This is a genomic window from Pseudomonas sp. GW821-FHT07E12, assembly GCF_058986605.1.
Genome location: NZ_JBYSVX010000018.1, coordinates 1 through 56,643, shown reverse-complemented (window position 1 = coordinate 56,643; position 56,643 = coordinate 1). Strand labels below are relative to the sequence as shown.

At 65.9% G+C, this 56,643-nt stretch carries 54 protein-coding genes (1 of these 54 only partly in view); 23 read left to right on the top strand and 31 right to left on the bottom strand.

What is annotated here, in order from left to right; translation table 11 throughout:
- From AC3WJE_RS11880 to AC3WJE_RS11860, 5 genes are all read right to left on the bottom strand, one after another.
- Positions 1-461, bottom strand: partial view of an efflux transporter outer membrane subunit gene (locus AC3WJE_RS11880; RefSeq protein WP_493731010.1) — the start only. Its footprint begins 994 nt before the window's first position; 461 of the gene's 1,455 nt are visible here — the first part of the coding sequence; the start codon lies at positions 459-461; its stop codon lies beyond the left edge, outside the window.
- Positions 455-1,189 (bottom strand): SDR family oxidoreductase, encoded by a 735-nt coding sequence (locus AC3WJE_RS11875; protein ID WP_493731009.1) that lies wholly within the window; start codon positions 1,187-1,189, stop codon positions 455-457. Before AC3WJE_RS11875 ends, AC3WJE_RS11880 begins: the two co-directional genes overlap by 7 nt.
- 33 nt (positions 1,190-1,222) lie before the next feature.
- Complete coding sequence (locus tag AC3WJE_RS11870; protein WP_493731008.1) at positions 1,223-4,387, bottom strand: efflux RND transporter permease subunit; 3,165 nt, start codon at positions 4,385-4,387, stop codon at positions 1,223-1,225.
- Between the two features lie 205 nt (positions 4,388-4,592).
- Positions 4,593-5,786, bottom strand: coding sequence for an efflux RND transporter periplasmic adaptor subunit (locus AC3WJE_RS11865; RefSeq protein ID WP_493731007.1), 1,194 nt, complete (start codon positions 5,784-5,786; stop codon positions 4,593-4,595).
- Positions 5,783-6,550, bottom strand: coding sequence for an SDR family oxidoreductase (locus AC3WJE_RS11860; protein WP_493731006.1), 768 nt, complete (start codon positions 6,548-6,550; stop codon positions 5,783-5,785). Before AC3WJE_RS11860 ends, AC3WJE_RS11865 begins: the two co-directional genes overlap by 4 nt.
- Before the next feature lie 349 nt (positions 6,551-6,899).
- On the opposite strand from AC3WJE_RS11860, the gene AC3WJE_RS11855 reads away from it, so the two are divergent.
- A complete protein-coding gene (locus AC3WJE_RS11855) occupies positions 6,900-7,919 on the top strand; it encodes a LysR family transcriptional regulator (RefSeq protein ID WP_493731005.1) in 1,020 nt (339 codons plus the stop codon).
- 141 nt (positions 7,920-8,060) lie between these two features.
- Here AC3WJE_RS11855 and AC3WJE_RS11850 read toward each other — a convergent pair whose 3' ends face one another.
- From AC3WJE_RS11850 to AC3WJE_RS11800, 11 genes are all read right to left on the bottom strand, one after another.
- Positions 8,061-8,783, bottom strand: coding sequence for a YiaD family glycine zipper/OmpA-like lipoprotein (locus tag AC3WJE_RS11850; protein WP_493731004.1), 723 nt, complete (start codon positions 8,781-8,783; stop codon positions 8,061-8,063).
- 129 nt (positions 8,784-8,912) lie between these two features.
- On the bottom strand, positions 8,913-10,331 hold the full coding sequence (locus AC3WJE_RS11845) for a cryptochrome/photolyase family protein (RefSeq protein ID WP_493731003.1): 1,419 nt from the start codon (positions 10,329-10,331) through the stop codon (positions 8,913-8,915).
- A gap of 318 nt (positions 10,332-10,649) precedes the next feature.
- Positions 10,650-11,762, bottom strand: a complete 1,113-nt coding sequence (locus tag AC3WJE_RS11840; protein ID WP_493731002.1) for a sensor domain-containing diguanylate cyclase — start codon at positions 11,760-11,762, stop codon at positions 10,650-10,652.
- Between the two features lie 164 nt (positions 11,763-11,926).
- Entirely contained in the window at positions 11,927-12,439 is a 513-nt protein-coding gene (locus AC3WJE_RS11835; RefSeq protein WP_493731001.1) for a hypothetical protein, read from the bottom strand.
- On the bottom strand, positions 12,436-13,278 hold the full coding sequence (locus AC3WJE_RS11830; RefSeq protein ID WP_493731000.1) for an FAD:protein FMN transferase: 843 nt from the start codon (positions 13,276-13,278) through the stop codon (positions 12,436-12,438). Before AC3WJE_RS11830 ends, AC3WJE_RS11835 begins: the two co-directional genes overlap by 4 nt.
- Positions 13,265-13,795: an FMN-binding protein gene (locus AC3WJE_RS11825; protein WP_493730999.1), complete on the bottom strand. Its 531-nt coding sequence runs from the start codon at positions 13,793-13,795 to the stop codon at positions 13,265-13,267. Before AC3WJE_RS11825 ends, AC3WJE_RS11830 begins: the two co-directional genes overlap by 14 nt.
- Before the next feature lie 41 nt (positions 13,796-13,836).
- Positions 13,837-14,724, bottom strand: a complete 888-nt coding sequence (locus AC3WJE_RS11820; protein ID WP_493730998.1) for a DUF6662 family protein — start codon at positions 14,722-14,724, stop codon at positions 13,837-13,839.
- A gap of 251 nt (positions 14,725-14,975) precedes the next feature.
- Positions 14,976-16,394, bottom strand: coding sequence for a replicative DNA helicase (locus tag AC3WJE_RS11815; protein WP_493730997.1), 1,419 nt, complete (start codon positions 16,392-16,394; stop codon positions 14,976-14,978).
- A gap of 158 nt (positions 16,395-16,552) precedes the next feature.
- The gene (locus tag AC3WJE_RS11810; RefSeq protein ID WP_493730996.1) at positions 16,553-17,092 is read right to left on the bottom strand and encodes a GNAT family N-acetyltransferase; all 540 of its coding nucleotides are present in this window, start codon (positions 17,090-17,092) and stop codon (positions 16,553-16,555) included.
- 10 nt (positions 17,093-17,102) lie between these two features.
- Complete coding sequence (locus AC3WJE_RS11805) at positions 17,103-18,272, bottom strand: acyl-CoA dehydrogenase family protein (RefSeq protein ID WP_493730995.1); 1,170 nt, start codon at positions 18,270-18,272, stop codon at positions 17,103-17,105.
- Positions 18,273-18,408: 136 nt separating this feature from the next.
- Entirely contained in the window at positions 18,409-19,236 is an 828-nt protein-coding gene (locus tag AC3WJE_RS11800) for a glycine zipper 2TM domain-containing protein (RefSeq protein WP_493730994.1), read from the bottom strand.
- 156 nt (positions 19,237-19,392) lie between these two features.
- On the opposite strand from AC3WJE_RS11800, the gene AC3WJE_RS11795 reads away from it, so the two are divergent.
- Together AC3WJE_RS11795 and AC3WJE_RS11790 are read left to right on the top strand one after the other, a co-directional pair.
- Positions 19,393-19,605 (top strand): DUF6116 family protein, encoded by a 213-nt coding sequence (locus tag AC3WJE_RS11795; protein WP_493730993.1) that lies wholly within the window; start codon positions 19,393-19,395, stop codon positions 19,603-19,605.
- Positions 19,602-20,393, top strand: coding sequence for a TatD family hydrolase (locus AC3WJE_RS11790; RefSeq protein WP_493730992.1), 792 nt, complete (start codon positions 19,602-19,604; stop codon positions 20,391-20,393). Before AC3WJE_RS11795 ends, AC3WJE_RS11790 begins: the two co-directional genes overlap by 4 nt.
- A 69-nt stretch (positions 20,394-20,462) precedes the next feature.
- Here the strand turns inward: AC3WJE_RS11790 and AC3WJE_RS11785 are convergent, their stop codons facing one another.
- The gene (locus AC3WJE_RS11785) at positions 20,463-21,257 is read right to left on the bottom strand and encodes a tRNA threonylcarbamoyladenosine dehydratase (RefSeq protein WP_493730991.1); all 795 of its coding nucleotides are present in this window, start codon (positions 21,255-21,257) and stop codon (positions 20,463-20,465) included.
- A 67-nt stretch (positions 21,258-21,324) separates the two neighbouring features.
- Between AC3WJE_RS11785 and AC3WJE_RS11780 the strand changes: the two genes are divergently transcribed.
- Positions 21,325-21,756 (top strand): hypothetical protein, encoded by a 432-nt coding sequence (locus tag AC3WJE_RS11780; protein ID WP_493730990.1) that lies wholly within the window; start codon positions 21,325-21,327, stop codon positions 21,754-21,756.
- Between the two features lie 108 nt (positions 21,757-21,864).
- On the top strand, positions 21,865-22,329 hold the full coding sequence (locus AC3WJE_RS11775; RefSeq protein ID WP_493730989.1) for a glycine zipper 2TM domain-containing protein: 465 nt from the start codon (positions 21,865-21,867) through the stop codon (positions 22,327-22,329).
- Between the two features lie 79 nt (positions 22,330-22,408).
- Here the strand turns inward: AC3WJE_RS11775 and AC3WJE_RS11770 are convergent, their stop codons facing one another.
- The gene (locus tag AC3WJE_RS11770; RefSeq protein ID WP_493730988.1) at positions 22,409-22,621 is read right to left on the bottom strand and encodes a cold-shock protein; all 213 of its coding nucleotides are present in this window, start codon (positions 22,619-22,621) and stop codon (positions 22,409-22,411) included.
- A gap of 227 nt (positions 22,622-22,848) precedes the next feature.
- Here AC3WJE_RS11770 and AC3WJE_RS11765 point away from each other — a divergent pair, with 227 nt between their 5' ends.
- Positions 22,849-23,334 carry a DUF456 domain-containing protein gene (locus AC3WJE_RS11765; RefSeq protein WP_493730987.1) on the top strand — a complete coding sequence of 162 codons (486 nt, stop codon included), beginning with the start codon at positions 22,849-22,851 and terminating at the stop codon, positions 23,332-23,334.
- A gap of 46 nt (positions 23,335-23,380) precedes the next feature.
- Positions 23,381-24,556, top strand: coding sequence for a phospholipase A (locus AC3WJE_RS11760; protein WP_493730986.1), 1,176 nt, complete (start codon positions 23,381-23,383; stop codon positions 24,554-24,556).
- A gap of 164 nt (positions 24,557-24,720) precedes the next feature.
- On the opposite strand, the gene AC3WJE_RS11755 is transcribed toward AC3WJE_RS11760, so the two are convergent.
- Entirely contained in the window at positions 24,721-25,356 is a 636-nt protein-coding gene (locus AC3WJE_RS11755; protein WP_493730985.1) for a glutathione S-transferase family protein, read from the bottom strand.
- 192 nt (positions 25,357-25,548) lie between these two features.
- Complete coding sequence (locus AC3WJE_RS11750; protein ID WP_493730984.1) at positions 25,549-27,066, bottom strand: fumarate hydratase; 1,518 nt, start codon at positions 27,064-27,066, stop codon at positions 25,549-25,551.
- A 102-nt stretch (positions 27,067-27,168) separates the two neighbouring features.
- Between AC3WJE_RS11750 and AC3WJE_RS11745 the strand changes: the two genes are divergently transcribed.
- From AC3WJE_RS11745 to AC3WJE_RS11720, 6 genes are all read left to right on the top strand, one after another.
- A complete protein-coding gene (locus AC3WJE_RS11745) occupies positions 27,169-28,023 on the top strand; it encodes an RNA polymerase sigma-70 factor (RefSeq protein WP_493730983.1) in 855 nt (284 codons plus the stop codon).
- Positions 28,024-28,631: 608 nt separating this feature from the next.
- A complete protein-coding gene (locus AC3WJE_RS11740) occupies positions 28,632-29,072 on the top strand; it encodes a carboxymuconolactone decarboxylase family protein (RefSeq protein ID WP_493730982.1) in 441 nt (146 codons plus the stop codon).
- A gap of 80 nt (positions 29,073-29,152) precedes the next feature.
- Positions 29,153-30,043, top strand: coding sequence for a dimethylarginine dimethylaminohydrolase family protein (locus AC3WJE_RS11735; protein ID WP_493730981.1), 891 nt, complete (start codon positions 29,153-29,155; stop codon positions 30,041-30,043).
- A 91-nt stretch (positions 30,044-30,134) separates the two neighbouring features.
- Positions 30,135-30,476, top strand: coding sequence for a BON domain-containing protein (locus AC3WJE_RS11730; RefSeq protein WP_493730980.1), 342 nt, complete (start codon positions 30,135-30,137; stop codon positions 30,474-30,476).
- Positions 30,477-30,583: 107 nt separating this feature from the next.
- Complete coding sequence (locus tag AC3WJE_RS11725) at positions 30,584-32,443, top strand: ABC transporter ATP-binding protein (protein ID WP_493730979.1); 1,860 nt, start codon at positions 30,584-30,586, stop codon at positions 32,441-32,443.
- A 22-nt stretch (positions 32,444-32,465) separates the two neighbouring features.
- Complete coding sequence (locus tag AC3WJE_RS11720) at positions 32,466-32,861, top strand: hypothetical protein (RefSeq protein WP_493730978.1); 396 nt, start codon at positions 32,466-32,468, stop codon at positions 32,859-32,861.
- A 35-nt stretch (positions 32,862-32,896) separates the two neighbouring features.
- Here AC3WJE_RS11720 and AC3WJE_RS11715 read toward each other — a convergent pair whose 3' ends face one another.
- Entirely contained in the window at positions 32,897-34,450 is a 1,554-nt protein-coding gene (locus AC3WJE_RS11715; RefSeq protein ID WP_493730977.1) for an MFS transporter, read from the bottom strand.
- Between the two features lie 102 nt (positions 34,451-34,552).
- Here AC3WJE_RS11715 and AC3WJE_RS11710 point away from each other — a divergent pair, with 102 nt between their 5' ends.
- Complete coding sequence (locus AC3WJE_RS11710) at positions 34,553-35,479, top strand: LysR family transcriptional regulator (RefSeq protein WP_493730976.1); 927 nt, start codon at positions 34,553-34,555, stop codon at positions 35,477-35,479.
- 145 nt (positions 35,480-35,624) lie between these two features.
- Positions 35,625-36,404, top strand: coding sequence for a ferredoxin--NADP reductase (locus tag AC3WJE_RS11705; protein WP_493730975.1), 780 nt, complete (start codon positions 35,625-35,627; stop codon positions 36,402-36,404).
- Positions 36,405-36,527: 123 nt separating this feature from the next.
- Here the strand turns inward: AC3WJE_RS11705 and AC3WJE_RS11700 are convergent, their stop codons facing one another.
- Positions 36,528-37,010: a glutathione peroxidase gene (locus AC3WJE_RS11700; protein WP_493730974.1), complete on the bottom strand. Its 483-nt coding sequence runs from the start codon at positions 37,008-37,010 to the stop codon at positions 36,528-36,530.
- Positions 37,011-37,390: 380 nt separating this feature from the next.
- On the opposite strand from AC3WJE_RS11700, the gene AC3WJE_RS11695 reads away from it, so the two are divergent.
- Entirely contained in the window at positions 37,391-39,574 is a 2,184-nt protein-coding gene (locus tag AC3WJE_RS11695) for a M3 family metallopeptidase (protein WP_493730973.1), read from the top strand.
- 57 nt (positions 39,575-39,631) lie between these two features.
- On the opposite strand, the gene AC3WJE_RS11690 is transcribed toward AC3WJE_RS11695, so the two are convergent.
- The 4 genes from AC3WJE_RS11690 to AC3WJE_RS11675 all read right to left on the bottom strand — a co-directional run bounded on the left by AC3WJE_RS11690 (position 39,632) and on the right by AC3WJE_RS11675 (position 42,498).
- Positions 39,632-40,129, bottom strand: a complete 498-nt coding sequence (locus AC3WJE_RS11690; protein ID WP_493730972.1) for a MarR family transcriptional regulator — start codon at positions 40,127-40,129, stop codon at positions 39,632-39,634.
- Between the two features lie 74 nt (positions 40,130-40,203).
- The gene (cfa, locus tag AC3WJE_RS11685) at positions 40,204-41,319 is read right to left on the bottom strand and encodes a cyclopropane fatty acyl phospholipid synthase (RefSeq protein ID WP_493730971.1); all 1,116 of its coding nucleotides are present in this window, start codon (positions 41,317-41,319) and stop codon (positions 40,204-40,206) included.
- Positions 41,320-41,335: 16 nt separating this feature from the next.
- Positions 41,336-42,172, bottom strand: a complete 837-nt coding sequence (locus tag AC3WJE_RS11680) for a DUF3298 and DUF4163 domain-containing protein (protein ID WP_493730970.1) — start codon at positions 42,170-42,172, stop codon at positions 41,336-41,338.
- Between the two features lie 38 nt (positions 42,173-42,210).
- Positions 42,211-42,498, bottom strand: a complete 288-nt coding sequence (locus tag AC3WJE_RS11675) for a GNAT family N-acetyltransferase (protein WP_493730969.1) — start codon at positions 42,496-42,498, stop codon at positions 42,211-42,213.
- Positions 42,499-42,710: 212 nt separating this feature from the next.
- Here AC3WJE_RS11675 and AC3WJE_RS11670 point away from each other — a divergent pair, with 212 nt between their 5' ends.
- The gene (locus AC3WJE_RS11670) at positions 42,711-42,902 is read left to right on the top strand and encodes a hypothetical protein (RefSeq protein WP_493730968.1); all 192 of its coding nucleotides are present in this window, start codon (positions 42,711-42,713) and stop codon (positions 42,900-42,902) included.
- Between the two features lie 45 nt (positions 42,903-42,947).
- Here the strand turns inward: AC3WJE_RS11670 and AC3WJE_RS11665 are convergent, their stop codons facing one another.
- On the bottom strand, positions 42,948-43,556 hold the full coding sequence (locus AC3WJE_RS11665; RefSeq protein ID WP_493730967.1) for a rhomboid family intramembrane serine protease: 609 nt from the start codon (positions 43,554-43,556) through the stop codon (positions 42,948-42,950).
- Positions 43,557-43,568: 12 nt separating this feature from the next.
- Positions 43,569-45,137, bottom strand: coding sequence for a POT-type proton-dependent oligopeptide transporter (locus AC3WJE_RS11660; protein WP_493730966.1), 1,569 nt, complete (start codon positions 45,135-45,137; stop codon positions 43,569-43,571).
- A 256-nt stretch (positions 45,138-45,393) separates the two neighbouring features.
- Between AC3WJE_RS11660 and AC3WJE_RS11655 the strand changes: the two genes are divergently transcribed.
- The 3 genes from AC3WJE_RS11655 (at position 45,394) to AC3WJE_RS11645 (ending at position 50,408) form a co-directional block, all read left to right on the top strand.
- Positions 45,394-47,172 carry a M14 family metallopeptidase gene (locus AC3WJE_RS11655; RefSeq protein ID WP_493730965.1) on the top strand — a complete coding sequence of 593 codons (1,779 nt, stop codon included), beginning with the start codon at positions 45,394-45,396 and terminating at the stop codon, positions 47,170-47,172.
- A gap of 67 nt (positions 47,173-47,239) precedes the next feature.
- Positions 47,240-49,477: a beta-glucosidase family protein gene (locus AC3WJE_RS11650; protein ID WP_493730964.1), complete on the top strand. Its 2,238-nt coding sequence runs from the start codon at positions 47,240-47,242 to the stop codon at positions 49,475-49,477.
- A 64-nt stretch (positions 49,478-49,541) separates the two neighbouring features.
- Positions 49,542-50,408: an endonuclease/exonuclease/phosphatase family protein gene (locus AC3WJE_RS11645; protein WP_493730963.1), complete on the top strand. Its 867-nt coding sequence runs from the start codon at positions 49,542-49,544 to the stop codon at positions 50,406-50,408.
- A gap of 362 nt (positions 50,409-50,770) precedes the next feature.
- Here AC3WJE_RS11645 and AC3WJE_RS11640 read toward each other — a convergent pair whose 3' ends face one another.
- Positions 50,771-51,382, bottom strand: coding sequence for a superoxide dismutase (locus AC3WJE_RS11640; protein ID WP_493730962.1), 612 nt, complete (start codon positions 51,380-51,382; stop codon positions 50,771-50,773).
- Positions 51,383-51,691: 309 nt separating this feature from the next.
- Here AC3WJE_RS11640 and AC3WJE_RS11635 point away from each other — a divergent pair, with 309 nt between their 5' ends.
- Both AC3WJE_RS11635 and AC3WJE_RS11630 read left to right on the top strand, forming a co-directional pair.
- On the top strand, positions 51,692-52,159 hold the full coding sequence (locus AC3WJE_RS11635) for a guanyl-specific ribonuclease (protein WP_493730961.1): 468 nt from the start codon (positions 51,692-51,694) through the stop codon (positions 52,157-52,159).
- Positions 52,156-52,575 carry a barstar family protein gene (locus AC3WJE_RS11630; protein WP_493730960.1) on the top strand — a complete coding sequence of 140 codons (420 nt, stop codon included), beginning with the start codon at positions 52,156-52,158 and terminating at the stop codon, positions 52,573-52,575. The genes AC3WJE_RS11635 and AC3WJE_RS11630 overlap by 4 nt, the downstream gene beginning before the upstream one ends.
- A 205-nt stretch (positions 52,576-52,780) precedes the next feature.
- Here the strand turns inward: AC3WJE_RS11630 and AC3WJE_RS11625 are convergent, their stop codons facing one another.
- Positions 52,781-54,658, bottom strand: coding sequence for an ATP-binding cassette domain-containing protein (locus AC3WJE_RS11625; protein ID WP_493730959.1), 1,878 nt, complete (start codon positions 54,656-54,658; stop codon positions 52,781-52,783).
- Positions 54,659-54,819: 161 nt separating this feature from the next.
- Between AC3WJE_RS11625 and dbpA the strand changes: the two genes are divergently transcribed.
- On the top strand, positions 54,820-56,196 hold the full coding sequence (dbpA, locus tag AC3WJE_RS11620; RefSeq protein ID WP_493730958.1) for an ATP-dependent RNA helicase DbpA: 1,377 nt from the start codon (positions 54,820-54,822) through the stop codon (positions 56,194-56,196).
- Between the two features lie 3 nt (positions 56,197-56,199).
- Here dbpA and AC3WJE_RS11615 read toward each other — a convergent pair whose 3' ends face one another.
- Entirely contained in the window at positions 56,200-56,415 is a 216-nt protein-coding gene (locus tag AC3WJE_RS11615; protein WP_493730957.1) for a hypothetical protein, read from the bottom strand.
- Positions 56,416-56,643: the final 228 nt, after the last annotated feature.

Here is a 56,643-nt window from a genome sequence, read left to right as displayed (position 1 = left end):
TCCAGGTCGGCGTGCGCGGCTTGTGCGGCACGGCGTTGGCGACCGAACAGATCCAGTTCCCAACCGGCGTCGAAGCCCAGCGTCGTGCTCTCGCTCAGCACGCGCTGGCCGTCGCCAGTGGAGGACTGCTCATGGCTGCGGGTGTAGCTGCCTTCGGCGGTCACGTGCGGAGCCTGGTCGAGACGACGCTCGACGAACACCGCACGCGCCTCCTGCACGCGTGCCACGGCGATGCGCACGTCGTAGTTGGCCACCAGCGAGTCGCGCACCAGTTGCTCAAGCACCGGATCGTCGAACTGCGCCCACCAGGCGCCGACCGGCGATTCGCCACTGAAGGCCGGATCGCGGGCCTCCGGCAGCACCGTTGCCTGCTGCAACGGTGCGACGTAGTTCGGGCCAACGCTGACGCAACCTGCCAGCAACGCGCCGGCCACGGCCACGGTCAACAGACGGATCACCATGGCAGCACCTCGCCAAGGTAACTGAAGCTGCCGTTCGGGCCGTCGGCACCGATCAGCGCCATGCCGACGCTGGAACGCGCGCCTTCGCTGACTTCGATCTCGCCCTGGCCACCATTCATGTCGGTCTTGACGTAGCCCGGATGCACCGTATTGACCTTGATGGTGCTGTCGCGCAGCTCGTAGGCCAACTGCACGGTCCAGGCGTTCACCGCAGTCTTGGAGACGTTGTAGGCCGGGACCTTGAAGTCATAGATCGGCGAGGACGGATCGCTGTGCAGCGTGTTCGAGCCGAGCAGGCTCGACACGTTGACGATGCGCCCGGCCGCCGAACGATGCAGCAGCGGCAGGAACGCACGGGTGACCTCGACCACCGCGAACAGATTGGTGTCGAAGGTGCGGCGCCAGGTATCCAGGGTCTGTTCGGACGGCTTGCGGCCGAACTCGTCGACCAGGATGCCGGCGTTGTTGATCAGGATGTCGAGACGGCCGTGACGTTGCTCGATGGTGCCGACCGCGGCAGCGACGCTGATGTCGTCGAGCACGTCGAGCTGGATCGCTTCCACCGGCAGGCCCTCGGCCTGCAGCTTGAGCGCGGCGGCCACTGCGTCATCACGCTTGCGACCGGCCAGCAGCGTGTGCACGCCAGCTTGGGCCAGCTGACGCACGGTCTCCAGACCGATACCGCGGGTGGCACCGGTGACGAGCGCGATCTTGGTGTTGTCGTTCATGGATGAAGTCCTTGAGAGGGGGAATGAAGGCGATCAGGCGTGGTTGTGCTGCGCGGGCGCCGGGGCATGCGAGACCAGCGGACGGCCGGCCAGCTTGCGCAGCGCGACGTAGAACACCGGGGTCAGGAACAGGCCGAACAGGGTCACGCCCAGCATGCCGGCGAACACCGTGATGCCGGTGGCAGCACGCACCTCGGCGCCCGCGCCGTGCGAGAACACCAGCGGCACCGTGCCGGCGATGAAGGCGATCGAGGTCATCACGATCGGACGCAGACGCAGACGGCAGGCTTCCAGCGCCGATTCGACGATGCCCTTGCCCTGCAGTTCCAGCTCGCGGGCGAACTCGACGATCAGGATCGCGTTCTTGCACGCCAGCCCCATCAGCACCACCAGGCCGACCTGCACGAACACGTTGTTGTCGCCACCGCTGAGCCACACGCCCAGCAACGCCGACAGCAGCGTCATCGGCACGATCAGGATCACCGCCAGCGGCAGGGTCCAGCTTTCGTACAGCGCCGCCAGCACCAGGAACGCGAGCATCACCGCCAGCGGGAACACCACCATCGCCGCATTGCCCTGGGTCGCCTGCTGATAGCTCAGGTCGGTCCATTCGATCGCCATGCCGGCCGGCAGCACCTGTGCGGCCAGATCGGTCACCTTCTGCATCGCCTCGGCCGAGGACAGCATGCGCGCATCGGCTTCACCGGCCAGATCGGCGGCGGTGTAACCGTTGTAGCGCAGTACCGGATCGGGACCGTAGGTCTGCTTGATGCTGACCATCGAACCGATCGGCACCATCTCGCCACGGTCGTTGCGGGTACGCAGGCGGCTGATGTCCTCGACGCTGTCGCGGAACGGCGCATCGGCCTGGGCGATCACCTGCCAGGTACGGCCGAACTGGTTGAAGTCGTTGACGTAGGCCGAACCCAGATAGGTCTGCAAGGTGTCGAACAGATCGGTCAACGACACGCCCTGGGCCTTGGCCTTGGTGCGATCGACCTCCGCATCCAGCTGCGGCACGTTGGCCTGGTAGGTGCCGATCGGGTAGCTCATGCCCGGCACCTGCGATATCGCGCCCTGCAGCGAGCTGACCGCGTTCTGCAACGCGCCATACCCCAGATTGCCGCGGTCCTCGACGAACAGCTGGTAGCCGTTGCCGTTACCCAGGCCGAGGATCGGTGGCGGCATGAACGCGAAGGTCAGGCCGCCGCCCAGCGCGGAGATCTTCTGGTTGATCTCGGCGTTGATCTCCAGCGCCGAGCGCTTACGCTCCGAGAACGGCTTGAGCGGCAGGAACACCACGCCGGTATTGGGCGTATTGGTGAATTGCAGCGCATTGAGGCCCGGGAACGAGATCGAATGCGCCACGCCATCGGTCTTCATCGCGATGTCGGCGACCTTGCGCAGCAGCGCGTCGGTGCGCTCGATCGAGGAACCTTCCGGCAGCTTCACACCGGCGATCAGGTACATCTTGTCCTGGGTCGGGATGAAGCCGGCCGGCACCGCCTTGAACATCACGCCGGTCACCAGCAGCAGCACCACGTACACCGCGAACACCGCGCCACGCCGGCCCAGGATGCGCGAAACCGCGCCCTGGTAACGGTTGGAACTGGTGTTGAAGAAGCGGTTGAACGGACGGAACAGCCAGCCGAACAGCTTGTCGATCAGGCGCGACGGAGCATCCTTGGGCGCACCGTGAGCCTTGAGCAGGCGTGCGGCCAGCGCCGGCGACAAGGTCAGCGAGTTGATCGCCGAGATCACCGTGGAGATGGCGATCGTCACCGCGAACTGCTTGTAGAACTGGCCGGTCACACCCGACAGGAACGCCATCGGCACGAACACCGCGCACAGCACCAGCGCGATCGCGATGATCGGCCCGGACACTTCTTTCATCGCCTGGTGCGCCGCAGCCAGTGGCGTCAGGCCTTCCTCGATGTTGCGCTCGACGTTCTCGACCACCACGATCGCGTCGTCCACCACGATGCCGATCGCCAGCACCAACCCGAACAGGGTCAGCGTGTTGATCGAGAAGCCCAGCAGGTGCAACGCGGCGAAGGTACCCACCACCGACACCGGCACCGCGATCAACGGAATGATCGAGGCGCGCCAGGTCTGCAGGAACAGGATCACCACCAGCACCACCAGCAGCACCGCTTCCAACAGCGTGTGCACCACCGAGCTGATCGAATCGCGCACGAAGATCGTGGTGTCGTAGACCGCCTCGTACTTCACGCCCTGCGGGAAGCGCGTGGTCAGCTCGTCCATCTTGGCGATGACCTGATCACGGATCTGCAACGCGTTGGCGCCTGGCGCCTGGAAGATGCCGATACCGACCGCGTTCTTGCCGTCCAGCTGCGAGCGCAGCGTGTAGTCGCCCGCGCCGAGTTCGATCCGCGCCACATCGCGCAGATGCGTGACCTGCCCGTCGCTGCCGGTCTTGAGCACGATGTCGCCGAACTCCTGTTCGGTACGCAGCCTGCCCTGGGCGTTGATCAACGTCAGGAAGTCGCTATGCGGCATCGGCTCGGCGCCGAGCTGGCCGGCCGAGACCTGCACGTTCTGCTCGCGCATCGCCGCGACCACGTCACCGGCGGTCAGCCCGAGCGCGGCAATCCGCTCCGGGTCGAGCCAGGCGCGCATCGCATAGTCACCACCGCCGAAGATCTGCGCATCGCCCACGCCCTGGATGCGCGCCAGCGCGTCCTTGACGTGCAGGCGTGCGTAGTTGCGCAGGTACAGCGTGTCGTAACGACCGTCCGGCGAGGTCAGGTGCACCACCATCAGGAAGGTCGGCGACTGCTTCTGCGTGGTCACGCCCTGCCGGCGCACGTCCTCGGGCAGACGTGCCTGCGCTTGCGCGACACGGTTCTGCACCTTGACCGCCGCGTCGTCAGGATCGGTACCGGGGCGGAACGTGATGGTCATCTGCAGCACGCCGTCCGAACCGGCCACCGACTTGATGTACATCATGTTCTCGACGCCGTTGATCGCTTCCTCCAACGGCGTGGCGACAGTCTCGGCGATGACCTTGGGGTTGGCGCCCGGATAGACCGTGCGCACCACCACCGAAGGCGGCACGACGTCAGGGTATTCGCCGATCGGCAGCAGCGGGATGGCGATCAAGCCCGCTGCGAAGATCACGATCGACAGCACCGCCGCAAAGATCGGCCTGTCGATGAAGAAACGGGAAAAATCCATGAGGGAATTCCTTGGAAGATTTTCGAGCCGCCCGACGATGGGCGGCCGTTGAAACAGGTAGCGCAGTGCGTGCCCTTCGCCCATGGGGAGAAGGAGGAGGTGGTGCGAAGCGTTGGAGGAGGATTCGGGGAAAGCTTCACGCGATCAGCCATCGCATGGGCTTCCCCATCCCCTCACCCATCCGCTCTCCCGACGGGAGAGCGGCTCAGTTCAATGCAGCGGTCGCACTGCCTGCCCGGGGCGCAATCACACTCGGCTTCACCTGCACCGGCATGCCGGGCATGAACACCTTCTGCACGCCGTCGACGATCACCCGATCGCCCGCCACCAGACCCTGCTGCACGATGCGCAGTCCGTCTGAAGTACGGCCGAGCTGCACGTCACGACGCTGTGCCTTGCCGTCCTTGTCGACCACATAGACGTACTTGCGGTCCTGGTCGGTCAGCACCGCCTTGTCGTCGATCAGCACCGCCTTGAACTCGCCGCTGCCGGGCAACTGCACGCGTGCGAACAAACCGGGAGTGAAACGACGCTCGGCGTTGTCGAGCACCGCACGCACGCGGATCGTGCCGGTGCTGCGCTCCAGCTGGTTGTCGAGGAAGTCCACGCGCCCTTCGTGGGCAAAGCCGTCCTCGCCCACCAGCGCGACCCGCACCGGCAGACGCGCTTCACGCTCGCTCGGCCGCTCGCCGGCACGCGCCATCTGCGAGTAACGCAGGAAGGTGGCCTCGTCGGCGTCGAAATAGACGAAGACCTTGTCCAGCGAGACCAGCGTGGTCAGCACACTGGCGCTGTCGCCCGCCGTGACGAGGTTGCCGGCGGTCACCATCGCGCGACCGGCACGGCCGTCGATCGGCGCACGCACCTGGGTCCATTCCAGGTTGAGTCGCGCCTGCTCGACCGCCGCCTGCGCGGCAGCCACATCGGCGCCGGCCTGATCGGCAGCCGCGCGACGCTGCTCCCAGCTTTCGGTCGAAATCGCCTGCTGGTCGGCCAGCTTCCTGGCACGTGCCGCCTCGCTACCCGACAACTCGGCCTGGCTGCGCGCACGCGCCAAGTCGGCGCTGGCACGCGCCAGTTCGGCACGGTACTGGCGTGCGTCGATGGTGAAGAGCACGTCGCCCTTCTTTACTTCCTGGCCTTCGACATAGTTGACCTTGTCGATGTAGCCGGACACACGTGGGCGCAACTGCACGCTCTCGACCGCTTCGACGCGGCCGCTGAACTCGTCCCATTGCTTGATCGGCTTGATCAGTACCAGTGCGGCGCCGACTTCCGGTGCGGGCGGCGCGCCATGCTCGGCGGCCTGCGAACCGCAGGCGGCCAACACGGCGGCAATCACCGCAGCCGCGAGCGTATTGCGCAGGGAGAATCGGAACGGGGTGGCGTTCTCGTTCATCGGGAAACCTCTTGAGTGGAAAGGGGGAGAGGAACACCGGCCATCAATCCGTTGACCGGGAGGGAAGCAAGCAATCGATCTACACCGACCACGACCTGGCCGGGCACACCGCGACCAGCCAGCAGCGACACCGCACTGCGACCTACCGCCGTCGGCTTCAGCCACTCCCGGCAGGCCTCGCCGGGACGGCTGGGGTCGCAGACCGGCTGGTCCACCGACAGCAACTGCACGCGCACGCCGAGCGGCTGTGCTTCCTCATGCAGCACATGGGCAAGCATCCGCGTCGCCGACGCGACGATCGAGACATCGCCGTGACCGGCCCACGCCCGCAGGGCGCAGGGGCCGCCGACCAGCACGTAACGGCCGCCAAGATCGGCCAGCAACGGCAGCAGGTGACGGGCTGCCGCCAGGTGCGGCAACAGATCGCGCTGCAGCCGCTTGAGCAGCATCGAGGCCGGCCGGTCGAGCAGGCGGCCCTTGCTGAGCGGGCTGCCGATACAGGCCACCACCGCCGCCAGCGGGCGCGAGCGCTCACCGATACGGTGGGCCAGCGCCTCGGCTGTCGAATCACTGGCCACCGAACCATCCATCGTGTCCAGCGCCGGGGCATCGCCGAAACGCGCCTTCAGCGCCTGCAGGCGCGCCGCATCGCGACCGATCGCCAGCACCGGGCTACCGGCCTCCAGCAGCGAGGCGACAATGCCGCCCCCCACCAGGCCGGTCGCACCCAGCACCGCGACCTCCGGCTGCAGCGTCCCGCTCACGGGACTTTTACTCCCATTCGCGGGACAATTGGATTGCGGGCATACGAGCGACCATGGCCAATGTCCTTGGACGGACGGCCACTGCGCTGCAATCGGGGCGGCAAGGTGAATTCGCGAAAGCCCGTGGGAATCGCAGGATCTTCGGTAAATTTGATTGGATCGAAGGCACTTTCAAGTGCCTCGACACGGCTCGACCTCAGGCCAAGCCAGGAACGCAGTCCCATGGCGGCATCTCGGGGGTAAGAAGGATTGGACGCAAGTTACGCCCCTAACCCGCACTTGATTAGTCCGGATTAAGGGGAATAATCATCCCTGCCACGGTCCAATCCATTTTCCCCCGGAGCCCGCCATGATCCACGATCTCAACGACAGCCTGATCTTCGTGAAGGTGGTCGAACAAGGCAGCTTCATCGCCGCCGCCAACGCGCTCGGCCTGCCCAAGACCACCGTCAGCCGCAAGGTGCAGGAACTCGAACAGCGCCTCGGCGCGCGACTGCTGCACCGGACCACCCGTCGCATCGGCCTGACCGAAGCCGGCTCGGTCTACCACGACCATTGCCGACGCATCGCCCGCGAACTGGAAGAAGCCGAGAGCGCGGTGAGCCAATTGCAATCCGGCCCGCGCGGCTGGCTGCGCTTCACCGTGCCCTACTCGATCGGCATCAACTGGATCGCGCCGCTGCTGGGCGAGTTCCACGCGCAATACCCGGAAATCCAGCTCGACATGCACCTGGGCAACGAGAAGCTGGACCTGATCGCCGGCGAGGCCGATCTGGCGCTGCGCGTCGGCCCCCTGCCCGACTCCAACCTGGTCGCACGCAAGCTCGGCAGCCTGCGCAGCCAGGTATTCGCCAGCCCCTCCTACATCGAGCGCTACGGCGAACCGCTGCACCCGGACGAATTGCAGTTCCATCGCACCCTGGCCATGCGCAAGAACCGCAACATCCACAACAACCGCTTCTTCTGGCCGCTCAGCGACGGCGGCGAACTGCGCGAATTCCCGGTCAACCCGCTGGTGGTCGCCAACGATCCCACCGCACTCAACGGTGCGATGGTCTGCGGCGAAGGCCTGATGCTGACCGGCGACGTGATGGCCAAGCCGTTCATCGAATCGGGCATGGTGCGGCGCGTGCTGGCCGGCTGGACCGGACCGGAGTACGACTTCAACGCGGTGTTCGCCGGCGGCCGGCTGGTTTCGCCGAAGGTGCGCGCCTTCGTCGACTTCCTGGTCGAACGCCTCAACTTCGACGCCAACTACATGCTGGCGCAGTGCCCGGCCGCGAAAATGGCGGCGCAGCAGGCGCTCGAAGAGGCCAGCGAACTGGCCGCAGCCGGCAAGCGCATCCTGGAGACCGCCACGGCAGAGTGACCGCCCACTGCCCGTAGGAGCGGCTTCAGCCGCGATGGGGCTTTACCGGGTAAGCCCCATCGCAGCTGAAGCCGCTCCTACAAATGCCCCAATGAAGAAGGCCGCCCAAGGGCGGCCTTCTTCGTATCGAAACAACGCGACTCAGTTCACGCCGGTCGCATTGCCATCCGAACGCAGCGGAATCAGACGGATCTCCACCCGCCGGTTCTTGGCGCGTCCGGCATCCGTACTGTTGTCGGCGATCGGATAACGCTTGCCGGCGCCGATGGTCTCCATGCGCTCACGCTGCACGCCCTGTGCCCCCAAGTACTGGGCGACCGCGTTGGCGCGATCCTCCGACAGCTTCTGGTTGAAGGCATCGCTGCCGACGCTGTCGGTATGGCCGGTCACCTCGATCATCGTCTGGTTGTAATCCTTCAACGTGGACGCGACACCGTTGAGCGCGGTGTAGAACTCCGGCTTCAGGCTCGACTTGCCGAAATCGAAGGTGATGCCGTCCGGCAGATTGAGCGTGATGTTGTCGCCATCGCGCTTGACGTCGATACCGGTGTTCGCGGTGCGCTCGCGCAGCGCGCGTTCCTGGCGATCCTGGTAGTTGCCGATCGCCGCGCCGGACAGCGCGCCGATGCCAGCGCCGATCATGGCCTGCTGACGACGATGCGTGGCGCTGTTACCAGTGATCAGGCCGGCCGCGGCACCGATCGCAGCACCGATCAGCGCACCACGACCGGTCCTGTTGTTCTGCTGCTCGGTCGGATTGCCGTTCTGGTCCTGCTGTACGTAGGAACCGCCGGTCGCGCACGCGGACAGGGCGATGGCGCTGACCAGTGCCACGGACAGGCATTTGCTGGCGGATCGGAACATGGGTTTTCTCCTTTATCGCCGGGCACCCGGCACTCATGACGGCGGCCAGCATAAACAGGCTGGCGCGAGCGCGGCATGACGAAATCACGGTCGAAGGCGCGTCCGTTTCCTCGTATTCAGAAAACCGCATCAACCGCCGCGCAGACGCCCATACGCAGCCAGTGCCTGCTCCCGGCCGCGGGCCAGATCGACCACCGGAATCGGATACGCCGGCGCCAGTTTCGCGTGCAGTTGCGGATGCTGCCAGGGCGCGAAGCGTGCGGCTGCCGGCAGGTCCGCCAGCTCCGGCACCCAACGCGCGATGTAGCGCGCCTGCGGATCGAACTTCCGTGCCTGCGTCACCGGATTGAAGATGCGGAAGTACGGCGCGGCGTCGGCGCCGGTACCCGCTACCCACTGCCAGCCGAGCGTGTTGTTGGCGAGATCGGCATCGACCAGCGTGTCCCAGAACCAGCGTGCGCCTTCGAGCCAATGCACGCGCAAGTGCTTGCACAACAGACTGGCGACGATCATCCGCACGCGGTTGTGCATGTAACCGGTATGCCACAGCTCGCGCATACCGGCATCGACGATCGGGATGCCGGTGCGCCCATGCTGCCAGGCGCGCACCAGTTCCGGCACAGGCGTGGCCCATTCGAACCGGTCGAAACGCGGATTGAGGCTGCGCGCGACGCTGCCGGGAAAATGGTGCAGCAGGTGATAGCCGAACTCGCGCCAACCAAGTTCACGGACATAGCCATCGATATCGGCCGCGCTGGCTGCGTTGCGGCATGCCTCCAGCGCCGCGCAGATCCGCCAAGGCGCGAGCTCGCCGAAATGCAGGTGCGGCGACAGCCGGGAACTGCCGATCTGGTCCGGGCGGTCGCGCCCCTCGCGGTAACCGCGCAGCGCGCCATCGAGGAAGACCTCCAGCGCTTCATGGGCTCCAACCTCACCCGCTCGCCAGTGCTCCCAGAAACCCGCGTCCCAACGCGACGACGGCGCCAGCCCGAGCGTGCCGAGCGCTTCCCCGGCCAGCTCCTGCGGCAATGGCGGCAGCGAATCCGGCGCCACCGTCGGCTTCGGCAATCGCCACTGGGTCAGCGCGCTGCGCCAGAACGGCGTGAACACCCGATACGGGTCGCCTTGTCGTGTTTGCAGCTCCCACGGCTCGAACAGCAGGCTGCCGTTGAAGCTCTCGGCCTCCACGCCAGCCTCGCGCAATCCGCGCTTGATCGCCGCATCGCGCGGCTGCGTAGCCGGTTCGTACTTGCGATTCCAGTACACCGCCACCGCCGCGCACTGCCCGGCCAGGCGATGCAGCGCTGCCTCGCTCGGCCCACGCAGTATCAGCAGTCGCGAACCACGCTGGCGCAATTGCCTGTCCAGTGCAGCCAGCGAACGGTGCAACCACGCGTTGGAAGCCGCACCGGGCGCCCAGTCACCTTCCTCCTCGGGCGCATGCACGTATACCGGTACCGGGATATGCCCGGCATCGAGCGCAGCATGCAGTGCGGGATTGTCGTCCAGCCGCAGGTCACGGCGGAACCAGACGAGGGCATGTGACATGTTCGCTCCGGACACCCGGGATGATTGCCTGTGCTTCACTGCTTCACCCCGGACCGGCAAGCAGCAGAGCAAGCACCGCTGCGCCGTACCAAGAGGCGCGAAAAGTCGACTCGGACTCGCTCGGCACACAGCCACATCGTACCGAATACACCCGGCTCGAAATCACCCATGCATCATGCGCAGGCTGCACCCCAGTCATGGCGACAAGACACTGCGGACCGGACATCAACCGAGGGAAACAGGTCGACCTGACACCCCACGACAGCGCCCCGCTCGCCAAGCCAGAATTCCTGTGGCCACGCCGACCACCGAGCCATCCTACGCAACTGCGATGTTTGGTTGAACGTGACCGACAGCCCGCCGTGCGCACTTGTCCGCATACATCGCACGATCAGCCTCCAGCAGCAGCTGCTCCAAGCTGCCGCCACTCGACAGCGGCACGATCCCCACACTGAAGCGCACGCTCTCCCAGGCCTGTCCCGGCACCTCGATGCGGCCGCTCACCGATTGCAGCCGGGTCAAAAGCTCTTCGGTGTTGCCTGGGGTGTCCAGCATCAGCACCGCAAACTCGTCGCCCCCCAGACGCGCAATCACGTCGGTATTGCGGAACACTCTGCGCAACACGTGAGCCATCTCCACGATCAGGGCATCGCCGGCGGCATGTCCGTGGACATCGTTATGCCGCTTGAGGCCGTCGACATCGAAATACGCGAGCACCCCGGCCCGGTTCTGCCGCCGCGCAATTTCCAGCTGATGCTCGGCCAACACACCGAATCCGCGCCGGTTGTACAACCCGGTCAAATCGTCCGTGATCGACAGACGCCGCACTTCCTCTTCCACCTGCCGACGCTCGCTCACTTCCGCCTGGAGTCGTTGGTTGATCGACTCCAACTGCTGGTTCGCCGCTTCCCACTGCGCGGTCCGCTCGCGAACGCGCTGCTCCAGCGCCGCATAGACCTGCACATTTTCGATCGCCACCGATGTCGAGTCGGCCAACGCGCCAAGCAGGCGGACATCGTCGGACGAGGGATCACGCTGCTGCGCCCAATAGGCGCCGATCGCGCCGATCGGATCCCGGGTGCGGATCGGCACCATCACCAGACTCTTCACGAACGTGGGCCGATAAACGTCATGCGGGATGCGCTCGTCCGCATAGATGTCCGGAATCACCACTGGCTCACGATGGGTCATCGCCCAACCACTGATACAGGCACTCATCGGGAAGCGCTGCCCCTTCCACAGCGGAGCCACCGCATCTTCGTCCTTATAGAAGCACCGGTCTCCATCGCGCAATACGAATGTGGCACCGTCTGCGCCGGCCAGCTCACGTGCCGCGTGGCGCACCACTGTCGCGACACCGTCCATGTCGCGCGCCAGCGACAATTCCTGGACCACGTCCACCAGCCGTTCCAATCGCCGCACGTATGCCATGGGAGCCCCCTTTTCGGGCTTCTTTCACACGCAGAGCATACTGCGCACGCAGCACAGGCGCATGCCCTTGTCCGGCGAATGTCCCACGTTGCGGGAGCCGTCACGGTCAATGAACATGATCATGTTCGCATCCTGCTCCGAAGCCCCCCTGCATCAGCGTCGTCTCAGCGGTTGCGGATCTCGACGGCGGAATTCGCCTTGCTGCCGTTCGTGCCGGTTCCCGCCCGACCTGCACCGCGCCGCCGACGTCCACGCAGGTAATGCCACAGAAACAACGGCAGCAGGGCAAGCCCGACCAGCCAATGCGCCAGACCGACCCAGTCACGCAGTCCTTCGTCACTGAGGTAATACAACAGATAGCCGCTGACACCGAGCCCGGCGAGCAGGACCAACAGCGACAGCCCGATCCAGCGCTGCCGGCGATGTGCCCAGCCGTTGCTGACATGCGCTACCAGCACCCCGCCGATGCCCAGCAACAATGCCAGCATCGCCGCGCCATGCAGGCGCAGCATCCACGGTTCGCCCGGATTGATCTGCGGCCCGAACTCCCCCTGTCGCTGGCCGAAGTAATGCAGCAGCAACCAGGCCACGCCGCTGACCCAGATCAGGCCACCACTCCACAACAGCAACTGGAGATGCCAGCGCGCCAGCCGTGCACCACGAGAAGGTTGACTCATGCGTGCACCTCGCGCGCGGCCAGGCGGACCACATACCCACCGTATTCGGCCAACATCTCATCAGCGAGTGCCGGTGCCGCAAGCGCCACCTTGGTCATCGCATCGGCCAGCATGCAGTCCGGCGCGATCACGCTGACCGCATTCTCCGCCAGTACCGGCACCCTATCGACACCGAGATGCACTGCATGCTCGACGCCGCGATGGCGACGACGCAGATGGCGATTGCTGGAACTGGCCAGTGCCTTGTCGGTCAGCATGATGGCGCCGTCCATGCTGCCGTCTGCCCCGCGTAGATGGACCTGCGCGCTGCCGATCGTACGCAGGTCGCCGCCAGCATTGACGATCGCCTGTTCGATGCCAGCCTGCGCCAGCACCTCGATCGCGCGATCGACCGCATAGCCCTTGGCGATGCCGCCCAGGTCGATCAGCATCCGGCGATGGCAGATCACCTGTCGCCGATCGCAGATCTCGATGTCGGCACCGCTGCCGTTGCAACCTCGCAACTGCAACCCTGCCGGCCGCGGCAGGAAGCCGGACGCCACCAGCCGCGCGCCGACCGCCACGTCGAACAGCCCACCGGAGCGGCGATGCAATGTGCCGGCAAAAGCCAGCACCTCGACCGTCTCGCTATCCACGCGCACCGGCGTGCCCGGGCGGGCCTCGCGCAACGCGGCCAGGTCGCTGTCCTGGGCATGGAAGGACATCCGCGCGTGCACGTGCTCGATCCGCGCGAACGCCTGCGCGACCGCCGCGTCGCTGCCCTCCGGCGCAGCAATCTCCACGAAGGTTCCCAGCAGCGGCCGGCAACGCCGCAGCAGGCCGCGATCAGGCCGCGGCAAGCACGAGCGCATAAGTGGCCAGCAGACGGCGCACACCATCGGTGACATGCTTGGACGACAGCGTCGCCCCGGAAATGTTCTGCACGTCGCTGCCGAACTTGAGCGACTGGCCCGCACGCTTGCCGGCGAACTGGTGCAGCCAGCGCGGATCCTTGACCTGCTGGCCGTAGGCCTCACGGTATTCGAGGATCTGCACATCGGCGACCGCGCCACTGGCATCCAGCGACACCGCGTAGGTGATGAACTCGTGCTTGCCGACCACCTCGTCGACGATGAACCAACCACCGCCCTGCACCCGCCAGGCCTTCAGCTGCCTGGACAGCGGCGTCTCGCCGGAAGCCTTGCGGATCGCGGCGATCTGCTCGGCACTCAGCTCGCGGAAGTCCGGCGTCAGCCCGCGCTGCGGCAGCATCTGCGCCTGTGCCTGCTCGGTGCTCATGTAGACAGTGGCATGCGCGCCGTCCGCCAGCAGTGCGAGCATGACGAGGGGAACGGCGCGATGGAAGGTACGTGGCATGTGGATGGCTCCTGGTACGGCGACGGGCGGTTTCTGAGGACTCAGAAGTAGTAGCCGAGCTTGAGCCGGTAACGGTACTTCTCGAAATCGTCGGCGTTGCTGATGCCGTTGACGACCAGGCTCTCATCGCTCGGATCGGCGTAATCGCGCGCACCGTGCAGTTGGACCAGATTGGTGAAGGTGGCGAAGAAATGACGGCCGCCATAGTGCAGCGTCGGACCGGCGTACCAGGCCAGGTTGGTGCGGTGGTCGGCCTTGAGCGGATTGAAACCGGCCCATTCGCGCTCGTTCTGCACTTCCAGCCCCGCCGACCAGTTGGCCATGAAGCGATAGCTGCCGGCCAGGCCGAAGTTGACGTCGGTCTCCTTGTCCCAATGATCGACCGTCTCGTCGGGATCGTCCGACGTCGGATCGCCATGCAGGTAGCGCAGTTCCTGGCCGACCGTGACGTTGAAGGCGAACACCAGGCGGTCATCGAGGAAGTTCTTCTGCAGGATCAGGCGCGTTTCCAACTCGCGCGTGCGCGGCCCGATCGACGGCTCCAGATAGATCGCCGCACCGATCGGCGAGGTATAGGGGCTGGAGAAGCGATAGATCCCCTCCATCGCCACGCTCTCGACCCGGCTCTGACGCCAGGAACCCTCCGACGGGACGTTGTAGTCGGCGAACACCTCCGGCGCCACCGTGCTGCCGTCAGGCGCATTGCCGTTGACATGGGTGGAGGCCAGATTGAGGTAGCCCGACAGCTGGAAGTTGTCGGCGATGCCGTAGGAGAACTCGGTGCGCTCCTGCCACAGGTGGAAGGTTCCCTGCGAACGTCCCTCGCGCAGCGTCGACCACTGCTCGATCTCCTTCTCGCCCTTGGGCAGAAGGTCGGTGGTATAGATGTAGCCGAACAGCGGCTCGTCGGCGCTGGCGAGCGGCGCCACCAACATTCCGAGCACAGAAAAACAGAACGCGACCTTTGATTTCATGCACGCCAGCCCCTAGGTGAACATGATAATTGTTCTCAATTCACGTCGGAGTTTTGTCGGAATCAGCCTGCCAAAGCACAGGGATACGTCGTGGCCGGTGCAGTCGGCACACCCGCGGGACGAACTCCCTGGCGGGAAAAACGCATACCGCCGCGCCGGGCCGATGATCTCCGGCCCGCGCAGTCTGCCCCGCGTTGATCGGTGAATTACTCGAAGGAACCCACGCTGTCGTGCGCGAGGTTGTCGAAACGCGTGTACTCGCCGAAGAACTTCAACTTGCACGAACCGGTCGGGCCACCACGGTGCTTGCCGATGATGATCTCGGCCAGGCCCTTGTCCGGCGAATTTTCCTTGTTGTAGTAGTCGTCGCGGTAGATGAACACGATCATGTCCGCGTCCTGCTCGATAGCGCCGGATTCGCGCAGGTCGGCCATCACCGGGCGCTTGTCGGTACGCGTTTCCAGCGAACGGTTGAGCTGCGACAGCGCGATCACCGGTACGTTCAACTCCTTCGCCAGGCCCTTGAGCGAGCGCGAGATTTCCGAGATTTCGGTCGCGCGGTTCTCGCTGTTGCCCGGCACCGACATCAGCTGCAGGTAGTCGATCACGATCAGGCCCAGGTCGTGCTCGCGCTTCAGGCGCCGGCACTTGGAGCGCAGCACCTCCGGCGACACGCCCGGGGTGTCGTCGATGAAGATCTTGGTCTCCTTGAGCATCTTGATCGCGCCGGTGACGCGTGCCCAGTCCTCGTCTTCCAGCTGGCCGGTACGCAGGCGCTGGGCGTTGATGCGCCCGTTGGAGGAGATCAGGCGCATCGCCAGCTGCGAGGCCGACATTTCCATCGAGAACACCGCCACGCCCTTCTTCGACTTGATCGCCGCGTACTCGGCGATGTTCAGCGCGAAGGTGGTCTTGCCCATCGCCGGGCGCGCGGCGAGGATGATCAGGTCGGTCGGCTGCAAGCCGGCCGTCATCGCATCGAAATCGTTGTAGCCGGTCGGCAGGCCGGTGATGTTGCCGCCGTTCTCGAAGCGGTTGCGCAGCTCCTCGAAGGCATCCTTCAACGCACCGGGCATCGCCACGAAGTCGGTGCGTCCGCGCGCGCCCTGCTCGGCGATCGCGAACACCGACTTCTCCGCGGTCGACAGCAACTCGCTGCTGTCGCGCCCTTCCGGCTGGAAGCCGTCGTTGACGATGTCGGTACCGACCTGGATCAACTGCCGCAGCACCGCCTTGTCGCGCACGATCTCGGCATAGGCGGTGATGTTGGCCGCCGACGGTGTGGTGCTGGCCAGTTCGATCAGATAGGCGCCGTCACCGACCAGTTCCAGCTTGCCCTGCGACTCGAACCACTCGGTCAGCGTGACCGCGTCGAACGGCCGATCACGCTCGGACAGTTCGCGGACCGCGCGATAGATCAGCTGGTGGTCGCGGCGATAGAAGTCGTTCTCGGTGAGCTGGTCGTTGATGCGATCGAACGCATCCGGCGCCAGCATCAGCCCGCCCAGCACCGCCTGCTCGGCCTCCACCGAATGCGGCGGCACGCGCAGCTGGTCGATCCGCTGCTCGCGGAAATCGTCGCGATCGTTGCCGCGCTTGTTGCGAAAACCAGGACGGGCGGACATGAAGACGGGCTCGCGACGGGGAGACGGGGGCAGGAAGGATAGTCAGCCTCGGCTGACTCGGCCATGCACAAGTCTGTGGATAAGCCATGTACAGCCGGTGCGCAGCTTCTATGCGCAAGCCGTCTCACGGGCTGCGACGATCGAACTCGACCCACCGCTCAGCGATGCGCCCGCCACTGCGCCCGCGTCTGCCCCCAGAACTCGACATCGTGCTCGTGGACCGGCTCGGGCAGGCGCCCGATCCGCAGCAGCCGCGAACCGAGTTTCTCGGCCACTCGCTTGGAATTCGTATTGGGCGGGTCGATCGAATGGATCACCTCGTCCCAACCCAGATGCTCGAACGCCCAATCCATCGACGCGGTCGCCGCTTCAAGCGCATAGCCTTTGCCCCAGGCCTCGCGGCAGATGCTCCAGCCGATCTCGTTGCCCGGCCAGCCATGCGGCCGCCACGGCCCGACCCGGCCGATCCACGCGCCGCTGGCCTTCTCGATCACCGAGAACATCCCGAAACCCAGCAGGTGCCAGCTGCCAACCACCGTCGCGAACACGCGCCAGGCCACCGATGGCGCCTGGATACCGCTGAGATAGCGCATCGACTCCTCGTCGCCGGCAAACCGCGCGTACGCCTCGAAATCCGCAGTCTCTGGAAGCCGCAGCAACAGCCGCTCGGTTTCGATCCGGATGTCATCCACCGCCATTGAATCCTCCTTAAAAGGCGTTGATACCGGTCAGCGCGCGACCGATCACCAGTTGATGCACGGTCTCCGTGCCCTCGTAGGTGATGACCGATTCGAGATTGAGCGCATGCCGGATCGCCGCATGCTCGGTGGTGATGCCCGCTGCACCGAGCAGGTCGCGGCATTCGCGCGCCACGTCCAGCGCCATCCGGCAGTTGTTCCATTTCGCCAGCGAGACCTGCACCGACTGCAACGCACCCGCCTCCTTCAACCGGCCCAACTGCAGCGCCAACAACTGCGCGGCAGTGATGCGCCGGGCGATGTCGGCCAACTTGATCTGAGCACTCTGGGTGGCGGCAAGCGGCCGCCCGAACAGCACACGCTCGCCGCAATAGGCCAGCGCCTCGCGCAGGCATGCGATCGCCGAACCGACCGGGCCCCAGGCGATGCCATAACGCGCCTGATCCAGACAACCCAGCGGCGCCTTGAGCCCGGCGGCATCCGGCAGCCGGTTGCGCTCCGGCACGCGTACATCGTCGAAGAACAGGGCAGAAGTCACCGAAGCGCGCAGGCTCATCTTGTGCCCGATCTCCTGCGCCACGAAACCCGGCGTACCCCGTTCAACGATGAAACCGCGCACACCGTCCTCGGTCTGCGCCCATACGATCGCCAGATCGGCGATGCCGCCATTGGTGATCCACATCTTGCCGCCGCTGATGCGCCAGTCACCACCATCGCGCACCGCGCGGGTCCGCATGCTGGCGGGATCGGAACCCCCATGGACTTCGGTCAGCCCGAAGCAGCCGATCGCACGCCCGGCCGCCATTTCCGGCAACCAACGTCGCCGCTGTTCCTCGCTACCGTAGGCATGGATCGCATGCATGCACAAAGAAGACTGCACGCTGACGAAACTGCGCAACGCGCTGTCGCCGCGCTCCAGTTCCTGGCAGATCAGGCCGTAGGCGACCGGCCCGAGCCCAGCTCCGCCATATTCGGCCGGCAGGGTTGGACCCAGCAGCCCCAGCGCGGCCACTTCCGACACCAGCTCGCGCGGAAAACGCCCCTGATCGAACGCCTCGCCAATGATCGGCAACACGCGCTCGTCGGTGAAACGCGCCACGCTGTCCTGGATCGCGCGTTCCTCTTCGCTCAGCAACGAGCGGACATCGAACAGATCGTCCGGATGCAATGGCATTCGCATGGCGTCTCCACGGGAACTATGGCAATTGTATCGCCCTGGGCGTACTGCCCAACGCGGCGTGACCAGTATGCGCACGCCCCCAAACGAAGAAGAGCCGGCATGGCCGGCTCTTCTTCTGATTCCGCTGATCTACCGCTTACTGCTGGTTGACCGGAGCGTCCATGGCAGCAGTCTGGGTCACCAACTGCCCATTGACGACCGGCAGGCGGTCGCTGTCCGGCTTGTCCTTCATGCGGATGGTCTTTTCCTCGCCGTCGTAACGGTAGGTCACGTTGTAGCCGACCACGCTGTTGGCATCGCCCATCGCGATGCGGTTGGCCGGCTTGCTGTCCATGCGCATCGTGCCGGTGGTGCCGTCGGCATTGCGGTAGGTCACGTTGTAGCCGACCACGCGCGAGGACTCGGAGGCCGTGTTCTCGGTATGGCACTGGCGCTCGGTGCGGCTGACCACATTGTTCTCAGCGTGCCGCTGCTGGACCGCGCGGCCGGCGAAGGCGCCGCCAATGGCACCGGCAGCGGTAGCCAGTTTCCTGCCATCACCACCACCGACCTGGTTGCCGAGCACGCCACCGATGAGCGCGCCAGCGGCGGTACCCGCGATGTTGTTCGGATCCTTGCGCGGTGCCTGTTCCTGCACGACCACGTCGTTGCATACCTCGTGCGGCGTGGTCGTGGTGCTGCTCTCGCGTACCGGCTCGGTGCCGATCACGGTCGCGTAGACCTTCTCCTTGGTCGTCACCGGATCGACCTTGACCACATCGGCATATTGCAGCGCTGCCGCCGTCACCGCTGCCGAAGCCGCCGCATCGGCTACAGGTGCGTTATCCGCCGCCGTACCGACCTGTGCGGCTGGAGGAACGAAATCCTCGGACTTGCTGCGATTGTTCATGAAGGCAGCCGTGGCCACGCCCCCGACCAGCAATGCGCCTGCAGCGACCAGTATAGTTGTCGTATTGCTCTTCATTCCCAGCTCCCGTGCGGACGTTCCGCGTGTGTCTTTGTGCCAGCGCATTGCATCATGCGCCACCTGAACGGATCCAAGCCCCGGTCAGGAATGTCATCAAGATGTTCCCGTACCGTTTCTGTTCCAGACAGCCAAGCCAAATGAGACCACCATCCCATGGCCAATCCCGCCACCGCGCCGGTCCTGAGCTGGGCCCGGCAGCTGCGCTTTCCGACGCTGTTCAAGCTGACCGCCGCGCTGTTCCTGATCGACCTGTTCCTGCCTGATCCGGTGCCGTTCATCGACGAGATCGTACTCGGCCTGGGCACGCTTGTACTGGCCAATTGGCGTACCCGGCGCGTGCCGGTGGAACCGCGCACACGGACGTGACCGTGCAGCTCATCGACAGTCATTGCCATCTCGATGCCGAGGCGTTCGACCCGGATCGCACAGAGGTTATCAAGCGAGCGCGTCAGGCCCAGGTGAGCGACCAGGTCGTCCCGGCGATCGCCGCTGCCGGTTGGCCGAAACTGCGTGAGGTCTGTACGTCGGCTCCCGGCCTGCATCCGGCCTATGGCCTGCATCCGGTGTTCCTGGCCGAGCATCGCCACGAACACCTGCCGCTGCTGCGCGAGTGGATCGAGCGTGAGCAGCCGTGTGCGATCGGCGAATGCGGCCTCGATTTCCATGTCGAAGGGCTCGATGGCGACGAGCAGCGCTTCTACTTTCGCGCCCAGCTGGAACTGGCCGCCGAGTACGACCTGCCCGTGATCGTGCATGCACGCCGCGCGGTCGAGGACGTCATCGCCTCGATCAAGGCGGTCGGTCGCCTGCGCGGCGTGGTCCACAGTTTTTCGGGCAGCCCGGAGCAGGCCGCGCAGCTGTGGAAACTGGATTTCCTGATCGGCCTCGGTGGCCCGCTCACCTACCCGCGCGCCAACCGGCTGCGCGGACTGGCCACGGCGATGCCGCTGGAGTACCTGCTGCTGGAAACCGACGCGCCCGACCAGCCCGACGCGGACATCCGCGGCCAGCGCAACGAGCCGGCACGACTGCGCACGATCCTGGCCTGTATCGCCGAACTGCGTGGCGAACCGGAAGAGCAGATCGTCCGGCAGACCACGATCAATGCGCAGCGACTGTTCGGACTGCCACACGCAACCTCGCCGCATTCGTAGGAGCGGCGTCAGTTGCGAAGGGGCCTTGCCGAGCCAGCCTCATCGCGACTGAGATCGCCCCTGCCGTGCTCACGAGCCCTTGCGCTTGAGCAGCATTTCCAACGCCTTGCCCACCGCGGCGAACGCAAACACGCCGGTGATGTGCGTGGCCGCGCCCAGGCCGGCACCACAGTCGAGCTTGAGCGCGGCATCGGCGCCCATCTGGGGACGGATCCCGCAGACACTGCCGTCGGCCTGCGGATATTTCACGTTCTCCAGCGAGTACACCGCCGGCACGCCGAAGTAGCGCTGCGCGTTCTTCGGGAAGTTGAACTCGCTGCGCAGCTTCTTGCGGATCAGCGCCAGCATCGCGTCATGCTCGGTGCGCGAGACATCGCGCACGCGCACCAGGGTCGGGTCGGTGCGGCCGCCGGCAGCCCCCACGGTGATCATCGGCAGCTTGCGGCGCCGGCACCAGGCGATGGTCTCGACCTTGACGCGGAAGCTGTCGCAGGCATCGATCACCAGGTCGAAGTTCTGGTCCAGCAACTCAGCCATGTTGGCAGGCGTCAGGAACGCCTCGATCGCCGCCACGTCGATCTCCGGATTGATCGCCACGCAGCGCTCGGCCATCGCCCGCGCCTTGTTGCGACCGTACTGACCGGTCATCGCCGGCAGTTGCCGGTTGGTGTTGGAGACGCAGATGTCGTCGGCATCGATCAGCGTCATGTGGCCGACGCCCGAACGCGCCAGCGCCTCGACCACCCACGAGCCGACACCGCCCATGCCGACCACCGCGACCCGGCACGCCGACAGCCGTTCCACCGTTCCCACACCATAAAGCCGGTCGATGCCGGCAAAGCGTTCACGCCATTGAGGTTTCATCGCACTATTTTACCGACAGGTTCGCCGCCACTGACTTTTCCACCACCCACTTCCGGAGCCCGCCGGCATGTCCAGCCAGCCCAAGACGTCATCCACCGCCTACCGTTATCTGTTCATGGCCCTGCTCGGCCTGGCAGTCGGTGTGATTGCCACCGTGATGCTGACGCGCGCGCTGCTGGCGCGACGCGATCCGTTCCCCGACAGCCTGATGCAGGTGATGGCCAAGCAGACCGAGCTGCTGTCGGCCAACCGCGCCCGCAACCGCTGCACCGCTTCCGACACGCTGCCCCGGCTGCAGTCGCTGCGTGCGCTGTCGAACGACCTGGAAACCGCATTCCCGAGCCTGAAGGACGATGGCCGCTTCATCCAGCACGCCGGCGATCTGCGCGCCAGCCTGGACCAGGCATTGGCCAAGGTGCCGACCGATTGCGTGGCGCTGCAGAGCGTCAACAACCAGATCGGTGAAGCGTGCAAAGCCTGCCATCAGGAATTCCGCTGAATAGCGCATTCATTCGATGGGCGTTTGATTGGCATTGCGTTCACCCGGCAACGGAGACGATGCGGTCGCTGCGGCATCGCCGCTCCAATGGGACCCGGAGAGAACACCATGAATACCCGACTGATCATCATCGGCCTTGCCGCTGCCACCGCGCTGGCGGGCTGCGCCACACCTCAGCCCCGATACGGCGGGGGCGGCTACAACCAGGGCTATTCGCAAGGCCGCTGCGCCGACTGCGGCATCGTGCTCCGCATCGATACCGTGCAGTCCAACCGTAGCGCCCCGACCGGCACCGGCGCGGTGCTCGGCGGCATCGTCGGCGCGGTTGCCGGACGCCAGATTTCGAAGGACACCGGCGGCAGCAAGGGCAACAAGAACGTTTCGACCGTGGCCGGCGCCGCAGCCGGCGCACTGGCCGGCAATGCGATCCAGAACAACGTCACCAGCGACTCCTATGACATCCAGGTCAAGATGGATGACGGCCGCGTGATCGTGGTGAACCAGAAGGATCTGGGCGGTATCGCCGAGAACACGTATGTGCGCGTCGTCAACGGACGCGTGGTGCTGCGCTGAGAGTTGCCGAGGTCATGCACCGGCACGCAAAAAGGCCCGCTTGCGGGCCTTTTTGCTGCCATGGTGCGGGAGCCGCCGATCAGGCTGGCTGGACGGCGTCCGCCTGCAGTCCCTTCTGGCCCTGCACGACAGTGAAGGTCACCTTCTGGCCTTCCTTCAGGCTCTTGAAGCCCTGGATCTGGATGGCGCGGAAGTGCACGAACACGTCTTCACCGTTCTCGCGGCTGATGAACCCGAAGCCCTTGGCATCATTGAACCATTTGACGGTACCCGTCTCACGCTCTGCAGACATCTCGACTTACTCCCTGATCACACAATGAGTTGGTTGATGGCAGTGTTGGCTGGTTGCAAGGAGGAAGCGAGGTACAACGATGTAGCGGATCGGAGATCTACCCATCAGGCCACGATTCACGGTGACCTTGCCAAACGCAGCGGTTGCAACTTAACTCGTGCCAAATTGAATTGCAATCACCCCGGGAACCCCCTGTCAACCCCCAAAAAGGACACACCGACCCCGCCATGGACCCTGCATTCATCTATTACCTGATCGGAACGCTGCTGGTCGTGGCCGGTTTCGTCGGCGTGGTGCTGCCGGCCCTGCCGGGGCTGCCGCTGGTTTTCGCCGGCCTGCTGCTGGCGGCATGGGCGGAGGGCTTCCAGCGGGTCGGCTGGCTGCCGCTGACCGCGATCGGGGCGCTGGCGCTGCTGTCGTTCCTGGTCGACTTCCTCGCCAACGTCTACGGCGCGCAGCGGCTTGGCGCCAGTTCCAAGGCACTTTGGGGCTCGCTGATCGGCACGATCGTCGGCCTGTTCTTTCTGCCGGTCGGCCTGTTCCTCGGTCCTTTCCTTGGTGCATGGGCAGGCGAGTACTGGCACAGCCGCACGCTCGGCAAAGCCACCCGTGTGGGCCTTGGAACCTGGCTGGGCATCCTGCTGGGCACCGCCTCGAAACTGGCACTCGGCTTCTGCATGCTGGGGGTATTCGCGTTCGCGTGGTTCTTCTGAGCACAGCACGCCGGACTCCCTCCCTTCATCGCCGATACGCCATCCTTTGCTTTCCATCCCCCTGCTCCCGGACCTGCGCCTCGACATGACCCATCCGCGCCCCCTGCTGATGTTCGCCCTCGCCGCCGCGCCCCTCGCCCATGCCCAGGAAGCCGATCCGCAACCGGCCACCGCGCAGGCCTGTACCTCCATCACCTCGAACGCGGCCCGCCTGGTCTGCTACGACCGGGCGCTGGGCTATACCTCGGCGGACACGCGCGAGGCGGACCAGGCGGCGGACCAAGCCAAGATCGAGCAGAAGGCCATCAAGGAGCAGGAGGGGCCCAAAGCCGAGCACAGCCCGGTCGCGGATTTCTTCAAGTCCGCCCCTGACAGCCCATCCCGCAACGCCATCGCCAATGCGGGGCGCGGCTCGCTGCTGGACAGCCGCTGGGAGCTGGCCAAGGACTCCAAGCTCGGCACGTTCCAGTTGCGCGCCTACAAACCGGTGTACCTGCTGCCGGCGTTCTGGACCAGCAACCGCAACGAACTGCCGTCCTCGCCGAACCCGGTCAACACCGTCACCACCCCGCAGGTGCTGGACAGCACCGAGCTGAAGTTCCAGCTCAGCTTCAAGACCAAGCTGGCCGAGAATCTGTTCGGCGACAACGGCGACATCTGGATGGGCTACACCCAGAGCTCGCGCTGGCAGGCCTACAACGCAGACCAATCGCGGCCGTTCCGCGAAACCAATTACGAGCCGGAACTGATGCTGGTGTTCCGCAGCAACTACGACATCGCCGGCTGGCGCGGCCGGATGAGCGGGATCAGCCTGGACCACATGTCCAATGGCCGCAGCGACCCGCTGTCGCGAAGCTGGAACCGGGTGATCCTCAACTTCGGCCTGGACCGCGATAACTGGGCGCTGATGCTGCGGCCCTGGTTCCGGATCAAGGAAGACGCCAAGGACGACAACAACCCGGATATCGAGGACTACATGGGTCGCGGCGATGCCACCCTGGTGTGGAACAAGGACGGGCATGAGGTCTCATTGATGGCGCGGCACTCGCTGCGTACCGGCGACCGCTCGCACGGCGCGCTGCAGCTCGACTACGGTTTCCCGATCAGCAACCTGCTGCGCGGCCATTTCCAGGTGTTCGATGGCTACGGCGAGAGCATGATCGACTACAACCACAAGGCCACCTACATCGGCGTGGGCGTGTCGTTGCTGGAGTGGTACTGAGACTCGCCTTGTGAGGCGCGCCCTGTAGGAGCGGCGTAAGCCGCGATGAGGCCTTCCTCTTGAATCCGCGTATCCGGGCGTACGTCTTTTTGCAGAAGGATCTGCATGAGAGCCTCATCGCGGCTTACGCCGCTCCTACAGAGAGCGCTCTCACATGCCTTGGCTCAGGTCCAGTCGATGATGCCTTCGCGGCGGTAGGTTTCCTTGAATGCCGGACGCGCCTTCATCCGCTCGGCGAATGCCTTCAGCGTCGGCCAGGTGTCGGTCGGGCGCGGCATGTTGCGCGACCAGCGCATCAGCATGGTGAACACGAAGTCGGCGGCGGAGAGTTTTTCGCCCAGCAGGTATGGGCCGTGGGCTTCAAGGTGGTCGCTGACCTGCTGCCACGCAGCTTCGAGCGTGGCGCGCGATGACGCTTTGACCTTGTCGATGTTTTCTTCGCCTGCCGGTTCGTCCGGATAGAACCAACCGCGATAGGCCGGCATCAGCGTGTAGGCGGCGAAGAACATCCAGCGATAGTAGGCAGCGCGTTCGGGTGTGCCGATCGCCGGTGCAAGGCCGGCCTGTGGGTGCAGGTCGGCCAGATGCATGGCAATCGCGGCTGACTCGGTCAGCACCTGGCCATCGATGATCAGCGTCGGCACCCTGCCCTGCGGATTGATCGCCAGATACTCGGGGGATCGCTGCTCGCGCTGGTCGAAGTCGAGCATGCGCAGCTCGTGCTTGATGCCGAGTTCGATCAGCAGCCAGTGGACGACAAGTGAGGCGGTGCTTTGGGAGCCATAGAGAATGACCGACACAAGTAACCCTCGAGAATGTTGAAACCGTCATTCCCGCGAAAGCGGGAATCCATGGACGTTGCTTCTCAACGTTAAAACAACCAAGCCCGTCCAACTCTATACATACAAGAACGACGTCCATGGATTCCCGCTTCCGCGGGAATGACGGGCTAAACCCAGATCTCGGTCGACACCGGGATAACCGTAAAAATATCAGGCCACCACCACCGGAATCTTGCCAATCCGCGCCTGCCACTCGCGCGGGCCGGTCTTGTGCACCGACTCGCCGGTCGAATCGACCGCCACGGTGACCGGCATATCCTTGACCTCGAATTCGTAGATCGCCTCCATGCCCAGGTCTTCGAATGCGAGCACACGGCTGGCCTTGATCGCCTTGGACACCAGGTAGGCCGAACCACCGACCGCCATCAGGTAGACCGCCTTGTTGTCGCGGATCGCCTCGATCGCGGTGTCGCCGCGCTCGGACTTGCCGACCATGCCGAGCAGACCGGTCTGCTCCAGCATCTGCCGGGTGAACTTGTCCATGCGCGTGGCGGTGGTCGGACCGGCCGGGCCCACCACTTCGTCACGCACCGGATCGACCGGACCGACGTAGTAGATGAAGCGGTTGGTGAAATCGACCGGCAACGTCTCGCCCTTGTTGAGCATGTCGATCATGCGCTTGTGCGCGGCGTCGCGGCCGGTCAGCAGCTTGCCGTTGAGCAGCAGCACTTCGCCGGGCTTGAATTCGGCGACTTCCTCGCGGGTGATCGTGTCGAGATTGACCCGGCGCGCGTTCTGCGGGTTGTAGGTCAGCTTCGGCCAATCCTCCAGCGACGGCGGATCCAATGCGACCGGGCCGCTGCCGTCCAGCGTGAAGTGCGCGTGGCGGGTGGCGGCGCAGTTGGGGATCATCGCCACCGGCAGGTTGGCGGCGTGGGTCGGGTAATCCTTGACCTTGATGTCGAGCACGGTGGTCAGGCCACCCAGGCCCTGCGCGCCGATGCCCAGCGCGTTGACCTTCTCGTACAGCTCCAGGCGCAGTTCTTCAGCGCGGTTGGATGCCCCGCGTGCCTGCAGATCGGTGATGTCGATCGGCTCCATCAGCGCTTCCTTGGCCAGCAGCATCGCCTTCTCGGCGGTGCCGCCGATGCCGATGCCGAGCATGCCCGGCGGGCACCAGCCGGCGCCCATGGTCGGCACGGTCTTGAGCACCCAATCGACGATCGAGTCGGACGGATTGAGCATGGCGAACTTGCTCTTGGCCTCCGAGCCACCGCCCTTGGCCGCGACGATGACCTCTACGTGATCGCCGGGGACAACTTTCACGTTGACCACCGCCGGCGTGTTGTCCTTGGTGTTCTGGCGCTTGCCGGCCGGATCGGCCAGCACGCTGGCGCGCAGCTTGTTGTCCGGATGGTTGTAGGCGCGGCGCACGCCTTCGTTGACCATGTCCTCGACACCCATCGTGGCGTCATCCCAACGCACGTTCATGCCGATTTCGAGGAACACGGTGACGATGCCGGTGTCCTGGCAGATCGGGCGATGACCCTCTGCGCACATGCGCGAGTTGATCAGGATCTGCGCGATCGCGTCCTTGGCCGCGGCCGACTGCTCGCGCTCGTAGGCGGCGGCGAGGTTCTTGATGTAGTCGACCGGGTGGTAGTAGCTGATGTACTGCAGTGCGTCGGCGACGCTCTGGATAAGGTCTTCCTGCTTGATCGAGGTCACGGCTGGCCTGGGGCTGGCGGGGGGAAACCCACCCATTTTAGAGCAAAGTGACGGCCGAGCCGGAGGTGTCACGCCGGCACACGCTGTTTCGTCCTGGATCTCATGTATACCGACACTACTTTCGAACAACATCGCACGCGCCTGTTCAGCCTCGCCTACCGCCTGCTCGGCGCCCGCGCCGAGGCCGAAGACGTGGTCCAGGACGCGTGGTTGCGCTGGCACGGCGCCGACCAGGCCAGCGTGCTGGACCCGGAAGCGTGGCTGGTCACCGCCACCACCCGCCTCGGCCTGGACCGCCTGCGGGCGGCGCGCACCGCCCGCCGTCACTACACCGGCCCCTGGCTGCCGGAACCGCTGGAGATCAGCGAAGAACCCGGTCCACAGGAGCAGCGCGAGCGCGCCGAAGAAATTTCATTGGCGCTGTTGGCGATGCTGGAACGGCTGGGCCCGGAGGAGCGCGCCGCGTTCCTGCTGAAGGAAGCCTTCGACTACGAATACGCACGCATCGCCGAGCTGCTCGACCACAGCGAAGCCAACTGCCGGCAGATGGTGCATCGCGCACGAGCGCGGTTGCAGGCGGAGCGGCCGCGCTTCCCGGTCAGCCGGCAGCGTCACCGCGAACTGCTGGAACGCTTCATGACCGCCTCGCAGGCCGGCGATGCCGAAGCGATCACCGCCCTGCTCGACAGCAACGCCCGGATGGTGTCCGACGGCGGCGGCAAGGTCACCGCGACACTGCGCCCACTACGGGGCGCCGAACGCATCGCACGCCTGTACTGGGCGATCGCACGCCGCAAGCTGGGCCTGGTTTCGCGGATCGGCACCGTCAACGGCGAACCGGCGATCCTGCGCTTCCGCAACGGCAAACTGCACTCGGCCACCCTGGCGGTGATTGATGGCGAGCGAATTGTGGAACTGCTCACCGTGATGAATCCCGACAAGTTACGGGTGGGTTAGAAAGGATCGGCGCTCACGGCCGGACTGTTGCTGTTGCTGTTGCTGCCGTTGCCTTGGACTTTGACTTACCCGGGGCCCCTGCCGCAGCGGCGGAGACGGCGGGAAAAACCCCGCAGGGGCGGCGCACATGGATGTGCGTCGTTTTCTGCCGCGGCATGAATGCCGCGTCAGAAAATCCCGTCGACTCCGCGAACCCGTAGCGAAGCGAAGGGCGCGAAGGCGGGGTGTGCTTGATCAGCCATTCGGCTGCTGTAAAGCGCTTCTTTGGGTTACCTTTCTTTGCACAAGCAAAGAACAAGTGACTCGCCCCGAAGGAGCGAAAGCCTTTGCTGTTGCTGTTGCAGTCACTACAACGTCAAACCCAAGAAGCAACGTCCATGGATCCCCGCTTTCGCGGGGATGACACCAGTTAGATGACGCGAAAGTCGCTGGGTCCCCGCCTTCGCGGGGACGACGTTAGAGAGATGGTGCGAACCTCAACTGATCGGCCATGAAACCATTTCCGATCGAATCTCAATTCAACCGACCCCACCTGTCACGCCACACAACTCCCACGCGTCCTGGATACCGAAAGCGACCACAACGGCCGCTCACCCCAGGAAAACCCCATGAAATTCCACCGCGTTGACTACACCCAACAAGTCCCCTCCGCCTTCAAGAGCCTGGCCACCGCCAGCCAACACATCCACACCAGCACCATCGGCGCCGAACTGGTCGAACTGCTGTTCCTGCGCGTATCCCAGATCAACGGCTGCGCCTACTGCATGGACATGCACGCCACCGCGCTGCGCAACGGCGGCGTGGAGCAACGCAAGATCGACACCGTCGCCGGCTGGCGCGACAGCCGCTTCTTCGACGCCCGCGAAGGCGCCGCACTGGCCTGGGCCGAGGCGCTGGCCCACCTGCCCTCCGGCGTGCCGGCCGATGCCCTGTACCAGGCGCTGCACGAGCACTTCGACGACAAGGGCATTGCCGAAATCACCATGGCGGTGGCGCTGATCAACGCCTGGAACCGGCTCAGCGTCGGCATGCAGGCGCAACTGCCCTGACCGGGGCGGCCATCGCCACGGACATCTGCTCGAAACACATCGTCGATAGCGTCAGCTCTTCTGGCGCACAGAGACGAGCGATGGACGACAAGCATGGCCTGCCGGTCCTCACCGGCGAGAACCCCACGTCACTGGCGGCGGCCTGGTCCGCCGCCCCACTCCGCCATCACCTGATGATGTGCCCGCCAACGCACTTCGCGGTCGATTACGTCATCAATCCATGGATGGCCGCACATGTGCATGGCGCCGATTCAAGCCGGGCCGAGCTGCAATGGCAGGCGTTGCAGGGGCTGCTGGCAACGCATGCCGATGTCGATCTGCTGGCGCCCGCGCCCGGCCTGCCGGACCTGGTGTTCACCGCCAACGCCGGCCTGGTGCATGGCGACGACTTCGTGCCCAGCCGCTTCCGCCACCCGGAACGGCGCGGCGAGGAGCCGCTGTGCATCGCCTGGTTCCATCGCGCCGGTTTCCGGATCCGCCCGCTGCCCGAGTCGCTGACCTTCGAGGGCGCGGGCGATGCGCTGTTCGATCGCGGTCGCCAACCGCGGCTGTGGATGGGCCATGGTCATCGCAGCGATGCCGCCGTGGCGCCGGAACTGGAGCGCATGCTCGATCTGGACGTGGTGCCGCTGCGTCTGGTCGACCCGCGTTTCTACCATCTGGACACCTGCTTCTGCCCGCTGCGTGAAGGCCGCCTGCTGTACTACCCCGGCGCCTTCGACGAGCAGGCCCAGGCGCAGATCGCCGCGCGGGTGCCGCCGCACCTGCGTATAGCAGTCAGCGAGGAGGACGCGCTGGCGTTCGCCTGCAACGCGGTGGACCTGGACGACACCCTGGTCCTGAATCGCGCCAGCCCGGCGCTGCAGCAGGCCCTGGCTGGCTTTGGCTACGCGGTGGCACAGACCCCGCTGGACGAATTCATGAAATCCGGCGGCTCGGCCAAGTGCCTGACCCTGCGCCTGGACGAGTGAGCCCCCCCGGAGGCCCCGACCCCGACCTTGCCACCGTCATAACGGCGGCAAGGCCAGCATCGCGGGCACCGCCACCTCCGTGGGTACCACCATGTGCGCTTCCAAGTCGCCTGCCGGCGCCCGTCCTGACAGCCTGATCGCCGACGATGTGATCCACACCCTGTCCGAGGATGAGCATCTCGAGGCCGGCGAAATCCTGGTGCACGTGGAAGATGGGCAGGTCACGCTCAGCGGCGATGTGCCCACGCGCGGCATGAAACGCCTGGCCGAACGAGCCGTGGCCTCGATCGCCGGCGTACGCAAGGTCGACAACCTGCTGCACGTGGATGACGGTTCGCGCTCGCTGGGCCGGCCCGGCGAGGCGATACGCGGCGGCGGCCACCAGGGCGGCCCGGGCTCGGCTGCCGAACGCGACCTGGACGAGGACGGTTGAGCCCACTCCGCCGCGATGAGCATCGGCGGCAGCGCGGCACCTGATCGCAGCGTGCTGCGCGCGAATGCCGCGTTCCCGCCCGACCCGGCGCACGCCACAATCGCCGCATGACACCGCCCGCCGCACCTACGCGCCAACCCAGCCTGCGCGAGCGCTTCAACGCCCTGCGCAACCTGCCGCCGTTCCTGCGCCAGATCTGGCAGGCCAGCCGCCTGCTGACCCTGACCAGCCTCGGCCTGCGCCTGCTGCGCGCGCTGATGCCGGTGGCGACGCTGTACATCGGCAAGCTGATCATCGACGAGGCGATCCACCTGGCCCGGCTGCAACCGGGCCTGCACTCGCTGAGCGATGCGCTGGCCGGCGGCCAGCTTCGCTGGCTGCTGACGCTGCTGGCATTGGAACTGGCGCTGGCGATCGGCTCGGATCTGCTCGGACGGCTGGTCAACTATGCCGACGGCCTGCTGTCGGAGCTGTTCAACAACGCCAGCAGCGTGCGCCTGATGGAACACGCCGCGCAGCTGGATCTTGAGGATTTCGAAGACCCGGACCTGCAGGACAAGCTGGACCGCGCGCGGCGCCAGAGCATGGGCCGCATGAACCTGATGAGCCAGCTGTTCGGGCAGCTTCAGGATGCGATCACCGTGGCCAGCTTCGCGGTCGGCCTGCTGGTCTACGCACCGTGGCTGATCGCGCTGCTGGCGGTGGCGCTGGTGCCGGCGTTCGTCGGCGAAGCACACTTCAATGCACTGAGCTATTCGCTCAACTATCAGTGGACACCGGAGCGCCGCCAGCTCGATTACCTGCGTCAGGTCGGCGCCAGCGTCGAGACCGCCAAGGAGGTGAAGATCTTCAACCTCCACCGCTTCCTGATCGAGCGCTACCGCACGCTCGCCGACCGCTTCTACCTGGCCAACCGCGCACTGGCGCGACGGCGTGCGCTGTGGGGCACGCTGCTGGCGGCGCTGGGCACGCTCGGCTACTACGTCGCCTACGCCTACATCGCCTGGCGCACGATCCGTGGCGATTTCAGCATCGGCGACCTGACCTTCCTGGCCGGCAGCTTCCTGCGCCTGCGCCAGTTGCTGGAAGGCCTGCTGGTCGGTTTTTCGCAAGTGGCCGGGCAGGCGCTGTATCTGGACGATCTGTTCTCGTTCTTCGAGATCGAACCGGAAATCGTCTCGCGTCCCGACGCGCAGCCGATACCGCAGCCGATCACGCGCGGCTTCGTGTTCGAGAACGTCGGCTTCCGCTACCCGGACGCCGAACACTGGGCGGTGCGCCATCTCGATTTCGAACTGCGCGCCGGCGAGGTGCTGGCGCTGGTCGGCGAGAACGGCGCCGGCAAGACCACGCTGGTCAAGCTGCTGGCGCGGCTGTACGACCCGGACGAGGGCCGCATCCTGCTCGATGGCCGCGACCTGCGCGATTACGACCTGGACGACCTGCGCGCCAATCTCGGCGTGATCTTCCAGGACTTCGTGCGCTACCACCTCAGCGCGCGCGAGAACATCGGCGTCGGCCGCGTCGAGTCGATGCACGACCAGGCGCGTATCGAAGCCGCCGCGCACCGTGCGCTCGCCGACGAGATGATCGAGGAACTGCCGCACGGCTACGCGCAGCTGATCGGCCGCCGCTTCAAGACCGGCGTGGATCTGTCCGGCGGGCAGTGGCAGAAGATCGCCATCGCCCGCGCCTACCTGCGCGATGCCCAGGTGATGATCCTCGACGAGCCGACCGCCGCACTCGACGCGCGCGCCGAGTTCGAGGTGTTCCAGCGCTTCAAGGAACTCTCCCACCAGCGCACCGCGGTGCTGATCTCGCACCGCTTCTCCAGCGTGCGCATGGCCGACCGCATCCTGGTGCTGGCCGACGGCCGCATCGAGGCCAGCGGCACCCACGAACAGCTGATGACGCAGGGCGGCCGCTACGCCGAACTGTTCGAGCTGCAGGCAGCCGGCTATCGTTGAGCTTTCGCCGAGAACCGATGCCATGCCCGCGCCGCGCCTGATGCCCTGCCTGCTCGCCGTCCTGCTGCCCCTGGCCGGCAACGCCGTCGCGCAAACCCTGCCGACCAGCTACGACGAGGCCAAGGTCCGCGCCGACTACGACGAAGCCGAGCTGACCGTCAATCTGGCCAGCCGCATCCACCAGGCGCAGGCTTCCGCGCTGGACGAGGGCGTTGCCCAGTGCGCGACCCCACAAGCCAATACCGCACCGTTCACCATCGTGGTCGCGCTGGATGCACAGGGCACGGTGATCCAGAGCTGGCGCGCCGGCGCCACCCCGCTGGCGATCTGCATGGAGAAGTTCCTGCGCGAGCGTCCGCTGCCCGCGCCGGACAAGGCGCCGCTGTTCCTGGCCTACGAACTGACCTTTACGCCGTGACCGTGTGCGGCCCGGTGCGATCAACGGCGTGATCTTCAAGCACGCTCGCTGCATGCAGGGGCGACACGACTGACCTCCCGGGGGCGGCGCAGCGCCCGGAACGCCACCAGCGCCGATACCACCGAGATGCCGGCCAGCAGATACAACAACGACTGGAAAGCCTGCGCGTAAGCCACGCCCAACATCGATGCAGGCACACCGGGCAGCAGGGCCGCAGCCTGCGCCATCTCCCCGGCCGCCGCGTGGTGTGCGGCTTCGGCCACCGTCACCGGAGCAACATGCGGCAAGCGCGCCAGCACCAGCGCCGCCAACAGGGTTCCGACCAGCGCCACCGCGATGCCCTCGCCGGCCACGCGCAGCGTATTGAAGATGCCGGCGGCCATGCCCGCCTGCTCACGCGGCACCACGCTCACCGCCAGCCCGTCCATCAGCCCCCACGGCAGCCCGATGCCGATGCCGATCAGCACCAGCGGCGGCAACAGCGCGGCAGGCGCATCGCCCGGCATCCACTGCGCCAGCCAGGCCAACCCGACCGCGCAGCCCAATAGGCCGACACCCGACAGCACGCCCGCCGACAGCCAGCGCACCAGCCAACCCGACAGCAGCGGCACCACCAGCATCGGCCCGGACAGCGCCAGCATCCACCAGCCGGCTTGCACCTCGGGCCAGCCTTCGGCACCGATGAAGCGCACCGGCAGCAGCACCAGCAGCACCACGAAAGACCACGCCGGCGCCACCGCCAGCCACTGCACCCCGGCAAAGCGCGCGCTGCGGAACAGGCGCAGGTCCAGCATCGGATGCGCCACGCGCAGTTCGGTGCGCACGAACAGCACCAGCAACCCGACAGCGGCCACGAGCAAGGCCAGCACCGAGACGTCCGTCCAGCCTCGCGACGGCGCGCGCAGCACCGCCCAGGTCAGCACCGCCAGACCCAGCGTGAAACTGCCGGCGCCCAGCCAATCCACACGCTGGCTGGCCGCGGCCGGATTGCGCGATTCGCGCATCGCGTAGGCGCCCAGCAGCCCCGCGCCAGCGGTCAATGCGGCCAGCATCAGGAAGATGGCGCGCCAACTGACGCCATGCACCAGCACCCCGGCCAGCAGTGGACCAAACGCCAGGCCGATACCAAAGCTCGCGCCCAGCAGGCTGTAGGCACGCGGCCGCGCCGGCTCGTCGAACACCTGGGCCAACGCCGCCGGTCCGCTGGAAAGGATCGCCGCCGCGCCCACGCCCTGCAGCGCGCGCAGCAGATCCAGCGCCACGATGCCGGGTGCGGCCGCGGCGGCCGCACTGGCCACCGCATACAGCGCCACGCCGCCCAGGAACCAGCATCGACGTCTCTGGCGATCAGCGAGCGTGCCAAACACCAGCAGCAAGCTGCCGAAGGTCAGCATGAAGGCGTTGTTGACCCACATCAGCGCCTCCGGCCCGGCGCCGAATGCCTGACCGATGGCGTGCAGGGCCACCGCCGCACCGGTGAAGCCCAGCGGCAGGCACAAGGCCGCCAGGCAGACGGCGGCCAGGGTCAGCCGGGCCTCTGCCCGCGACGGCGCGACGCCTGCGGGGAGAGCTGAGGAGAGTGCGGACATGGGTTCTTCCCTACTTTGCATTTTCGAGGGATAGAAGATAAAAACTCCGCAAATCAAGATAAATGCACAAACAAACCGCTCTTAACGGAATAATTTTCCTCAATGTCCAGCACCGACCATCTCCTGAACGGCCTGCAGGCCTTCGTGCAGGCAGCGGAAACCCGCAGCTTCGTGGCCGCCGGGCAACGCCTGGGGCTGTCGGCCTCGGCCATCGGCAAGAGCGTGGCCAAGCTGGAAGAAAAGCTCGGCGTGCGCCTGATGCAGCGCAGTACGCGCCGCATCCACCTCACCGCCGAAGGCGAGCTGTTCCTGGCGCGCAGCCAGCGCATCCTGGCCGACCTGGAAGACGCCCGCGAAGAGCTGGCCCACCACATGGACAGCCCACGCGGCCGGCTGCGGGTCAGCCTGCCGGCGGTCGGCTACCGCCTGCTGTTGCCGGTGCTGCCGGAATTCACCGCGCGCTATCCCGACATCGCGCTCGACCTGGATTTCAGCGACCGCATGGTCGACGTGATCGAAGAAGGCTTCGATGCCGTGGTGCGCAGCGGCCCACTGCGCGACTCCCGGCTGCAGGCGCGCGTGCTCGGCAACTTCCACTGGGCCATCGTCGGCACGCCCGCCTACCTGGCGCGACGCGGCGTGCCGCAGCGGCCGCGTGATCTGCTGCAGCACGCCTGCCTGCAATACCGCTTCGTCACCACCGGCAAGCTGGAGGAATGGCGGCTGCAGGCCGATCCCGATGATCCGGAAGGCGCGCTGCCGCCATTGCCCGCACAACCAGCCGCGCTGACCAGCAGCAACCTCGAAGGCCTGATCCACGCCGCGCTGCGCGACCTGGGCCTGGCCTTCCTGCCGGACTTCACCGTGCGCGAAGCGCTGGCCGCCGGCACGCTGCAAGCGGTACTGGGCGACTACACGCAGGACAGCGGCTACTTCTCCGTCGTGTGGCCCGCACATCGCCAGGTCTCGCCCCGGTTGCGGGTGTGGCTGGATTTCCTGAGTGCGCGGCTGTTCCCGTCAGCGACCTGATTCCCCGCAGCATTACCCGGCGCAAAGCGCCGCTGTCGTTGAGCCACGCACTACGCCTCACTCCGCCGCCCAAATGAGAGGAAATCTCATTTGAAACAGGATGAGGTAGAATGCCGCCGTCATTTCCCCCTTTGCGATCAACGGCATGTCTTCCGCTTTTGGCGCCGAAACGGTGCTCGAAGTCCGTCACTGGACGGACGCCTACTTCAGCTTCACCACCACCCGCAGCGAAAGTTTCCGCTTCGACAACGGCCAGTTCGTGATGATCGGCCTGGAAACCGAGACCCGGCCGCTGCTGCGCGCCTACTCGATCGCCAGCGCCAACTGGGAAGAGCAGCTGGAGTTCTTCAGCATCAAGGTCCAGGACGGCCCGCTGACCTCGCGCCTGCAGCACATCAAGCCCGGCGACCAGGTGCTGGTCGGCAAGAAGCCCACCGGTACGCTGCTGATCAGCGATCTGCACGCCGGTCGCAACCTGTATCTGCTGGGTACCGGCACCGGTCTGGCGCCGTGGCTGTCGGTGATCAAGGATCCGGAGACCTACGAGCGCTTCGACAAGGTGATCCTGACCCACGGCGTGCGCTTCGAGAAGGATCTGGCCTATCGCGACTATTTCGAGAAGGAACTGCAGCAGCACGAGTTCCTCGGCGACACCATTCGCGACAAGCTGCTGTACTACCCGGCGGTGACCCGCGAGGAATTCCCCAATCGCGGCCGTCTGACCGAGCTGATGGCCTCCGGCGCGATGCAGCGCACGCTGGGCCTGCCGGAGATCGATCCGGCCAACGACCGCTTCATGATCTGCGGCAGCCCGCAGATGCTGGCCGACCTGCGCACCCTGCTGGACGCGCGCGGCTTCGAGGCCTCGGCCCGCATCGGCACGCCGGGGCATTACGTGTTCGAGCGTGCGTTCGTCGAGAAGTAAAAAACATCGTCATTCCCGCGAAAGCGGGAATCCATGGACGTTGCGCCGTTGAAACCCACGTCCTTGGATTCCCGCTTTCGCGGAGATGACGAGCCAAAGCCGGCTTTCCCGGACTCTCTGCACCTACGCCAACGCCCCCTCGATAGCACCCACCAACTTGCGCGGTGACGTCGCCGACGCATAACGGTCCAGTACCTGCCCGTCCCGGCCCAGCAGGAACTTGGTGAAGTTCCACTTGATCGCGCGCGTGCCGAGTATCCCGGCGCGCTGCCGCACCAGCCACTGCCAGAGCGGATGCGCGCCCGGCCCGTTGACCTCGACCTTGGCGAACATCGGGAAACTCACCGCGAAGTTCAGCGCGCAGAACTGCGCGATCTCCTGCTCGCTGCCCGGTTCCTGATGACCGAACTGATCGCACGGGAAACCAAGCACCACCAGGCCCTGCGCGCTATGGAGCTGCCACAGCTGTTCCAGCTCGTTGTACTGCGGGGTGAAGCCGCAGCGCGAGGCCACGTTCACGATCAGCAGCGCCTTGCCCGCATAGTCGGCCAGTGGCTGCGGATGCCCATCGATCGCATCGGCGGTGAAATCGAACACGCTGCTCATCGATGCATTCCCCCTCCTGAAGATGCTGGGCATGGTGCGGCAACGCCCTGGGCGTGTCGACTTGCGGTGGTCGCTGGCCGGAATCGTCCTTTGCTGGCGGGCCAAAGAGAACATCAGAATCGAAGTACACGCCGTCATTCCCGCGAAAGCGGGAATCCAGGGACGTTGAATTGATCGGAAAAGACAAAGTCCATGGATTCCCGCTTTCGCGGGAATGACGAGTCGGAGGTCCATTTATTGGGGATTTCCACACAAGTCCGCGGCCAAACATCCTCCGCGACCACGCCCCAGGCGCTCCCAGGCCCCATGGCTTTTGTCACGCGTGCCAACCAACCCCATCGGGCTACCCTCGGGGGTCTCGATATCTTGGAGGATTTCGCTTGACCACCCGCCTCGCTCTCGCCCTTGCCGTCTCGCTGGGTCTGACCATGCCTTCCTACAGCATCGCCGCACCGGCCACCGCCCAGGTCGCCAACCAGGCCAATCCGTTCTTCGCCGAAAGCCCGCTGCCGCTGCACTACCCGCAGTTCGACCGGATCAAGGACAGCGACTTCGCACCCGCCTTCGACGCCGGCATGACCGAGCAGTTGAAGGAGGTCGAGGCGATCGCCAACAACAAGGCCAAGCCGACTTTCGACAACACGCTCATCGCGCTGGAAAAGAGCGGCGACGTGCTCGATCGCGCCACCACCGTGTTCTTCAACCTGGTCGGCACCGATACCAACGACACCCGCAAGCAGTTGCAGGCCGACTACTCGGCCCGGTTCGCGGCGCACCGCGATGCGATCTCGCTCAACGGCAAGCTGTTCGCGCGCATCCAGGCGCTGTACGACCAGCGCGACAAGCTCGGCCTGGACGCGCAGGGCAAGCGTCTGGTCGAGAAGTACTACTCCGACTTCGTCCGTGCCGGCGCCAAGCTCTCCGATGCCGACAAGGCGACGATGAAGGCGATGAACGCCGAGCTGGCCAACCTCGGCACCCAGTTCAGCCAGAACGTGCTGAACGAGGTGAACGCCTCGGCCGTGGTCGTCGATGACGTCAAGCAACTGGACGGCCTGTCGGACGAGCAGATCGCCGCCGCCGCGGAAGCCGCCAAGGCACGCAAGCTCGACGGCAAGTACGTCATCGCGCTGCTCAACACCACCGGCCAGCCGCCGCTGGCGCAGCTGAAGAACCGCGCGCTGCGTCAACGCATCTACGAAGCTTCGGTCAACCGCGGCAGCCACGGTGGCCAGTACGACAACACCGCACTGGTGGCACGGATCATGAAGCTGCGCGCCGAGAAGGCCAAGCTGCTCGGCTTCCCCAATTACGCCGCCTATTCGCTGCAGAACCAGACCGCCAAGACACCGGAAGCCGTCAACGACATGCTCGGCAAGCTGGCTCCGGCCGCGGTCGCCAATGCCGAGCGCGAGGCCGCCGACCTGCAGGCGATGATCGACAAGGAGCAGAAGGCCGCGCGCAAGCCGAGCTTCAAGCTCGAAGCCTGGGACTGGGCCTTCTACAGCGAGAAGGTGCGCCAGGCCAAGTACAACTTCGACGAATCGCAGCTCAAGCCGTACTTCGAGATGAAGAACGTGCTGGAAAACGGCGTGTTCTACGCCGCCAACCAGGAGTACGGGCTGACCTTCAAGGAGCGTCACGACCTGCCCAAGTATCGCGAGGACACCTACGTCTACGACGTGTTCGATGCCGACGGCAAGCAGCTGGCGATCTTCATCTTCGACCCGTACGCGCGCGCCTCCAAGCGCGGTGGCGCCTGGATGAACTCCTACGTCTCGCAGTCCGGGCTGACCGGCGACAAGCCGGTGGTCGCCAACCACCTCAACATCCCCAAGCCGCCGGAAGGCCAGCCGACCCTGCTGACCTGGGATGAAGTGACCACCGCGTTCCACGAGTTCGGCCACGCCCTGCACGGCATGTTCTCGAACGTGAAATACCCGTATTTCTCGGGCACCTCGGTGCCGCGCGACTTCGTCGAGTTCCCCTCGCAGGTCAACGAGATGTGGGCCGACTGGCCGTCGATCCTGAAGAACTACGCCAAGCACTACCAGAGCGGTGCGGCGATGCCGCAGGCGTTGCTCGACAAGGTCGTCGCCGCGGCCAAGTTCAACCAGGGTTTCGCCACCACCGAGTACCTCGGCGCGGCGATGCTCGACCAGAACTGGCACCAGATCAATGCCGACCAGGTGCCCGACGCCGGTGGCGTGATGGCGTTCGAAGCGCAGGCGCTGAGCAAGGACGGGATCGCCTATGCGCCGGTGCCGCCGCGCTACCGCACGCCGTACTTCAGCCACATCATGGGCGGCTACGCGGCCGGCTACTACGCCTACATCTGGTCGGAAGTGCTCGACGCCAACACCCAGCAGTGGTTCCGCGAGCATGGCGGCCTGAGCCGTGCCAACGGCGACCGCTTCCGCGAGACGCTGCTGTCGCGTGGCGGCAGCGTCGATGCGATGGAACTGTTCCGCAACTTCGCCGGTCACGAGCCACAGATCGAGCCATTGCTCGAAAAGCGCGGCCTGACCAGCGGCGGCGACAGCGCCGTCGGCGAGAGCAAGTAAGACCCGCACCAGACCGTCCGGCAGTTGCCGGGCGGTCTGGTTGACGTGTTCTTCAGTTCAGCCCGCCGTGTCCAGCCCGGCCAGCATCTTCTTCAGCAGCACTTCCAGCTGCAGTTGTTCCTTCTCACGCAGCGCCGATACCTCCACGTCCAGCAGCTCGCAGATGTCCGGCAGCATGCTCTCGATCAGCGCCTCGCCGGCCGGCTCGAGCGTGAGTACCACCTTGCGCCGGTCCTCGGTGCTGGACGCGCGCCGGATCAGTCCCTTCTCGCACAGCTGATTGGTCAGGCGGGTCACGTTGGCCATCTTCTCGCCAACCGCTTCGGCTACTTCGCTCGGTGTGAGCGAGCGGTCCGGGGTGCCGAGCAGCATCATCAGGATGTCGTACTCGGGATGGCTGATCCCGTAGGGGCGCAGCAGGCTGTTGGCGTTGGCGTGGATGCGCTTGTACAGGTGCTTGATCAGCCGGACCAGGATCGCAGGTTCACGCGGGAACGCCGGATAACGCTCACAGGTCACCTGCACCCGTCGCTCGGTTGGATCGAAACTGCCCATATCACCTGTCGTTACCGTGAAGTCGCCTCCATGGTACAGCCAGCCACGTCTACGGAAGCGGAACGCGATCGGCGTCAGCGCGGTACGCGATAGCCGCCGGCAACGCCCTCCGGCGACAGCACGATCTGCCATAGCTGCGCATGCCGGCAGCGGAAGCTCGCCATCGAAGCGGCCAGATAGAAGCGCCACATCCGCCGGAAACGCTCGTCGTAGTGGGCATCGAGCCGGTCCCAGGCTGCCTCGACGTTATTCCGCCACGCCTGTAGCGTGCGATCGTAATCGGCGCCGAAGTTGTGCCAGTCCTCCATCACGAACCGGCCCTCGCTGGCCTGCGCGATCTGCTGCACCGACGGCAGCATCGAGTTCGGGAAGATGTATTTGGCGATCCACGCGTCGGTACGGTTGCGGCTGATGTTGGTGCCGATCGTATGCAGCAGGAACAAGCCATCCGCGTTCAGGCAGCGCCGGGCCACTTCGAAGTAGGCGCGGTAGTTCTTCACCCCGACGTGCTCGAACATGCCGATCGACATGATCGCGTCGAAGCGCTCGTCCAGCTCGTGATAATCCTGCAGGCGGATCTCGATCGGCAGCCCGCGGCACAGTTCGCGCGCGTATTCGGCCTGTTCCTGCGAGATGGTCACGCCGACACCGCTGACGCCGTAACGCTCGGCAGCGAACTTCAGCGCCTCGCCCCAGCCGCAACCGATGTCGAGCACGCGCTGGCCCGGCTGCAGACGCAGCTTGCGGCAGATCAGATCGAGCTTGGCTTCCTGCGCATCGTCCAGCGTGCTGGCCTGCGCCCAGTAGCCGCAGCTGTAGACCAGCCGGCGTCCCAGCATCGCGTGGTACAGGTCGTTGCCGAGGTCGTAGTGGCGGCGGCCGACTTCGTAGCTGCGCTCGCCCTGCTGCTGGTTGAAGATTTTCGCCAGCAGCGCATCGCGGATCTCGCCCAGGCCATGCACGCGTTCGTCCAGATGTGCGCGCATCAGCTGCAGGAGAAACACGTCAAGCTGGCTGGCATCCCACCAACCGTCCATGTAGCTCTCGCCGAGTCCCAACGAACCCTGTGCGAGTACGCGTGCGTAGAAGTGTGGATCGTGGACCTGGATATCCTGCGGTCGGGTACCGCCGATCGCCACGTCGGCCTCGGCCAACAGTTGTTCAACGCGATGCTGGAGTCTTTCCGGCATGTTCGCCCTCTGCGAACTAGTCCATGTTGAAGAGCTGAGCATACTCCGGCGCCACCAGTGGACGCAGCACGCTCGCCGGCACGTCAGCGGTCTGGGTGCCGTCCGAATACGGCCCTACCTGATAGGGCGGAAACACGAAGCGCAGTGCGCTGATCCGGCCGGCGGCATCCACCAGCGGCTCGAACTGGGCGAAGCTGCCGGGCTTGGCGGCGGTGCCCTCGGCGATCATCTTGTCGGCCGAACTCAACAGCAACGTCTGCTGGTCCGGTGGCAATTTGTCGCCCTGCGCGCGGGCCAGCGCGGCCTCGTGCAGGCGCGCGGCGATGTACTGGCCGACGGGCACCCAATTGCGCTCCACGGGAATCAGTGTCTCGGCGGTGAGCGGCTTCTGCGCCGCCTTGAGCCAGACGAAACGCGCGACCAACGGCTCGCCATGCGCACCGCCGGTGTAGCGGCTGCCGTCGGCGGCGACCGCCACCAGCGCTGGCGTATCGACCAGCGTGTCGAAGCTCAGCGACAGTTCGTAGGGCGTGCGTGGCTTGTCGTTGCCCAGCCCTGCCAACGCCTTCATCAATTCGGCACGGGCCGCGTCCGCGTAGTCGCGGATCAGTTTCACCAAACCAGGCTGGCTCTCCAGCCCCTTCGGGAAACTGATGCCAATCACGTAGGACGGCGTGTGCTCGATGATGTCGTCGAGCGTGGCCGGCGGCGCCTCGTTCGCGGCCACCGGCGCGGTCTCGGTTTGCGCAAGCGCCGGCTGCTGCCCGGTCGACGCCGGCTGCGGCTCGCGCTGGCAGCCCACCAGGCCGACAAGCAGACCGGTCCACATGATCCATCCCGTGATGCTGCGCATGCTGCGTCCTCTGTGCATTGCTGCCACTGAAATCCCGATCAGGCCCGCAGGTCCTGATACTCCGGATGCCGTCTGAAATACGCCTCCGCATAGGCACACTCCGGCCTCACCTTCCAGCCGTTGGCGCGTGCCGAGGCCAGCGCCGTGGCAGTCAGCTGACCGGCAATGCCGCGTCCGCCGATCGCCCCGGGTACGCCCGTGTGCAGGATCACCATCGTGCCCCCCGCGAGCCGGTAGTCGAGTACAGCCTCATGGCCCTCGACCTCGGTGATGAAGCGGAACCGGTCGGGTTCGTGCCGAACCCGGACCTCCCCAGTGATGACCATGCCGACCCCCTATCGAACGATGGCGCGCATTCTGTTCGATCCGGCGAATTCGGTGTGTGAAAGGCGCCGCACATCCAGGCCGCAACAGCCGTCACATTTCGCGTTTTCGGCCATCAAGAAGCGCTGCCGGCAGCCGATTTCACCTGCAATCGACAATGGATCAGTTGGCATGGGCATGTGTCGATACCCGAGCCATCCAGGGAGAGATCACCATGGGCATCCCGGCAATTCCCGGCGCCGACCATGACCACGACTTGCTGGAAGGCCTGTTCCAGCTCGTGGTAAGCGGCCATACCGACGGCAGCGATTACGCCCAGCTCAACGCCGAGATCTACGAGCGGCTGCTGGACACCTATGCAGCCCCGGCCCGCGCAGGCCATCTGTCCGACGACGCCTTCTTCTGATCCAGGCGGCGTGCCCGGATGCCATCGGCACCCGGGCGATGCAGGTCAGCCGAAGCGCGGGTTCGCCAGCTGCTCCAGGAAGATGTTCAGCACTTCGGGCCGCATGATCAGCATGAACATCACGCCGAAGGCGGCGCCGGCCAGGTGCGCGCTGTGGTTGATGCGATCACCGCCACGGCGATCCATCCAGATGCTGTAGCCGACGTAGAACACCGCGTAGATGATCGCCGGCGCCGGGATGAAGAACACCAGGATGATCGTCCACGGCGCCAGCAGGATGTAGGCGAACAGCACCGCCGAGACCGCGCCGGACGCGCCCAGGCTCAGGTAGTTGGGATTCTTCTGGTTCTTGAGGTAGCTCGGCAGGATCGAGACCACCAGTGCCGCCAGGTAGAACAGCGGATAGGTCAGCACGCTGCCGGTGACCTGCATCATCACCCGCTCGATCGACCGACCGAAGAAGTACAGCGTGATCATGTTGAAGATCAGGTGCGCGAAGTCGGCGTGGATGAACCCGTAGGTCACCAGCCGGTCGTACTGCTTGTTGCGATCGATCGCGGGCGGCCACAGGATCAGCCGGTCGGCCAGCTTGCGGTTGTTGAACGCCATCCAGGAAACGATGGCGGTGATGGCGATGAGGATCAGAGTGATCATGGGCAGGTTCGGTCAGACGGCGCGGTAATTATCGACGGCACGGTAGCGGCGGGCATACAGCCCGAAGGCCAGCGCTGCCAGGAACGCGAATGCGGCGAAGAAGAACATCAGGAACGCGGTCTCGCTCAGGCCGGTATCGGCGATATGGCCGGTGACGATGTCGTTGCGTACTGCCGCGTTGGACAGCAGCACCCACAGGTTGCCGACGGTGGTGGTCAGGTTCCAGAAGCTCATCACCACGCCCTTCATCGTTGCCGGCGCCTGGCTGTAGGCGAACTCCAGACCGGTCGCCGACACCAGCACTTCACCGAAGGTCAGCAGCGCATACGGCAGGATCTGCCAGGCGATCGACAGCGCGTCGCCGCCGTCCATGACCACCTGCAGCGTGCCCACCACGATCCAGGCCAGCCCGCTGAAGGCGATGCCGGCGGTCATCCGCCGCAGCGCGGTCGGCTCCCAGCCCAGCTTGCGCAGCAGCGGGTACAGCACCAGGTTGTTGAACGGGATCAGCAGCATCACCATCGCCGGGTTCAGCGCCTGCATCTGCGAGGCACTGAACCAGTGCGGCATCTGCATCTGCTGGCCCTGCAGCACCCAGGTCGAGGCTTTCTGGTCGAACAGCGAGAAGAACGGCGTGGTGAGGGCGAAGATCATCAGCACCCGCAGCACCGAGCGCACACCGTCAACGGCCGCGTCCGGATGCGTGGCGCGGGCGCGTTCGAGTTGCCACCAGGTACCGCCGCCGATGCCGGCCAGCAGCAGCACCAGCGCCAGGCACAGGCTGATCACGATGCCGAGGTTGTCCACCAGCGCCAGGCATCCCAGCGCGGCCACGACCGACACCACTGCCAGCGCCAGTCCCGGACGTCCCTGCCCCGGCACGCGCGCCAGCAACGCGGTGCGCACCACCTGGCCGAACCCATGCGGATCCTTCGGCGGCAGCGGCACCAGCACATAGCGCTTGCGCCCCAGCCAGAACACCAGCGTGGCGACGAACATCAGGATGCCGGGGATGCCGAACGCCCAGTGCGGACCGAGGTTCTTCAGCGCCAGCGGGATCAGCAGCGAGGCAAACAGCGAGCCGAAATTGATGATCCAGTAGAAGGCGTCGAAGACGATCTTCGCCAGATGCTTGTTGGACTGGTCGAACTGGTCGCCCATGAACGAGGCCACCAGCGGCTTGATCCCGCCCGCGCCGAGCGCGATCAGTCCGAGCCCGAGGAAAAAGCCACCGCGGCTGCCTTCGAACATCGCCAGGCAGGCGTGGCCGAGGCAGTACACCAGCGAGAACCACAGGATGGTGTGGTACTTGCCGAAGAAGCGATCGGCCAGCCAGCCGCCGAGCAGCGGGAAGAAATACACGCCGATCATGAAGCTGTGCATGACGTGCTTGGCTTCGGCCTCACGTCCCGGACCGGTGATCTCCTGCAACAGCAGCGAGGTGATCAGGAACTGCACCAGGATGTTGCGCATCCCGTAGAAGCTGAAACGCTCGCAGGCTTCGTTGCCGATGATGAAGGGGATCTGGCGCGGCATCCGCGCGCGAGGGTCGGCACTGGCGGCCTGGACGGGGGTCGTCATTGTCGGTCGATCGCGGAAATAAAGACGCAAGCCTACCGTATCCGGGGTCCGTGACGGCCCTGCCCACGCGCGCGGCGTTTTGTGGGAGCGACTTCAGTCGCGACGAGGCGGTACCGGGAAAGCCTCGTCGCGACTGAAGTCGCTCCCACAAAGTCTTCTGCACCTGAGCCGTGGAAACATTCCATGCCGCAGCGCAGATTGGCCCGCCGGGCACGTCGGGCTACATTGCCCCTCCCCCATGAATGGATTTACCCGGATGGCCCGCCTGACGCGCCTGGCCCTGTGCCTGCTGTTGACCGCCACCAGCCAGCCGGCGCTGTCCGCGCAGGTCGATCCCGCGCTGTCCACCGTCGCCGAGCGCAGCGGCTTCCGCCAGACCGGCCGCTACGAGGAAGTGATCAAGCTGTGCGATGCATTCGCCGCACACTACCCGCAGGCAGTGCGCTGCATCGAGTACGGCACCACGCCGGAAGGCCGGCCGATGAAGGCGCTGATTGCCTCCACCTCGGGCGTGCTCGATCCGGCCAGCGCCGCGCAGCGCGGGCTGCCGGTGGTGCTGATCCAGGGCGGCATCCATGCCGGCGAGATCGACGGCAAGGACGCCGGCTTCCTGGCATTGCGCGAGATCCTCGACGGCAGCGCCGGCAAAGGCGTGCTGGACAAGACGGTGCTGCTATTCGTACCGGTGTTCAACGTGGACGGCCACGAGCGCTTCGGCGCCTGGAACCGGCCCAACCAGCGCGGCCCGGAGGAAATGGGCTGGCGCGCGACCGCGCAGAACCTCAATCTCAACCGCGACTACGTCAAGGCCGACGCGCCCGAAATGCAGGCGATGCTGCGGCTGGTACAGGCGTGGGACCCGCTGATGTACGTGGACCTGCACGCCACCGACGGCGCGCAGTTCGAGCACGACGTCTCGGTGCAGGTGGAGCCGGTACATGCCGGCGACGCCACCTTGCGGCGCGACGGCACACGCTGGCGCGATGCGGTGATCGCCGACCTCGCCCGCCAGGGTTCGTTGCCGCTGCCCTACTACCCCTCGTTCGTGGTCAATGACGACCCGGCCTCCGGATTCGAGGACGGGGTGCCGCCGCCGCGCTTCTCGCATGGCTATTTCCTGCTGCGCAACCGCTTCGGCATGCTGGTCGAGACGCACTCGTGGAAGGAATATCCGGTCCGCGTGCGGATCATGCGCAACACCATCCTGTCGGTGCTCGACCAGACCGCGCGCCATGGTGCGCAGTGGCGTGCCGATGCACTCGCCGCCGACACCCGCGCTGCGCAACTGGCCGGCCAGCCCGAACCGCTGAGCTGGGCAGCCGACAAGCAGGCACGCACCGTCGCCTTCCGTGGCTACGCCTACACCCGCACGCCCTCGGACATTTCCGGCGCGCTGATGACGCGCTACGACGAGAGCAAGCCGCAGATCTGGAACGTGCCGCTGCGCGATCAGATCAAACCCGACGTGGTCGTCGATGCGCCCAAGGCCGGCTACCTCGTGCCCGCCGCGCATGCGGCCTGGGTTGGCGAGAAACTCAAGCTGCACGGCGTCGATTACCGCGTGCTCGGCCAGGCCGCCACGCGCGACGTGATCGCCTACCGCGCCGAGACCGCGACGTTCTCCGAACAACCCGTCGAAGGCCACCAGCGCCTGTCGGTGCAAGGCACGTGGAAGCCCGAGCGGCGCGAGATCGCGGCCGGTGCGTTGTTCGTGCCGATCGCCCAGCCCAGGGCGCGTCTGGCGATGGCCCTGCTCGAACCGCAGGCGCCGGACTCGCTGCTGCAATGGGGCGAGTTCAACAACGCCTTCGAGCGCAAGGAATACATGGAGGACTACGTCGCCGAGGACGTGGCCCGGCAGATGCTCGCCGCCGATCCGGCACTGAAGGCCGAGTTCGACAAGCGCCTCGCCGAAGACCCCGCATTCGCCGCCAGCCCGCGTGCGCGGCTGGAGTTCTTCTACCGTCGTCATCCTTCATGGGATGAGCGCTACCGCCTGTACCCGGTGCTGCGCACTGACGTCGCGCCCGACTGAGATCGGCGCGCAGAACCAAAACCCATTCCACATCGATAGAGGAGAGAGGGCCTTGCTTCGCAGTAAAATGAAACCGTTTACACATCCACGCCGCCTGTTGCTGGCCGGCGCCATCGCGCTGGCCACCGGCCTCGGCCTGCCTGCGCTGGCCGGCGCAGAGACTGCACCACCGGAACGCCCCTGGATGAACACCCGCCTGGATGCCGATCAACGCGCCAGCCTGCTGGTCGCGCAGATGACCCAGGACGAGAAGTTCCAGATGCTGCGCAGCTACTTCGGGCTGGACAGCGACAAGACCAAGAAGCCGGCCGGCGCGCTCGGCTCGGCCGGTTACGTACCCGGTATCGAACGGCTGGGCATTCCGGCGCAGCAACTGGTCGATGCCGGGCTGGGCGTGACCAATCCCGGCGGCGTGCGCCCCGGCGATTTCGCCACCGGTCTGCCGTCCGGCCCGGCCACCGCTTCGACCTGGAATCCCGCACTGGCCTTCGAGGGTGGCAAGACCATGGGCCGCGAGGCCTGGCAGCAGGGCTTCAACGTACTGCTGGCCGGCGCCGTCAACCTACAGCGCGACCCGCGCAATGGCCGCAATTTCGAGTACGCCGGCGAGGACCCATTGCTGGCCGGCACGATGGTCGGCGAGTCGATCCGCGGCATCCAGAGCGAGCACGTGGTCTCGACGATGAAGCACTTCGCGATGAACGACCTGGAGACGCGCCGCAATTTCCACAGCGCGCAGATCGGCGAACGGGCGATGCATGAGTCGGACCTGCTGGCATTCGAGATCGCGCTCGACATCGGCCATCCCGGCTCGGTGATGTGCTCCTACAACAGGATCAACGGCAGCTACGGCTGCGAGAACGACTACCTGCTCAACCAGGTGCTCAAGCAGGAATGGAAGTACCCCGGTTACGTGATGTCCGACTGGGGCGGCGTGCACAGCGGTGCGAAAGCGGCCTTGGCCGGGCTCGACCAGCAGTCTGCCGGCGAGGTGTTCGACAAGGAACTGTTCTTCGATGGCCCGCTGCGCAAAGCGGTGTCTTCCGGCGAGGTGCCGCAGGCACGGCTGGACGACATGGTGCATCGCATCCTGCGCAGCTTCATCGCGGTCGGCGCGTTCGACCAACCGCCGCAGCGCCAGCCGATCGACGGCCAGGCCGGCCTGCAGGCGGCCCAGCGTGTCACCGAGGAAGGTGCGGTGCTGCTGCGCAATGAACACAACACGTTGCCGCTGAAGAGCGATATCAAGCGGCTGCTGGTGGTCGGCGGCCATGCCGACAAGGGCGTGCTGGCCGGCGGCGGTTCCTCGCGCATCGACTACACCGTCAACGGCGGCAACGCGGTGCCGGGGATCGCCCCGACCACCTGGCCCGGCCCAGTGATCATCCAGCCCTCCCCGCCGCTGCAGGCACTGCGCGAAGCGCTGCCCGGCGTGCAGGTGGACTTCGTCGACGGCAGCGACTCGGTTGCCGCCGCACGCGCGGCCCAAGGCGCCGATGCCGCGATCGTGTTCGCCACGCAATGGGCCGCCGAGTCGGTCGATCTGCCGGACATGGTCCTGCCCGACCATCAGGACGCGCTGATCGCCGCCGTCGCCAAAGCCAATCCGCATACCACCGTGGTGCTGGAAACCAACGGCCCGGTGCGGATGCCGTGGCTGGCGCAGGTGCCGGCGGTGCTGCAGGCCTGGTACCCCGGCATCGGCGGCGGCCCGGCCATCGCCAACCTGCTGACCGGCAAGGTCAACCCGTCCGGGCACCTGCCGGTGACCTGGCCGGTCGACGAATCGCAGCTGCCGCGCCCGTCGATCCCCGGCCTGGGCTTCAACCCGAAACAACCGGGCGAAGACACCATCGACTACACCATCGAAGGCGCCAACGTCGGCTACAAGTGGTTCATCACCAAGGGCTTGAAGCCGCAGTTCGCATTCGGCCACGGCCTGTCCTACACCAGCTTCACCTTCAGTCACTTCGAAACCAGCACGTTCGGCGCCCGCCTGCGCGCGAGCTTCGTGATCACCAACACCGGCGATCGCGCCGGCGCAGTGGTGCCGCAGTTGTACCTGCGGCTGCCGTCCGGGCATGCCACGCCGATCCGCCTGGCCGGCTGGCGCAAGATCGGCCTGACCCCCGATCAGCGCCGGCAGATCACCATCGAGGTCGAGCCGAAGACCCTGGCGGATTTCGACCCGCAGACCCGGCGCTGGAAGATCGCCGGCGGCCGCTACACGCTAGAACTGGCACGTTCCGCCGGCGATGTCGTCGAAAGTGCCGAGGTGACGCTGCCGGAGACGGTCCTGCCGTGACACCCGCGGGGTGCAGGCGCCATCATGCACGGCGCCTGCACCTGCTCCCCACGAAGATGCGCGGATGACTGCGATCGCGTCCCCCACCCACATGCCCCGCCGCTGGCTCGGGTTGCTGTTCGCTTTCGGGCTGTGCCATGCCGGCACCGCGCCGGCGGCGACCCTGTCGCATCTGCTGCCGCCCGCGTCGGAACGCACGCTATCGGTTGCCACCCTGAGCCTGGCCGGCGATCGCGATCGCTGGAGCGAACGTCGCGACGGCGTACTCGCCCTGCTCACGCGCCTGCGCCCGGACGTGATCGCGCTGCAGGACGTGATGCAGACACCGGACATCCCCAACCAGGCATGCTGGCTGGCGGCGCAACTGAATTACGGCTGCAGCTTCATCACCGCCGATCCCCCCAGCCGGCCACGCCGCGTCGGCAACGCCCTGCTCACCCGCCGCCCGGTCGTCGCCGATGCGGTGACGCTGCTGCATCCCTTCGAAGTCGCCAGCACCGCCGGCATGGTGCAGCTGGATCTGGACGGCACGGCGATCGACGTCTACGTGACCCATCTGTACCCCGGCGACGCGAGCGCATCAGAGGAATCGGCCGCGATCCGCGCCGCGCAGGTACGCAACCTGCTGCGCTGGATCGACGTCATCTCCGGCGACACCCCGGCGCTGGTAGTCGGTGACATGGCCACTGCCCCGGAGTCGGAGGAACTGCGCCCATTCGCCCCGCGCTACCGCAATGCCCTGCCCGGCACCGACCCCACCGAGCCGGCGCCCGTCTGCACCGGCGAACAGGTGTATGTACGCCCGCCCCTGCGCGCCCAGTCGATCCAACCGATCACCACCGATCCCGGCGCAGGCCCCGAAGCAACCCACGGCCTGCTCGCCACCATCATCCTTCCGCCCGAACCGGTATCGCCAGCACCGCTGAATTGATGCGGCGGTTGCGGGGATTCTCTTTGCCGACTGGTGACGACTGATCTCCCCTGTCTTCATACAGAAAGCCCAAGGCACTGGGTCTGCGCCCCCCGGCCATCGGACAAGCCCGATGGCGCTCAGCGCCGCGCGAGCCAGTGGCTCGCAAGCAGCGGCGCTTCGCCCCCGCGTTCGCGGGGATGACGATAGATACCGATAGTGGTGAGATGGCGCGAAAGTCGCTGGGTCCCCGCCTTCGCGGGGACGACGACTGAGAGATTACGAGTAAAGCGTAGGCTCCCTGTCCACCCACTACCCGCCCCAAAGCAAAAAGGCCGGAACCCACCGGCCCCGGCCTCGCATCCTCACCACCTAAAACAGAATCAGGCGATAGCGTCCTTGTAACGACGCTCAACCTCTTCCCAATTCACCACGTTGTAGAACGCCCCGATGTATTCCGGACGACGGTTCTGATACTTCAGGTAGTACGCATGCTCCCACACGTCCAGACCCAGGATCGGCGTGTTGCCCTCGAACAGCGGGCTGTCCTGGTTGGCACTGCTCTCGACCACCAGCTTCTTGTCCGGGGTCACGCTCAACCACGCCCAACCCGAACCGAAGCGGCTGATCGCAGCCTTGGTGAAAGCTTCCTTGAACTTCTCGAAACCGCCCAGGTCCTTGTCGATCGCCGCGGCGACCAGGCCCTTCGGCTCACCGCCGCCGTTCGGCGACAGCACGGTCCAGAACAGCGAGTGGTTGGCGTGACCGCCACCGTTGTTGCGCACCGGGCCCTGCAGGTTCTCCGGCAGCGACTTCAGCTTGGAAACCAGCTCCTCGACCGGCAGATCCGCATACTCGGTGCCTTCCAACGCCGCATTGACGTTGTTGATGTAGGTCTGGTGGTGCTTGGTGTAATGGATCTCCATCGTCTGCGCATCGATGTTCGGCTCAAGCGCGTCGTAAGCGTAGGGCAGCTTGGGGAGGGTGTAGGCCATGCGTGGTCTCCTGGACTCGGCCGCCCGGCGGTAGACCGGGCGTTGCGGGGTGAATGGTAAGGACGCCGCGGGCACTTACCAAGTGCGGCACCGGGGAAACTTCATCCCACGGTTGCGTGCAGCGCAGCTGATCACACTGCAGGAGCCCCGGTTACATGCTGGTGAACCTCATGTGCAAAGCGCATTTCAGCCACCCCGCATTCAAGGGCGAGTCCCGCGCAGGAGCCCGCATGTCCCCGGACCGGGATTCAACTCAGGAACATCTACGGCGCGTCATACTGCGGCTCCGTTCCGAGAGGAGGCAGGCCGATGCGCCGACCCGCACTGCTGATCACCGCGATCGTCCTGCTGCTGGCGGGACTGTGGGGCATGCGACAGCTGCAGCAACCGCATCCTCAGTTCGCTCCCGCGCTCAACCCGCCGGTCGCCGCTGACGCCAACCGCGCACCGACAGCCGCACCGACTTCGACACCGACGACCGCGCCAGAAGGGCTGCCACAGTTCCTGCCGCCCGAGGCGGCTGACACGATCGCCCTGATCCAGCGCGGTGGCCCGTTCTCGCATCGCCAGGACAACAGCGTGTTCGGCAACCGCGAACGGCTTCTGCCCGACCGGCCACGCGGCTACTACCACGAATACACGGTGGAAACCCCCGGCTCACGCGATCGCTGTGCCCGCCGCATCATCACCGGGGGCACACCGCCGGAGATCTGGTACTACACCGACGACCACTACGAGAGCTTCAAGAGCTTCAGTGTTCCCGAGCGCACTCAATGAGCGGCGGCTTCGATCTCGATCTGGCCAATCCCGCGCGCTCGGGCGTCTACGCGGTCGGCGATACGGATCTGGACACGCTGGCCGCACTCGCTCGCGATGCCGGACTGCGCGTGTTGCGCGTGGACCTGCGCGATTGCACCGACAAGCACACGCTGCTGGCCCGGCTGGCCACGCAACTGGATTTCCCATCCCACTTCGGCCGCAACTGGGATGCCCTGAGTGATGCGCTGCGTGACCTGTCGTGGCAGCCGTCCAGCGGCGGCTATGCGCTGCTGGTGGAATCAGCCGAGGCGCTGCGCACCGCGGCCGGCGCCGACTTCCGCACGCTGCTGGACATCCTCGACGAGGCCACCGACAGCTGGCGCGAAAGCAGTACGGTGTTCACGGTCTTCATCGGACTGGAATCGGAAGACTGAGGCCCCATCCGCGGGTCCTCCGTCGTCCCCTCTCAGGCCGGGTTGCTTGCGAGCCACTGACTCACATCCGGCCGAACGCCCTCACGCTACGCGCGAGGGACGGGGCGCCGACCCAGCGACTTGAAACGCAGCGCAAAGCTTTAAAGACACTGGATCCCCGCCTTCGCGGGGACGACGGTAACCCGCGGCGCCGTATCGGCGCCCGTCAGCTATCCAGCTCGGACCAACGCGCGTAAGCCGCGTCGAGTTCCGCCTGCACCGCTGCCAACTTCTGCGTATCGGCGGTGACCGCCGCGGCGTCGCGATTGAAGAAGGCCGGATCGTTCATTGACGCGGTCAGTGTCGCGACCTGGCCTTCCAGCGTCTCGATCCGCACCGGCAACTGCTCCAGCTCGCGCTGCTCCTTGTAACTGAGCTTGCGCTTGCTGGCCGCCGGCTCGGCCTGCTTCGGCGCTTCCACGACCACCGGCTTTTCGGCCGGCTTCACGAGTGCTGCCATCGCTGCCGGACGCTGCCGCACCCAATCGCTATAGCCGCCCACGTAATCGCCGATATGGCCCTCACCTTCCATCACCAACGTGGAGGTGACCACGTTGTCGAGGAAGTCGCGGTCATGGCTGACCAGCAGCAGCGTACCGGGGTAATCGGCCAGCAACTCCTCCAGCAGCTCCAGCGTCTCGACATCGAGATCGTTGGTCGGTTCGTCCATCACCAGCAGGTTGGACGGCTGTGCGAACAACCGTGCCAGCAGCAGCCGGTTGCGCTCGCCACCGGACAGGCGGGTGATCGGCGCACGCGCACGCTCCGGGGTGAACATGAAATCCTGCAGGTAAGCGTGGATGTGCTTGCGCTTGCCGTTGATGTCGATGAAGTCCGCGCCCTCGGCGACGTTCTCGATCGCGCTCCAGTCCTCGCGCAGGGTGGCGCGGTACTGGTCGAAATAGGCGATCTGCAGATTGGTGCCGAGCCGCACTTCGCCCGACTGCGGCTGCAACTCGCCCAGCAGCAGCTTCAGCAGCGTGGTCTTGCCGCTGCCGTTGGGGCCGATCAGGCCGATGCGGTCGCCGCGCAGGATCGTGGTGGAGAAATCGCCGACCATCGTGCGCTCGCCGAACGCGAAGTTGACGTCCTTGACGTCGATGACCTTCTTGCCGGACGAATCGCCCTTGGAGGCTTCCATCCGGACATTGCCGCCCAGGTCACGCCGCTGCATGCGCTCGCTGCGCATCGCCTTGAGCCGACGCACGCGGCCTTCATCGCGGGTACGGCGGGCCTTGATGCCCTGGCGGATCCACGCCTCCTCCTGCGCCAGCAGCTTGTCGAAGCGCGCGTTCTCCTGCGCCTCGGCATTGAGCCGCTCCTCGCGGCGACGCTCGTAGTTGGCCCAGTCGCCCGGCCAGCTGGTGACCTGGCCGCGATCGATCTCGACGATGCGGGTCGCCAGCGCGCGCAGGAAGCGGCGGTCGTGGGTCACGAACAGCACGCTGCCGCTCCAGCCCTTGAGGAAGACCTCGAGCCAGTCGATCGCCTCGATGTCCAGGTGGTTGGTCGGCTCGTCCAGCAGCAGCACGTCCGGTGCCGACACCAGCGCGCGCGCCAGCAGCACGCGGCGCTTCATGCCGCCGGACAGCCGCGCGAACTCCACGTCGCCATCCAGGTCCAGGCGCATCAGCGTCTCGGCCACGCGCTGGTCCAGCGCCCAGCCGTCGGCGGCATCGATCTTCGACTGCACATGCCCCAACGCATCCATATCCACGTGCTCGGCGTGGCTGAGGTGATGGAACTCGGCCAGCCAGTGACCCAGATCGCCCAGGCCGTCGGCGACCACGTCAAACACGCTGCCGTCGGTGCCCTGCGGCACCTCCTGCTCCAGCCGCGTCACGCGCACGCCCTGCTGGACGCGCACCTCGCCGTCGTCCGGGCGCAGCTCGCCGGCAATCAATTTCATCAAAGTGGACTTGCCGGCGCCGTTGCGACCGATCAGGGCGATGCGTTCGCCCGGTTCGATCGCCAATTCGGCTTTTTCCAGCAACAACGGGCCGCCGACGCTGTAGTCGAGCGCATTCAAGGTAATCAAAGGCATCCCCCATTGTACGGGAGTGGGGATTCGGGATTGGCAAAAGCTCAGTAGCCCGTGCTCTTACGAATCCCCGCTTTCCACAGCCGAAGAGCTTCACAACAGCCGAATGGCTGGTAATGGCTGGTCATCCCGAATCCCGAATCCCCGCTCCCGTACAATGCCGCATGACTGAATTTGCCTCCCTGCCGCTCTCGCCGGCCCTCGCCGCCGGCATCGATGCCCTCGGCTACACCAAGCTGACGCCGGTGCAGGCACTCGCCCTGCCGCCGATCCTTGAAGGCCGTGACGTGATCGCACAGGCCCCGACTGGCAGCGGCAAGACCGCCGCGTTCGGGCTGGGCCTGCTCAACCGCATCGACCCGGCGCTGCTGCGCGTGCAGGCACTGGTGCTCTGCCCGACCCGCGAACTGGCCGACCAGGTCGGCAAGCAACTGCGCAAGCTCGCCACCGGTATCCCCAACCTCAAACTGTCGGTGCTGACCGGCGGGGTCGCGCTGGATCCGCACGTGGCCTCGTTGCAGGCGCACGTGCCGCAGGTGGTGGTGGGCACGCCCGGCCGCATCCAGGAGCTGGCGCGGATGCGTGCGCTCAACCTCGGCAAGGTCGCCACGCTGGTACTGGACGAGGCCGACCGCATGCTCGACATGGGCTTCGAAGAGCCGATCCGCGAGATCGCCGGCCGCTGCGCCGCGCAGCGTCAGGGCCTGCTGTTCTCGGCCACCTACCCCGACGCGATCCGCGAACTGGCCCGCCAGCTGCTGAAGGAACCGGCCGAGGTCACCATCAGAGGCGCCGACAGCGTGCCCGCGATCGACCAGCAGTTCTTCGAGGTCGAGCCGGCACACCGGCAGAAGGCCGTGGCCGGATTGCTGCTGCGCTTCGCGCCGGAATCGGCGCTGGTGTTCTGCAACACCCGCAAGGAAGTGGACGAGGTTGCCAACTCGCTGCAGCAGTTCGGCTTCTCCTCGCTGGCGCTGCACGGTGATCTGGAACAGCGCGACCGCGACGAGGTGCTGGTGCGCTTCGCCAACCGCAGTTGCAATGTGCTGGTCGCCAGCGACGTGGCCGCGCGCGGGCTGGACGTGGAAGACATCGACGTGGTGCTCAACTACGAGCTGCCCACCGACGTGGACACCTACCGCCATCGCATCGGCCGCACCGCACGCGCCGGCAAGGCCGGGCGTGCACTGAGCCTGGTCGCACCTCGCGAACAGGCACGTGCGAAGCTCGTCGAAGCCGAATTGGGCGAACCGCTGCGCTTCTCCAACGCCCCGCTGGCGACCGGCAAGCCGCCGAAGCTCCCGGAGGCATCGATGGCGACGCTGCGCATCGACGGCGGCAAGACCGACAAGCTGCGCGCCGGCGACATCCTCGGCGCCCTGACCGGCGAGGCCGGCCTGTCGAGCGCGGCGATCGGGAAGATCTCGATCTTCCCGACCCGTTCCTACGTAGCGGTGGCCGTCCAGCACGTCAGCAAGGCGCTGGCGCGGCTGGAAGCAGGCAAGATCAAGGGCCGCCGGTTCCGCGTACGCAAGCTCTGACCATCACGCCGTCTGCGCCGGCCGCCAGCCAAACAGGCGTGCCGGCAGCATCAACAACGCACGCAGGAACGCGAACAGCGCCTCGAAGGTGATGCCCACCAGTCGGAATGGCAGCGACAGCAGCCAGACGAGCGGCCACATCAGCAACACCAGAAACGCCAGCGGCCAGCACAACACGAACAGGATGCACCAGGCGGCGATCGCGAAGAGCGTCTTCATCTGCAGGCTCCGAAGCAATTGGACAGTCCCGGGTTTCCGGTGGCCGACAGCATGCCGCCCCGGTTCCAGGACCGGCAACGGCATTGCGACGAAGCGCCGGATCCGGCGACGAATCCGGGCTCTCTGGGGATGGAATTGCCCCTCGCCCCGCGTAGCAACTGTCTTGTTTACCCAAGCGCAGGTGTGCCGGCCCAGGCATCACGAGCGCGGGCATTGAGGATCACCAGC

Excerpts from the sequence above, each read along its gene's own strand:
- AC3WJE_RS11725 (WP_493730979.1), top strand. The coding sequence starts at position 30,584 with ATGACACCGCCCGCCGCACCTACGCGCCAACCCAGCCTGCGCGAGCGC.
- AC3WJE_RS11635 (WP_493730961.1), top strand. The coding sequence starts at position 51,692 with ATGCGCCGACCCGCACTGCTGATCACCGCGATCGTCCTGCTGCTGGCG.
- AC3WJE_RS11625 (WP_493730959.1), bottom strand. The coding sequence starts at position 54,658 with ATGCCTTTGATTACCTTGAATGCGCTCGACTACAGCGTCGGCGGCCCG.
- AC3WJE_RS11780 (WP_493730990.1), top strand. The coding sequence starts at position 21,325 with ATGTCCAGCCAGCCCAAGACGTCATCCACCGCCTACCGTTATCTGTTC.
- AC3WJE_RS11650 (WP_493730964.1), top strand. The coding sequence starts at position 47,240 with ATGAAACCGTTTACACATCCACGCCGCCTGTTGCTGGCCGGCGCCATC.
- AC3WJE_RS11775 (WP_493730989.1), top strand. The coding sequence starts at position 21,865 with ATGAATACCCGACTGATCATCATCGGCCTTGCCGCTGCCACCGCGCTG.
- AC3WJE_RS11870 (WP_493731008.1), bottom strand. The coding sequence starts at position 4,387 with ATGGATTTTTCCCGTTTCTTCATCGACAGGCCGATCTTTGCGGCGGTG.
- AC3WJE_RS11670 (WP_493730968.1), top strand. The coding sequence starts at position 42,711 with ATGGGCATCCCGGCAATTCCCGGCGCCGACCATGACCACGACTTGCTG.
- AC3WJE_RS11825 (WP_493730999.1), bottom strand. The coding sequence starts at position 13,795 with ATGCCACGTACCTTCCATCGCGCCGTTCCCCTCGTCATGCTCGCACTG.
- AC3WJE_RS11735 (WP_493730981.1), top strand. The coding sequence starts at position 29,153 with ATGGACGACAAGCATGGCCTGCCGGTCCTCACCGGCGAGAACCCCACG.
- AC3WJE_RS11705 (WP_493730975.1), top strand. The coding sequence starts at position 35,625 with ATGTCTTCCGCTTTTGGCGCCGAAACGGTGCTCGAAGTCCGTCACTGG.
- AC3WJE_RS11655 (WP_493730965.1), top strand. The coding sequence starts at position 45,394 with ATGGCCCGCCTGACGCGCCTGGCCCTGTGCCTGCTGTTGACCGCCACC.
- AC3WJE_RS11740 (WP_493730982.1), top strand. The coding sequence starts at position 28,632 with ATGAAATTCCACCGCGTTGACTACACCCAACAAGTCCCCTCCGCCTTC.
- AC3WJE_RS11850 (WP_493731004.1), bottom strand. The coding sequence starts at position 8,783 with ATGTTCCGATCCGCCAGCAAATGCCTGTCCGTGGCACTGGTCAGCGCC.
- AC3WJE_RS11875 (WP_493731009.1), bottom strand. The coding sequence starts at position 1,189 with ATGAACGACAACACCAAGATCGCGCTCGTCACCGGTGCCACCCGCGGT.
- AC3WJE_RS11805 (WP_493730995.1), bottom strand. The coding sequence starts at position 18,272 with ATGCGAATGCCATTGCATCCGGACGATCTGTTCGATGTCCGCTCGTTG.
- AC3WJE_RS11815 (WP_493730997.1), bottom strand. The coding sequence starts at position 16,394 with ATGTCCGCCCGTCCTGGTTTTCGCAACAAGCGCGGCAACGATCGCGAC.
- AC3WJE_RS11785 (WP_493730991.1), bottom strand. The coding sequence starts at position 21,257 with ATGAAACCTCAATGGCGTGAACGCTTTGCCGGCATCGACCGGCTTTAT.
- AC3WJE_RS11810 (WP_493730996.1), bottom strand. The coding sequence starts at position 17,092 with ATGGCGGTGGATGACATCCGGATCGAAACCGAGCGGCTGTTGCTGCGG.
- AC3WJE_RS11845 (WP_493731003.1), bottom strand. The coding sequence starts at position 10,331 with ATGTCACATGCCCTCGTCTGGTTCCGCCGTGACCTGCGGCTGGACGAC.
- AC3WJE_RS11690 (WP_493730972.1), bottom strand. The coding sequence starts at position 40,129 with ATGGGCAGTTTCGATCCAACCGAGCGACGGGTGCAGGTGACCTGTGAG.
- cfa (WP_493730971.1), bottom strand. The coding sequence starts at position 41,319 with ATGCCGGAAAGACTCCAGCATCGCGTTGAACAACTGTTGGCCGAGGCC.
- AC3WJE_RS11855 (WP_493731005.1), top strand. The coding sequence starts at position 6,900 with ATGATCCACGATCTCAACGACAGCCTGATCTTCGTGAAGGTGGTCGAA.
- AC3WJE_RS11770 (WP_493730988.1), bottom strand. The coding sequence starts at position 22,621 with ATGTCTGCAGAGCGTGAGACGGGTACCGTCAAATGGTTCAATGATGCC.
- AC3WJE_RS11730 (WP_493730980.1), top strand. The coding sequence starts at position 30,135 with ATGTGCGCTTCCAAGTCGCCTGCCGGCGCCCGTCCTGACAGCCTGATC.
- AC3WJE_RS11835 (WP_493731001.1), bottom strand. The coding sequence starts at position 12,439 with ATGAGTCAACCTTCTCGTGGTGCACGGCTGGCGCGCTGGCATCTCCAG.
- AC3WJE_RS11765 (WP_493730987.1), top strand. The coding sequence starts at position 22,849 with ATGGACCCTGCATTCATCTATTACCTGATCGGAACGCTGCTGGTCGTG.
- AC3WJE_RS11800 (WP_493730994.1), bottom strand. The coding sequence starts at position 19,236 with ATGAAGAGCAATACGACAACTATACTGGTCGCTGCAGGCGCATTGCTG.
- AC3WJE_RS11700 (WP_493730974.1), bottom strand. The coding sequence starts at position 37,010 with ATGAGCAGCGTGTTCGATTTCACCGCCGATGCGATCGATGGGCATCCG.
- AC3WJE_RS11840 (WP_493731002.1), bottom strand. The coding sequence starts at position 11,762 with ATGGCATACGTGCGGCGATTGGAACGGCTGGTGGACGTGGTCCAGGAA.
- dbpA (WP_493730958.1), top strand. The coding sequence starts at position 54,820 with ATGACTGAATTTGCCTCCCTGCCGCTCTCGCCGGCCCTCGCCGCCGGC.
- AC3WJE_RS11675 (WP_493730969.1), bottom strand. The coding sequence starts at position 42,498 with ATGGTCATCACTGGGGAGGTCCGGGTTCGGCACGAACCCGACCGGTTC.
- AC3WJE_RS11660 (WP_493730966.1), bottom strand. The coding sequence starts at position 45,137 with ATGACGACCCCCGTCCAGGCCGCCAGTGCCGACCCTCGCGCGCGGATG.
- AC3WJE_RS11795 (WP_493730993.1), top strand. The coding sequence starts at position 19,393 with ATGGCCAATCCCGCCACCGCGCCGGTCCTGAGCTGGGCCCGGCAGCTG.
- AC3WJE_RS11865 (WP_493731007.1), bottom strand. The coding sequence starts at position 5,786 with ATGAACGAGAACGCCACCCCGTTCCGATTCTCCCTGCGCAATACGCTC.
- AC3WJE_RS11710 (WP_493730976.1), top strand. The coding sequence starts at position 34,553 with ATGTCCAGCACCGACCATCTCCTGAACGGCCTGCAGGCCTTCGTGCAG.
- AC3WJE_RS11720 (WP_493730978.1), top strand. The coding sequence starts at position 32,466 with ATGCCCGCGCCGCGCCTGATGCCCTGCCTGCTCGCCGTCCTGCTGCCC.
- AC3WJE_RS11630 (WP_493730960.1), top strand. The coding sequence starts at position 52,156 with ATGAGCGGCGGCTTCGATCTCGATCTGGCCAATCCCGCGCGCTCGGGC.
- AC3WJE_RS11680 (WP_493730970.1), bottom strand. The coding sequence starts at position 42,172 with ATGCGCAGCATCACGGGATGGATCATGTGGACCGGTCTGCTTGTCGGC.
- AC3WJE_RS11645 (WP_493730963.1), top strand. The coding sequence starts at position 49,542 with ATGACTGCGATCGCGTCCCCCACCCACATGCCCCGCCGCTGGCTCGGG.
- AC3WJE_RS11615 (WP_493730957.1), bottom strand. The coding sequence starts at position 56,415 with ATGAAGACGCTCTTCGCGATCGCCGCCTGGTGCATCCTGTTCGTGTTG.
- AC3WJE_RS11745 (WP_493730983.1), top strand. The coding sequence starts at position 27,169 with ATGTATACCGACACTACTTTCGAACAACATCGCACGCGCCTGTTCAGC.
- AC3WJE_RS11640 (WP_493730962.1), bottom strand. The coding sequence starts at position 51,382 with ATGGCCTACACCCTCCCCAAGCTGCCCTACGCTTACGACGCGCTTGAG.
- AC3WJE_RS11715 (WP_493730977.1), bottom strand. The coding sequence starts at position 34,450 with ATGTCCGCACTCTCCTCAGCTCTCCCCGCAGGCGTCGCGCCGTCGCGG.
- AC3WJE_RS11665 (WP_493730967.1), bottom strand. The coding sequence starts at position 43,556 with ATGATCACTCTGATCCTCATCGCCATCACCGCCATCGTTTCCTGGATG.